55 protein-coding genes, 1 tRNA gene and 1 pseudogene (2 of these 57 only partly in view) are annotated in these 57545 nt (G+C 72.6%); 47 read left to right on the top strand and 10 right to left on the bottom strand.

Annotated elements, in window-relative coordinates:
• Positions 1-534 carry the 5' portion of a TIGR01777 family oxidoreductase gene (locus ACY3FI_RS05360; RefSeq protein WP_462549753.1) on the bottom strand. Its footprint begins 378 nt before the window's first position, so 534 of the gene's 912 nt are visible here — the first part of the coding sequence; the start codon lies at positions 532-534; the stop codon falls past the left edge of the window.
• A 59-nt stretch (positions 535-593) separates the two neighbouring features.
• Between ACY3FI_RS05360 and ACY3FI_RS05365 the strand changes: the two genes are divergently transcribed.
• The 14 genes from ACY3FI_RS05365 (at position 594) to dapF (ending at position 15370) form a co-directional block, all read left to right on the top strand.
• Complete coding sequence (locus ACY3FI_RS05365) at positions 594-1418, top strand: thymidylate synthase (protein WP_462549754.1); 825 nt, start codon at positions 594-596, stop codon at positions 1416-1418.
• Entirely contained in the window at positions 1418-1924 is a 507-nt protein-coding gene (locus ACY3FI_RS05370; protein ID WP_462549755.1) for a dihydrofolate reductase, read from the top strand. Before ACY3FI_RS05365 ends, ACY3FI_RS05370 begins: the two co-directional genes overlap by 1 nt.
• Before the next feature lie 123 nt (positions 1925-2047).
• On the top strand, positions 2048-3025 hold the full coding sequence (dapA, locus tag ACY3FI_RS05375; RefSeq protein ID WP_462549756.1) for a 4-hydroxy-tetrahydrodipicolinate synthase: 978 nt from the start codon (positions 2048-2050) through the stop codon (positions 3023-3025).
• A gap of 47 nt (positions 3026-3072) precedes the next feature.
• A complete protein-coding gene (locus ACY3FI_RS05380; RefSeq protein ID WP_462549757.1) occupies positions 3073-4749 on the top strand; it encodes a ribonuclease J in 1677 nt (558 codons plus the stop codon).
• A 103-nt stretch (positions 4750-4852) separates the two neighbouring features.
• Complete coding sequence (locus ACY3FI_RS05385) at positions 4853-7798, top strand: FtsK/SpoIIIE family DNA translocase (RefSeq protein WP_462549758.1); 2946 nt, start codon at positions 4853-4855, stop codon at positions 7796-7798.
• A gap of 16 nt (positions 7799-7814) precedes the next feature.
• A complete protein-coding gene (gene pgsA, locus ACY3FI_RS05390) occupies positions 7815-8459 on the top strand; it encodes a CDP-diacylglycerol--glycerol-3-phosphate 3-phosphatidyltransferase (RefSeq protein WP_462549759.1) in 645 nt (214 codons plus the stop codon).
• Complete coding sequence (locus tag ACY3FI_RS05395; RefSeq protein ID WP_462549760.1) at positions 8432-8983, top strand: CinA family protein; 552 nt, start codon at positions 8432-8434, stop codon at positions 8981-8983. The genes pgsA and ACY3FI_RS05395 overlap by 28 nt, the downstream gene beginning before the upstream one ends.
• A gap of 153 nt (positions 8984-9136) precedes the next feature.
• Positions 9137-9445, top strand: a complete 309-nt coding sequence (locus ACY3FI_RS05400) for a helix-turn-helix domain-containing protein (protein WP_058742950.1) — start codon at positions 9137-9139, stop codon at positions 9443-9445.
• Between the two features lie 129 nt (positions 9446-9574).
• Positions 9575-9799 carry a DUF3046 domain-containing protein gene (locus tag ACY3FI_RS05405; protein WP_092094048.1) on the top strand — a complete coding sequence of 75 codons (225 nt, stop codon included), beginning with the start codon at positions 9575-9577 and terminating at the stop codon, positions 9797-9799.
• 257 nt (positions 9800-10056) lie between these two features.
• Positions 10057-11115, top strand: a complete 1059-nt coding sequence (gene recA / locus ACY3FI_RS05410) for a recombinase RecA (RefSeq protein ID WP_462549761.1) — start codon at positions 10057-10059, stop codon at positions 11113-11115.
• Positions 11112-11993 (top strand): regulatory protein RecX, encoded by an 882-nt coding sequence (locus tag ACY3FI_RS05415; RefSeq protein WP_462549762.1) that lies wholly within the window; start codon positions 11112-11114, stop codon positions 11991-11993. Before recA ends, ACY3FI_RS05415 begins: the two co-directional genes overlap by 4 nt.
• Positions 11994-12019: 26 nt before the next feature.
• Positions 12020-13519 carry a tRNA (N6-isopentenyl adenosine(37)-C2)-methylthiotransferase MiaB gene (gene miaB, locus ACY3FI_RS05420; protein WP_462549763.1) on the top strand — a complete coding sequence of 500 codons (1500 nt, stop codon included), beginning with the start codon at positions 12020-12022 and terminating at the stop codon, positions 13517-13519.
• Between the two features lie 10 nt (positions 13520-13529).
• Complete coding sequence (gene miaA, locus ACY3FI_RS05425; RefSeq protein ID WP_462550313.1) at positions 13530-14483, top strand: tRNA (adenosine(37)-N6)-dimethylallyltransferase MiaA; 954 nt, start codon at positions 13530-13532, stop codon at positions 14481-14483.
• Positions 14480-15370 carry a diaminopimelate epimerase gene (dapF, locus tag ACY3FI_RS05430; protein ID WP_462549764.1) on the top strand — a complete coding sequence of 297 codons (891 nt, stop codon included), beginning with the start codon at positions 14480-14482 and terminating at the stop codon, positions 15368-15370. Before miaA ends, dapF begins: the two co-directional genes overlap by 4 nt.
• A 148-nt stretch (positions 15371-15518) precedes the next feature.
• Here dapF and ACY3FI_RS05435 read toward each other — a convergent pair whose 3' ends face one another.
• Positions 15519-16133 (bottom strand): class I SAM-dependent methyltransferase, encoded by a 615-nt coding sequence (locus ACY3FI_RS05435; RefSeq protein WP_462549765.1) that lies wholly within the window; start codon positions 16131-16133, stop codon positions 15519-15521.
• Between the two features lie 61 nt (positions 16134-16194).
• Between ACY3FI_RS05435 and hflX the strand changes: the two genes are divergently transcribed.
• Positions 16195-17736 carry a GTPase HflX gene (hflX, locus tag ACY3FI_RS05440; RefSeq protein WP_462549766.1) on the top strand — a complete coding sequence of 514 codons (1542 nt, stop codon included), beginning with the start codon at positions 16195-16197 and terminating at the stop codon, positions 17734-17736.
• Between the two features lie 87 nt (positions 17737-17823).
• Here the strand turns inward: hflX and lexA are convergent, their stop codons facing one another.
• On the bottom strand, positions 17824-18468 hold the full coding sequence (lexA, locus tag ACY3FI_RS05445) for a transcriptional repressor LexA (protein ID WP_462549767.1): 645 nt from the start codon (positions 18466-18468) through the stop codon (positions 17824-17826).
• A gap of 235 nt (positions 18469-18703) precedes the next feature.
• Here lexA and ACY3FI_RS05450 point away from each other — a divergent pair, with 235 nt between their 5' ends.
• The 14 genes from ACY3FI_RS05450 to ACY3FI_RS05515 all read left to right on the top strand — a co-directional run bounded on the left by ACY3FI_RS05450 (position 18704) and on the right by ACY3FI_RS05515 (position 32316).
• The gene (locus ACY3FI_RS05450; RefSeq protein ID WP_462549768.1) at positions 18704-19081 is read left to right on the top strand and encodes a LysM peptidoglycan-binding domain-containing protein; all 378 of its coding nucleotides are present in this window, start codon (positions 18704-18706) and stop codon (positions 19079-19081) included.
• A gap of 101 nt (positions 19082-19182) precedes the next feature.
• Positions 19183-20289, top strand: a complete 1107-nt coding sequence (locus ACY3FI_RS05455) for a histidinol-phosphate transaminase (protein ID WP_462549769.1) — start codon at positions 19183-19185, stop codon at positions 20287-20289.
• Positions 20286-20888: an imidazoleglycerol-phosphate dehydratase HisB gene (gene hisB, locus ACY3FI_RS05460; protein WP_462549770.1), complete on the top strand. Its 603-nt coding sequence runs from the start codon at positions 20286-20288 to the stop codon at positions 20886-20888. The genes ACY3FI_RS05455 and hisB overlap by 4 nt, the downstream gene beginning before the upstream one ends.
• Positions 20885-21520 carry an imidazole glycerol phosphate synthase subunit HisH gene (gene hisH, locus ACY3FI_RS05465; protein WP_462549771.1) on the top strand — a complete coding sequence of 212 codons (636 nt, stop codon included), beginning with the start codon at positions 20885-20887 and terminating at the stop codon, positions 21518-21520. Before hisB ends, hisH begins: the two co-directional genes overlap by 4 nt.
• Before the next feature lie 95 nt (positions 21521-21615).
• Complete coding sequence (gene priA / locus ACY3FI_RS05470; RefSeq protein ID WP_462549772.1) at positions 21616-22362, top strand: bifunctional 1-(5-phosphoribosyl)-5-((5-phosphoribosylamino)methylideneamino)imidazole-4-carboxamide isomerase/phosphoribosylanthranilate isomerase PriA; 747 nt, start codon at positions 21616-21618, stop codon at positions 22360-22362.
• Positions 22363-22366: 4 nt separating this feature from the next.
• Entirely contained in the window at positions 22367-23209 is an 843-nt protein-coding gene (locus tag ACY3FI_RS05475; RefSeq protein ID WP_462549773.1) for an SseB family protein, read from the top strand.
• A gap of 175 nt (positions 23210-23384) precedes the next feature.
• Positions 23385-24263 carry a ParA family protein gene (locus tag ACY3FI_RS05480; RefSeq protein ID WP_462549774.1) on the top strand — a complete coding sequence of 293 codons (879 nt, stop codon included), beginning with the start codon at positions 23385-23387 and terminating at the stop codon, positions 24261-24263.
• Positions 24247-25164 (top strand): segregation and condensation protein A, encoded by a 918-nt coding sequence (locus ACY3FI_RS05485; RefSeq protein WP_462549775.1) that lies wholly within the window; start codon positions 24247-24249, stop codon positions 25162-25164. The genes ACY3FI_RS05480 and ACY3FI_RS05485 overlap by 17 nt, the downstream gene beginning before the upstream one ends.
• A complete protein-coding gene (gene scpB / locus ACY3FI_RS05490; protein ID WP_462549776.1) occupies positions 25154-25870 on the top strand; it encodes an SMC-Scp complex subunit ScpB in 717 nt (238 codons plus the stop codon). The genes ACY3FI_RS05485 and scpB overlap by 11 nt, the downstream gene beginning before the upstream one ends.
• Positions 25871-27227: 1357 nt before the next feature.
• A complete protein-coding gene (locus tag ACY3FI_RS05495) occupies positions 27228-27983 on the top strand; it encodes a pseudouridine synthase (RefSeq protein WP_462550314.1) in 756 nt (251 codons plus the stop codon).
• 19 nt (positions 27984-28002) lie between these two features.
• Positions 28003-29127, top strand: coding sequence for a prephenate dehydrogenase (locus ACY3FI_RS05500; protein WP_462549777.1), 1125 nt, complete (start codon positions 28003-28005; stop codon positions 29125-29127).
• Between the two features lie 161 nt (positions 29128-29288).
• Positions 29289-29972 carry a (d)CMP kinase gene (gene cmk / locus ACY3FI_RS05505; RefSeq protein ID WP_462550315.1) on the top strand — a complete coding sequence of 228 codons (684 nt, stop codon included), beginning with the start codon at positions 29289-29291 and terminating at the stop codon, positions 29970-29972.
• 66 nt (positions 29973-30038) lie between these two features.
• On the top strand, positions 30039-31559 hold the full coding sequence (gene der / locus ACY3FI_RS05510; RefSeq protein ID WP_462549778.1) for a ribosome biogenesis GTPase Der: 1521 nt from the start codon (positions 30039-30041) through the stop codon (positions 31557-31559).
• Positions 31560-31803: 244 nt separating this feature from the next.
• Positions 31804-32316 carry a hypothetical protein gene (locus ACY3FI_RS05515; protein WP_462549779.1) on the top strand — a complete coding sequence of 171 codons (513 nt, stop codon included), beginning with the start codon at positions 31804-31806 and terminating at the stop codon, positions 32314-32316.
• Between the two features lie 11 nt (positions 32317-32327).
• Here ACY3FI_RS05515 and ACY3FI_RS05520 read toward each other — a convergent pair whose 3' ends face one another.
• Positions 32328-33176 (bottom strand): helix-turn-helix domain-containing protein, encoded by an 849-nt coding sequence (locus ACY3FI_RS05520; protein WP_462549780.1) that lies wholly within the window; start codon positions 33174-33176, stop codon positions 32328-32330.
• Positions 33177-33278: 102 nt separating this feature from the next.
• Here ACY3FI_RS05520 and ACY3FI_RS05525 point away from each other — a divergent pair, with 102 nt between their 5' ends.
• Positions 33279-34160 carry an oxidoreductase gene (locus ACY3FI_RS05525; RefSeq protein ID WP_462549781.1) on the top strand — a complete coding sequence of 294 codons (882 nt, stop codon included), beginning with the start codon at positions 33279-33281 and terminating at the stop codon, positions 34158-34160.
• A gap of 120 nt (positions 34161-34280) precedes the next feature.
• On the top strand, positions 34281-34628 hold the full coding sequence (locus ACY3FI_RS05530; protein WP_462549782.1) for a hypothetical protein: 348 nt from the start codon (positions 34281-34283) through the stop codon (positions 34626-34628).
• A gap of 31 nt (positions 34629-34659) precedes the next feature.
• Here the strand turns inward: ACY3FI_RS05530 and ACY3FI_RS05535 are convergent, their stop codons facing one another.
• Together ACY3FI_RS05535 and ACY3FI_RS05540 are read right to left on the bottom strand one after the other, a co-directional pair.
• Positions 34660-36792, bottom strand: a complete 2133-nt coding sequence (locus ACY3FI_RS05535; RefSeq protein ID WP_462549783.1) for a RecQ family ATP-dependent DNA helicase — start codon at positions 36790-36792, stop codon at positions 34660-34662.
• Positions 36793-36858: 66 nt separating this feature from the next.
• Positions 36859-38334, bottom strand: a complete 1476-nt coding sequence (locus tag ACY3FI_RS05540) for a hypothetical protein (protein ID WP_462549784.1) — start codon at positions 38332-38334, stop codon at positions 36859-36861.
• Between the two features lie 71 nt (positions 38335-38405).
• Between ACY3FI_RS05540 and ACY3FI_RS05545 the strand changes: the two genes are divergently transcribed.
• From ACY3FI_RS05545 to ACY3FI_RS05585, 9 genes are all read left to right on the top strand, one after another.
• Positions 38406-39236: an endonuclease/exonuclease/phosphatase family protein gene (locus ACY3FI_RS05545; protein WP_462549785.1), complete on the top strand. Its 831-nt coding sequence runs from the start codon at positions 38406-38408 to the stop codon at positions 39234-39236.
• Positions 39233-39826 carry a DUF2238 domain-containing protein gene (locus ACY3FI_RS05550; protein ID WP_462549786.1) on the top strand — a complete coding sequence of 198 codons (594 nt, stop codon included), beginning with the start codon at positions 39233-39235 and terminating at the stop codon, positions 39824-39826. Before ACY3FI_RS05545 ends, ACY3FI_RS05550 begins: the two co-directional genes overlap by 4 nt.
• 150 nt (positions 39827-39976) lie before the next feature.
• Positions 39977-40050, top strand: a tRNA-Pro gene (locus ACY3FI_RS05555).
• An 85-nt stretch (positions 40051-40135) separates the two neighbouring features.
• Complete coding sequence (locus ACY3FI_RS05560; protein WP_462549787.1) at positions 40136-40582, top strand: hypothetical protein; 447 nt, start codon at positions 40136-40138, stop codon at positions 40580-40582.
• Between the two features lie 13 nt (positions 40583-40595).
• Positions 40596-40889, top strand: coding sequence for a hypothetical protein (locus tag ACY3FI_RS05565; RefSeq protein ID WP_462549788.1), 294 nt, complete (start codon positions 40596-40598; stop codon positions 40887-40889).
• Positions 40886-42073 carry a putative T7SS-secreted protein gene (locus ACY3FI_RS05570; RefSeq protein WP_462549789.1) on the top strand — a complete coding sequence of 396 codons (1188 nt, stop codon included), beginning with the start codon at positions 40886-40888 and terminating at the stop codon, positions 42071-42073. Before ACY3FI_RS05565 ends, ACY3FI_RS05570 begins: the two co-directional genes overlap by 4 nt.
• Positions 42070-42561, top strand: coding sequence for a hypothetical protein (locus ACY3FI_RS05575; protein WP_462549790.1), 492 nt, complete (start codon positions 42070-42072; stop codon positions 42559-42561). The genes ACY3FI_RS05570 and ACY3FI_RS05575 overlap by 4 nt, the downstream gene beginning before the upstream one ends.
• Entirely contained in the window at positions 42558-43247 is a 690-nt protein-coding gene (locus ACY3FI_RS05580) for a hypothetical protein (RefSeq protein ID WP_462549791.1), read from the top strand. Before ACY3FI_RS05575 ends, ACY3FI_RS05580 begins: the two co-directional genes overlap by 4 nt.
• Positions 43244-43816 (top strand): hypothetical protein, encoded by a 573-nt coding sequence (locus ACY3FI_RS05585; protein ID WP_462549792.1) that lies wholly within the window; start codon positions 43244-43246, stop codon positions 43814-43816. The genes ACY3FI_RS05580 and ACY3FI_RS05585 overlap by 4 nt, the downstream gene beginning before the upstream one ends.
• 68 nt (positions 43817-43884) lie before the next feature.
• On the opposite strand, the gene ACY3FI_RS05590 is transcribed toward ACY3FI_RS05585, so the two are convergent.
• Positions 43885-44685 carry a DNA-formamidopyrimidine glycosylase family protein gene (locus ACY3FI_RS05590; protein WP_462549793.1) on the bottom strand — a complete coding sequence of 267 codons (801 nt, stop codon included), beginning with the start codon at positions 44683-44685 and terminating at the stop codon, positions 43885-43887.
• A 197-nt stretch (positions 44686-44882) separates the two neighbouring features.
• Here ACY3FI_RS05590 and ACY3FI_RS05595 point away from each other — a divergent pair, with 197 nt between their 5' ends.
• A complete protein-coding gene (locus tag ACY3FI_RS05595; protein WP_462549794.1) occupies positions 44883-45992 on the top strand; it encodes a fatty acid desaturase family protein in 1110 nt (369 codons plus the stop codon).
• 66 nt (positions 45993-46058) lie between these two features.
• Here ACY3FI_RS05595 and ACY3FI_RS05600 read toward each other — a convergent pair.
• Positions 46059-47681, bottom strand: a pseudogene (locus ACY3FI_RS05600) (MFS transporter).
• 208 nt (positions 47682-47889) lie between these two features.
• Between ACY3FI_RS05600 and ACY3FI_RS05605 the strand changes: the two are divergent.
• Both ACY3FI_RS05605 and ACY3FI_RS05610 read left to right on the top strand, forming a co-directional pair.
• Positions 47890-50700: an alpha/beta fold hydrolase gene (locus ACY3FI_RS05605; RefSeq protein ID WP_462549795.1), complete on the top strand. Its 2811-nt coding sequence runs from the start codon at positions 47890-47892 to the stop codon at positions 50698-50700.
• A 303-nt stretch (positions 50701-51003) separates the two neighbouring features.
• Complete coding sequence (locus tag ACY3FI_RS05610) at positions 51004-51783, top strand: glycoside hydrolase family 16 protein (protein WP_462549796.1); 780 nt, start codon at positions 51004-51006, stop codon at positions 51781-51783.
• 59 nt (positions 51784-51842) lie between these two features.
• On the opposite strand, the gene ACY3FI_RS05615 is transcribed toward ACY3FI_RS05610, so the two are convergent.
• The gene (locus tag ACY3FI_RS05615) at positions 51843-52013 is read right to left on the bottom strand and encodes a hypothetical protein (RefSeq protein WP_462549797.1); all 171 of its coding nucleotides are present in this window, start codon (positions 52011-52013) and stop codon (positions 51843-51845) included.
• 206 nt (positions 52014-52219) lie between these two features.
• Here ACY3FI_RS05615 and ACY3FI_RS05620 point away from each other — a divergent pair, with 206 nt between their 5' ends.
• Entirely contained in the window at positions 52220-53143 is a 924-nt protein-coding gene (locus ACY3FI_RS05620; RefSeq protein WP_462549798.1) for an ABC transporter ATP-binding protein, read from the top strand.
• A complete protein-coding gene (locus ACY3FI_RS05625; protein ID WP_462549799.1) occupies positions 53140-53985 on the top strand; it encodes an ABC transporter permease in 846 nt (281 codons plus the stop codon). The genes ACY3FI_RS05620 and ACY3FI_RS05625 overlap by 4 nt, the downstream gene beginning before the upstream one ends.
• A 90-nt stretch (positions 53986-54075) precedes the next feature.
• Here the strand turns inward: ACY3FI_RS05625 and ACY3FI_RS05630 are convergent, their stop codons facing one another.
• Entirely contained in the window at positions 54076-54678 is a 603-nt protein-coding gene (locus ACY3FI_RS05630) for a dihydrofolate reductase family protein (protein ID WP_462549800.1), read from the bottom strand.
• 87 nt (positions 54679-54765) lie between these two features.
• Between ACY3FI_RS05630 and ACY3FI_RS05635 the strand changes: the two genes are divergently transcribed.
• Positions 54766-56640, top strand: a complete 1875-nt coding sequence (locus tag ACY3FI_RS05635) for a family 43 glycosylhydrolase (protein ID WP_462549801.1) — start codon at positions 54766-54768, stop codon at positions 56638-56640.
• Between the two features lie 98 nt (positions 56641-56738).
• A protein-coding gene (locus tag ACY3FI_RS05640) for a protein kinase domain-containing protein (protein WP_462549802.1) crosses the window boundary here: on the top strand, positions 56739-57545 show its 5' portion. Its footprint extends 681 nt past the window's final position; 807 of the gene's 1488 nt are visible here — the first part of the coding sequence; its start codon is at positions 56739-56741; the stop codon falls past the right edge of the window.

Here is a 57545-nt window from a genome sequence, read left to right on the forward strand (position 1 = left end):
GGGCGCGAGCGCGCCGCCGCCCCGGCCGACGACGATGCCCGTGCGGAGCGTGACGACCCGGACGCCGTCGGGAGCGCGGTCGGCTGCTGCCTCCCAGGCGGTGCAGACCTCGGCCAGGAAGCCGGTGCCGGCCGCCGCGTCGTCCTCGAGCACGTCGACCGGGCGGTCCCCGTAGATGCCGGAGGCGGAGCCGGAGAGGAACAGCGCTGGCGGGTTCGGGGCCCGGTGCATCGCCTCGACCAGGGTCTCGGTGGCCGAGACCCGGGAGTGCAGGATCTCCTGCTTGTACGACTCGGTCCAGGGCAGCTTGCCGATGTTCGCCCCGGCGAGGTTGACGACCACGTCGGCCCCGTCGACGATCGCCGGGTCCAGCGGTCGGGATCCGGGGGACCACCGGAACTCGGTGGCCGTGCGCGGGGTGCGGCGGACCAGGGTGGTGACGTGGTGCCCGGCCTCGCGGAGTTCGCGGACGAGGGGGGTCCCGATGAAACCGGAGGCACCGGCGACGAGGATCGAGAGCGGCTGGGTCGACATGTCCGCCACGGTACTCACCGGTCTTCGGGCTTCGTCGCGGAGGGACGTAGAGTCTCCATGTGAGCGAGACCGTGCAGCCCGACCCCACCGTCCCCACCCCCTACGAGGACCTGTTGCGTCGGGTGCTCGAGGAGGGTGCGCCGAAGGGCGACCGGACCGGCACGGGGACGCGCAGCGTCTTCGGTGCGCAGCTGCGCTACGACCTCTCGGAGGGCTTCCCGCTCGTCACCACCAAGCGCGTGCACTTCAAGTCGGTGGCGTACGAGCTGCTCTGGTTCCTCCGCGGCGACGGGAACGCGACCTGGCTGCAGGAGCACGGCGTCCGCATCTGGAACGAGTGGGCCGACGAGGACGGCGACCTCGGCCCGGTCTACGGCGTGCAGTGGCGCTCGTGGCCGACGCCGTCCGGGGAGCACATCGACCAGATCGCCCAGGTCATCGAGCAGATCCGGACGAACCCGGACTCGCGTCGCCTGATCGTCTCGGCGTGGAACGTCGCCGACGTGCCCGACATGGCGCTCGCCCCGTGCCACGCGTTCTTCCAGTTCTACGTCAACGACGGCAAGCTCTCGTGCCAGCTGTACCAGCGGAGCGCGGACATGTTCCTCGGCGTCCCGTTCAACATCGCCTCGTACGCGCTGCTGACCCACATGATCGCGGCGCAGACGGGGCTCGAGGTCGGCGACTTCGTGTGGACCGGTGGTGACTGCCACGTCTACGACAACCACGTCGAGCAGGTCCGCGAGCAGCTCTCCCGCACGGCGTACCCGTACCCGACGCTCGAGATCGCACCGCGTGACTCGATCGACGCGTACGAGTACGAGGACTTCTCCGTCGTCGGCTACGAGCACCACCCGGCGATCAAGGCCGCGGTCGCCGTCTGATGGGCTGGACGGAGCCCGTCCGCGGTGTCGGCATGGTCTGGGCGCGCACCGCGTCCGGGGTCATCGGCGCCGACGGCGGGATCCCGTGGCACGTGCCCGAGGACCTCGCACACTTCCGGCAGGTCACCGGCGACGGCGTCGTGGTGATGGGCCGACGCACGTGGGACTCCCTGCCGCCGCGGTTCCGGCCGTTGCCCGGGCGCCGGAACGTCGTGCTGACACGGGATCCCTCGTGGTCGGCCGAGGGGGCCGAGGTCGTGCACGACCTGGCGTCGGCGCTCGACACGGACGAGCCGGTGTGGGTGATCGGCGGGGGAGCGGTCTACGCGGATGCGCTGCCGTTCGCCGACCGGGTCGCCGAGACGATCGTCGACCTCGAGGTGCGGGGCGACACCCGGGCGCCCGTGCTCGGCGACGCGTGGGAACCGGTCGACGAGGGCCCGTGGCAGACGTCCCGTGTCGACGGCACCCGCTACCGCTTCCTGGAGTGGCGCCGCCGTGCCTGACCCGCACCTCCGTCACCCGCAGCGTGCGTGACGGAGGTGCGCCGCGCCTCCCGTGCGGTCCGCCAGCCGCCCACCGTCCGACCGGACGGCGGCTCCGGCGCGCATCCCCGGTACGCTGGAGGCGTGTCCCCGCGTGAGAATCCCTTCGGTCAGGTCCTCGTCGCCCTCGTGACGCCGTTCACCGCCGACGGCGAGGTCGACTGGCCCGGCGTCGAGCAGCACATCGACGACTGCATCACGGCCGGTGCCGACGGCATCGTCGTGACCGGTACCACCGGTGAGACGTCGACGCTCACCGACCCGGAGAAGCTCCGCCTGGTCGAGGTCGGCAAGTCCGTCGCCGCCGGGCGCGCGAAGATCATCACGGGCGGCGGCTCGAACGAGACCGCGCACGCGATCCACCTGTACAAGCAGAGCGAGAAGGCCGGTGCGGACGGCGTGATGATCGTCACGCCGTACTACAACAAGCCGACCCAAGCGGGCGTGCTCACGCACTTCCGGATGATCGCCGACGCCACGGACCTGCCGGTCATCCTCTACGACATCCCGGGTCGCACCGGCATCCCGATCACGTACGAGACCATCGTGCGCGCCTCGAAGCACCCGAACATCCTCGCGGTGAAGGACGCCAAGGGCGACTTCGCCGAGGTGTCCCGCGTGCTCAACAACACCGACCTCATGTACTTCTCCGGCGACGACACGAACGTGCTGCCGCACCTGGCGATCGGCGCGACCGGGCTCATCGGCGTGACCGCGAACATCACGTCGGCGCCGTACCGCACCATCGTCGACGCGGTGAACCGCGGCGACCTCGCCACCGCGACGGCCGAGCACAAGCGCCTCGAGCCGCTCGTGCGCGCGATCATGACCCACGTCCCCGGCACGGTCGCCGCGAAGTACGTGCTGCACGGCCTCGGCCGCATCGGCAGCCCGCGCGTCCGGCTGCCGCTCGTCGGCCCCGAGGACTCCGAGGCGTACGCCATCGAGACCTCGCTCGAAGCGGTCCGGGACGTCCCGGGCGCCGACTTCTCCAACTTCCGCCCCGACCGCAACGCGGCGGCCGGCGGTGCGCTACCGAAGGTGCCAGGCACCACACGTTAGGAAGACCGCGGCGTCGCGGGAGCACGTCGCACGACAGTCAGGACCGAATGCCCACCCAGATCTCCACACCGCAGCCGCTCGAACCCGGCACCCTCCGCGTGATCCCCGTCGGGGGTCTCGGCGAGATCGGTCGCAACATGACCGTGTACGAGTTCGACGGCAAGCTGCTCGTCGTCGACGCCGGCGTGCTCTTCCCCGAGGAGCACCAGCCGGGCGTCGACCTCATCCTCCCCGACTTCGGGCCGATCCGGGACCGCCTCGACGACGTCCTCGGTGTCGTGCTCACGCACGGACACGAGGACCACATCGGCGCCGTGCCGTACCTGCTCAAGCTCAAGGGCGACATCCCCCTGATCGGCTCCACGCTGACCCTCGCGCTCGTCGAGGCGAAGCTCAAGGAACACCGGATCAAGCCCTACACGCTCGTCGTGCAGGAGGACCAGACCGAGCAGCTCGGCCCGTTCCACCTCGAGTTCGTGGCCGTGAACCACTCCATCCCGGACGCCCTGGCCGTCGCGATCACGACCCCCGCCGGTCGTGTGCTGCACACGGGCGACTTCAAGATGGACCAGCTGCCGCTCGACGACCGCATCACGGACCTCCGTGCCTTCGCCCGCCTCGGCGAGCAGGGCGTCGACCTGTTCCTGCCCGACTCCACGAACGCCGACGTGCCGGGCTTCACCGCGCCGGAGCGCGACATCGGACCGGTCCTCGAGAACATCATCACGCGCGCCCGCAAGAAGGTCGTCGTCGCGAGCTTCTCGTCGCACGTGCACCGCGTGCAGCAGGTGCTCGACGCCGCGGCCGCCGCGAACCGCAAGGTCGCGTTCATGGGCCGCTCGATGATCCGCAACATGACGATCGCCGCCGACCTCGGGTACCTCCGGGTGCCGGAGAACGTCCTCATCGACACGAAGAAGGCGAAGAACGTCCCGGACGACCAGATCGTCTACATGTCGACGGGGTCGCAGGGCGAGCCGATGGCCGTCCTCGCGCGCATGGCGAACCTCGAGCACCAGATCGAGATCGGCGAGGGCGACACCGTCATCCTCGCCTCGTCGCTGATCCCCGGCAACGAGAACGCCGTCTACCGCGTGATCGACGGGCTCACCAAGCTCGGTGCCAAGGTCGTGCACAAGGGCAACGCGAAGGTGCACGTCTCCGGGCACGCCTCCGCCGGTGAGCTCCTCTACTGCTACAACATCCTCCGGCCGCGCAACGTGCTGCCGGTCCACGGCGAGCACCGGCACCTGTACGCGAACGCCGACCTGGCGATCCAGACGGGTGTCCCGCCGCGCAACGTCATCCTCGGGCAGGACGGCATCGTCGTCGACCTCAAGGACGGCGTCGCGACCGTCGCCGGGCAGCTCGACATCGGCTACGTGTACGTCGACGGCTCGACCGTGGGCGAGATCACCGACGCCGATCTCAAGGACCGCCGGGTCCTCGCGGAGGAGGGCTTCATCTCGGTCTTCTGCGCCGTGGACTTCACCACGGGTCAGTGCGTGGTCGGGCCGGAGATCCAGTCGCGCGGCTTCGCCGAGGACGACTCCGTCTTCGACGACGTCCGCCCGCAGATCGCGAAGGCCCTCGCCGACGCAGCCGGCAACGGCACGCGCGACGCGCACGCCTTCCAGCAGGTCGTCCGCCGCACCGTCGGCCGCTGGGTGAACACGAAGCACCGCCGCCGTCCGATGATCGTCCCGGTGGTCATCGAGGCGTAGGGCTGTCCGCCCCCTCCCGGTCTGGAGGCCCGCCGCACGTCCGCCACGGACGCTGCGGCGGGCCTCCCTCGGTTTGTCCGGCGTGGGGCTTAGGCTCACGCGCATGGCCGGAGGCACCAAGTCGACCACGCGCTCGCGCGCGTCCTCGTCGTCCCGTGGGAGCGGGACGCGCGGATCGTCGCGCACCCAGGCCACGACGAAGAAGCTCCCACCCGCGGCGGCGACCCCGGTCTTCCGGGAGCAGAACCCGCTGGTGACCGCCTGGCTCGCGATGGCGCACGGCGTCGGCGCGGTCTTCCGCCTGCTCGGCAAGGAGACCCTCGCGAAGGAGGAACGCCGCGACGGCTTCCCCTTCCTGCTCTTCGTGCTCGCGATCGCGGGTGCCGTCGTCGAGTGGCTCAACCCGACGAACTCGGTGTCGGTCGCGCTCGACGCCTACACGTTCGGCGGCGTCTTCGGCCGTCTGGCGTTCGCGCTGCCGGTGATCATGATCGTGTTCGCCGGTTGGCTGTTCCGGCACCCGGCGTCCGTGCACGACAACACCCGTATCGGCATCGGCCTGGGGTTGCTCCTGGTGTCCATCGCGTCGCTGTGCCACGTCTTCGGCGGCCAGCCGAGTGCTGCCGACGGCATGCCCGCGCTCGCCGCTGCCGGCGGTGTCATCGGCTGGGTGGTGATCGGGTGGCTCGTGGCCGTCGCGACCGCGTGGGTCGCCGTGCCGGTCGCGATCGTGTTGCTCGTGCTGTCGCTGTTCATCATCACGAAGACACCGCCGAACAAGACCGGCCGTCGCCTGCACGAGCTCTACGCCTACCTGTTCGGGGCACCGGCCCCCGCTGCCGAGGCCGAGCCGGACGTCGATGCAGCACCGGCCGCCGCGCGTCCGAAGGCGCCTCGGCGGGGGAAGAAGTCCGACTCCGACTTCCAGCTCTTCGACGACCTCGGGTTCGAGGACGAGCAGGCGAAGACCGAGGGCGACGCGGGGGACGACGCCGAGGGCGGGACGATCCCGTGGTGGCGTCGGAACGGGTCCGGCCGCGAGGAAGACCCGGCGTACGACAGCCCGGTCATCACCTCGGCGACGACCACCGTCCCTGATGCGTCCGCTCCGGCGGCAGCTCCTGCTCCCGCCGCCGCGCCGGTCCCCGGGCCGAACGCGGGTGCCGCGGCCGGTCTCGTCGACCACACCCCGGCGGAACCCGGTTCGGTGAACCTCAACGACTCCGTCGAGCACGACCTCGAGGTCGCCGAGCAGGCGCTCCGCGACTTCGGTACCCCGGTCCCCGAGCGCAGCACCGCGCCCGAGGTCGTCCGGCCGGACGCGGGCGTCTCGCCCGTGGTGTCCCCGACGCTGCCCGCCGACGAGCCCGTGGCCGAGGACGAGGCGGACGGCCTGCCCCCGGTCGATGCCGCCGACGAGGACCCCTCAGCCCCCTACCGCTTGCCCGCCGCCTCCACGCTGAGCTCCGGCTCGCCGTCGGTCGCCCGCAGCCAGGCGAACGACGACATCGTCGCCGCGATCACGGGCGTCCTGACCGAGTTCAAGGTCGACGCGAAGGTCACCGGCTTCTCGCGCGGCCCGACGGTCACCCGGTACGAGATCGAGCTCGGCCCAGGCGTGAAGGTCGAGCGGGTCACGGCACTGTCGAAGAACCTGTCCTACGCCGTCGCGTCGAACGAGGTCCGGATCCTCTCGCCGATCCCGGGCAAGAGCGCGATCGGCGTCGAGATCCCGAACACCGACCGCGAGACCGTCTCGCTCGGCGACGTGCTCCGCTCGAACGCGGCGCGCAAGTCCAAGCACCCGATGACGATCGGCGTCGGCAAGGACGTCGAGGGCGGCTTCGTCGTCGCGAACCTCGCGAAGATGCCGCACCTGCTCGTCGCGGGCTCGACCGGGTCCGGCAAGTCGTCCTTCGTGAACTCGATGATCACGTCGCTGCTCATGCGCGCGAAGCCGTCCGAGGTCCGGATGGTCCTCGTCGACCCGAAGCGGGTCGAGCTCTCGATCTACGCCGGCGTCCCGCACCTCATCACGCCCATCATCACGAACCCCAAGAAGGCCGCCGAGGCGCTGCAGTGGGTCGTGAAGGAGATGGACATGCGGTACGACGACCTCGCGTCCTTCGGGTTCCGGCACGTCGACGACTTCAACAAGGCCATCGAGAACGGCGAGATCGTCCTCCCGGCCGGCAGCGAGCGGAAGCTCAAGCCGTACCCGTACCTGCTCGTCGTCGTCGACGAGCTCGCGGACCTCATGCTCGTCGCCCCGCGCGACGTCGAGGAGTCGATCGTTCGCATCACCCAGCTCGCCCGTGCGGCCGGGATCCACCTCGTGCTCGCCACGCAGCGGCCGTCCGTCGACGTCGTCACCGGCCTCATCAAGGCGAACGTGCCGTCGCGTCTGGCGTTCGCCGTGACGAGCGTCACCGACTCCCGGGTCATCCTCGACCAGCCGGGCGCCGACAAGCTCATCGGGCAGGGCGACGCGCTGTTCCTCCCCATGGGGTCGTCGAAGGCGCTCCGCGTGCAGGGCGCCTGGGTGCAGGAGAGCGAGGTCGCCGAGGTCGTCCAGCACGTCACCCGGCAGGCGCGCCCGGAGTACCGGCAGGACGTGCAGGCGGTCGTCGAGCGCAAGGAGATCGACGCGGACATCGGCGACGACCTCGAGCTGCTCCTGGCGGCGGTCGAGCAGGTCGTCTCGACGCAGTTCGGCTCGACCTCGATGCTGCAGCGGAAGCTCCGCGTCGGCTTCGCCAAGGCCGGCCGCCTGATGGACCTGATGGAGTCCCGCGACATCGTCGGTCCCTCCGAGGGCTCGAAGGCGCGCGACGTGCTCGTGACCGCCGACCAGCTGCCCGCCGTGTTGGCGAAGCTGCGCGGCGAGGAGCCGCCCGCGGCCGCCGCGCCCGCAGCACCGTCGCCTGGCCCGACCGACGGCGGAGACCGCTACGGCGCCGACCCGGTGGGCGACATGACCCGCGGGTACGATGAGGTGCAGGACGAGCCGGACGAGGACGCATGGGGACTCACCGGCCGTGGGGACTAGGCAAGGAGTGGGTGCGATGACCGCCTCGGACGGTACGGACGGCACGCACGGCGCACGGTTCCCGTGGCGCGGACGGCTGCTCCGCAAGGGGCCCGGGCCGGCGTCGACCGGCAACGTGGCGAACATCATCACGGTGGTCCGCATCCTCATGGCGCCGCTGTTCTTCGTCCTGCTGCTCACCGACGCGGGCGCCGACGGGCCGCTCCGGATCTGGGCCGCGGTGACCTTCGTCGTCGCGATCGTCACGGACAGCGCGGACGGCATCATCGCCCGGCGGCAGAACCTCGTCACCGACTTCGGCAAGCTCGTCGACCCGATCGCCGACAAGGTCCTCATCGGCGGTGCCCTCGTCGCGCTCTCGGTCCTGGGGGAGCTGCCCTGGTACGTCACCGTGCTGATCATGGTGCGCGAGATCGGCATCACGGTCTTCCGCTTCGCCGTGCTCTCCGACCGGGTCATCCCGGCGAGCCGCGGCGGGAAGATCAAGACCGTGCTCCAGGCGCTGGCGCTCACGGCGGCGCTGTTCCCCTGGTGGGACCTCGTCGGCGACTGGGCGCACTGGGTGAACGGCATCCTGATGACCGCCGCCTTCCTGGCAACGATCCTGAGCGGGCTGGACTACCTGTGGCAGGCATGGAAGCACAACCGCGCCACCGCGTGACCGCGGCCGACGACTGGACCGGATCCGCGCCTGGCGTCCCGGTCGCCCCCGGACTGATCGCGGAGCTGACGGTCCGCGGTGAGACGGTCGCGGTGGCGGAGTCGCTCACCGGCGGCCTGGTCGTCGCGACGCTCGTCGACGTGCCGGGCGCGAGCGCGGTCGTGCGGGGCGGTGTCGTGGCCTACGCGACGCCCGTGAAACACAGCGTGCTGGGGGTGTCGGCGGACCTCCTCGCGTCGAACGGCGCCGTCGACCCCGAGGTCGCACGCCAGATGGCGAGCGGTGTCCGGATCGCGCTGGCCGTCGACGACGAACCGGCGACGTGGGGGATCAGCACGACGGGCGTGGCCGGACCGGACCCGCAGGACGGCAAGCCCGTCGGCACGGTGTTCGTCGGCATCGCGACGGCGGACGGCGCCGAGGCGTACGAGCTGCACCTCGACGGTGACCGCGATGCAATCCGGCACGCGTCCGTCTCCGAACTCCTGGCACGGATGTCGACGGCGGTCCGGACCCGGGAATAGGGCCCGTTTCCGTCCGGTTACATCTCACGCAATCTCCAGCGGTACAGCAGGCAGCGTGGCTAGCATGCTGCAACCGGCAACGGTAGTGTTGCCGGACCCCAACCCGATCATCCGATCGGCCGGGCGCGGAGACGACAGGAAGGAGGAGTTCTCATGGTTCTCGTTCGTCAGGAGATCGGCGACGTCCTGCGAGACTTCCGCTTGCAGAAGGGCCGGACCCTCCGTCAGGTCGCGTCCAAGGCCAGTGTCGCCCTCGGGTACCTCAGCGAGGTCGAGCGCGGACAGAAGGAGGCCTCCTCGGAGATCCTCGCGTCCGTCGCCGATGCGCTGGACACGCCCATCTCGACCATCATGCGCGAGGTCGGTGACCGCCTCGCGGTCGTCGAGGGCCTCACGCCCGTCCCGGACACGCTCCCGGACGACCTCGTCGCCGAGTTCGACAACGACCTCGCGGTGCGCTGAGTCCACCGCGACGAACGCCCCCGCCGGTCCGCCGGCGGGGGCGTTCGCGTGTCCGGACGCGTTCGGCAGCGTCCGCGTCCCCGGGACGCGCGTGCGCGCTCGTCGGTGCGTGCTCGTTACGCTGGCCTGATGCGGGTGAGTGAGTTCTGGCGAGCGGTCGACCAGGTGTTCGGCGAGGCCTACGGTGCCGTGGTGAGTCGGGACGTCGTGCTCGAGGAGCTCGGTGGTCGCTCCGCCGCCGACGCGCTCGACGCCGGCATCGACGCCCGACGCGTGTGGGAGGCCCTCTGTGACTCCCAGGACGTCCCGCTCGACAAGCGGCACGGCAAGGGACTGGCCGAGCCGCACGACTGACCGCGCCGCCCGAAACTGTGTTCGGCGTGTTGCTCGAACGCGTGTTCGATCGGTGGTAGCTTCCTGCACAGCGGCGCTGTCCGGACGACTGGTCCACAGGGAGCGCGGCCACGGGCAGTGATGTCGGTGGCCGGCCCTACGTTCGAGTCATCGGGAACAGCCCGAAGCCTTGTCGCTGAAGCACCGGCCCTGCACCATCGGCCGAGGTGGACGCGACAGCCTACAGGCGGCCGACATCGAGCACGAAGGAGCACCCCATGCCATCACCGGCAGACCGCGAGAAGGCCCTCGAGACCGCACTCGCACAGATCGACAGGCAGTTCGGCAAGGGCACGGTCATGCGCCTCGGCTCGGACGACCGCGCACCCGTCGCGACCATCCCGACCGGTTCGGTCGCCCTCGACGTCGCGCTCGGCATCGGCGGACTGCCGCGCGGCCGCATCATCGAGATCTACGGCCCGGAGTCGTCGGGTAAGACGACCCTGACGCTGCACGCGATCGCCAACGCGCAGCGCGCCGGTGGCATCGCGGCCTTCATCGACGCGGAGCACGCGCTCGACCCCGAGTACGCCAAGAAGCTCGGCGTCGACATCGACGCGCTGCTCGTGTCCCAGCCGGACACCGGTGAGCAGGCGCTGGAGATCGCGGACATGCTCGTCCGCTCCGGATCCATCGACCTCGTCGTCATCGACTCCGTCGCGGCGCTCGTGCCCCGCGCCGAGATCGAGGGCGAGATGGGTGACTCGCACGTCGGTCTGCAGGCCCGCCTCATGTCGCAGGCCCTCCGCAAGCTCGCGGGTGGTCTGAACCAGACGCAGACCACGATGATCTTCATCAACCAGCTGCGCGAGAAGATCGGTGTCTTCTTCGGTTCCCCGGAGACCACCGCCGGCGGCAAGGCGCTCAAGTTCTACGCCTCGGTCCGCCTCGACATCCGTCGCATCGAGACCCTCAAGAGCGGCACCGACGCGGTCGGCAACCGCACGCGCGTCAAGGTCGTGAAGAACAAGATGGCGCCGCCCTTCAAGCAGGCCGAGTTCGACATCCTGTACGGCACGGGCATCTCCCGCGAGGGCTCGCTGCTCGACTTCGGTGTCGACCACGGCATCGTGAAGAAGTCGGGTGCCTGGTACACCTACGACGGCGACCAGCTCGGGCAGGGCAAGGAGAACTCGCGTTCCTTCCTGATCCAGAACCCCGAGATCGCGGCGGACATCGAGGGCAAGATCCTCGCCAAGCTCGGTGTCGGCGGCGCGCAGGCCGACGCCCCGGTCGAGTCCATCGCGCCGAAGATCGCGGAGCGCAAGGGCGCGTGACGACCGAGCACGACGACGACGCGGACCTCGCGCCGGTCACCGAGCTGTTCGGTGCGCGGTGCCGTCGTCGTGCTGCCGGCGCCCTGTCGCCGAACGCGGTGGACGAGCCCACGACAGACCGACCAGGCGTGCCCGAGGTCGTTCCCACCGAAGACGACACGGACGCTCCGGTGCCCCTGCCGATCCACGGCGCCCGGGCGCAGGCGGAGTGGCTCTCGCCCGTCGTCGGTGACGGCAGCGGTCGGAGCGCCCGGGCGGAGCAGGCCGGGTACGACGATGACACTGAGGCGGACGCCTCCTCGGCGTCGGTGTTCGCCAACGCCGGTGGCGAGGAGATCGACCCCGCCGACGCACCCCGACCGGTCGCCGAGCAGCGTGCCGACGCCGAGCGACTGAGCATGCGGGCGCTCGGGCGGAAGGGCGTCAGCGAGTCCGAGCTCCGCACGCTGCTGACCAAGCAGGAGCTCGACGCCGAGGTGGTCGAGCACGAGATCGCCCGGCTCACGCGCGTCGGACTGCTCGACGACGTCGCGCTCGCGACCGACCTGGTCGATCGACTGCACGACCGCAAGGGCCTGGGGCGACAGGGCGTCGTGGCTGAACTCCGGCGCCGAGGCATCGACCAGACGGCCATCGACGCGGCGCTCGAGGCCGCGGCGGACGACGAGGACGACGAGTTCGTCCGCGCGATCGAGCTCGCCGAGAAGCGCGCCGGGCAGCTCCGGGGCCTCGACCGGGCGACGGCCGAACGTCGACTCAGCGGCTTCCTGATGCGCAAGGGCTACTCCGGCGGCGTGGTCCGCATCGCGGTGGAACGGGCCCTCGACGGCGGCGGTCGACGCTCGAACGGGCCGCGCGGTCCGGTGCGGTTCGAGTAGCGGCCCCGACCTACACTGGGACGATCATGGCCACGGTCGAAGCGCGCCCCCGCACCTACGAAGTCCGCACCTACGGGTGCCAGATGAACGTGCACGACTCGGAGCGGCTGGGCGGCTCGCTCCAGGCCGCGGGGTTGGTCGCGGCGGACGGCGAGCAGGCCGACGTCGTCGTCATCAACACCTGCGCGGTGCGCGAGAACGCCGACAACCGGCTCTACGGCAACCTGGGGCAGCTCGCGGGCGTGAAGCGTGAGCACCCCGGCATGCAGATCGCCGTCGGCGGGTGCCTGGCGCAGAAGGACAAGAACGTCATCCTCGAGAAGGCACCGTGGGTCGACGTCGTGTTCGGCACGCACAACATGGGGTCGCTGCCGACGCTGCTCGAACGGGCGCGGCACAACGACGAGGCGCAGATCGAGATCCTCGAGGCGCTCGACGTCTTCCCGTCGACGCTGCCGACCAAGCGCGACTCGACGTACAGCGGGTGGGTGTCCATCTCCGTGGGGTGCAACAACACCTGCACGTTCTGCATCGTCCCCTCACTCCGCGGCAAGGAGAAGGACCGCCGCCCGGGTGACGTCCTCGCCGAGATCCAGGCGCTGGTCGACGACGGCGCGATCGAGGTGACGCTCCTCGGGCAGAACGTCAACTCCTACGGCGTCGAGTTCGGTGACCGGCAGGCGTTCGGCAAGCTCCTCCGCGCGGCCGGGCAGATCGAGGGACTCGAGCGGGTCCGCTTCACCAGCCCGCACCCCGCCGCCTTCACCGACGACGTGATCGACGCGATGGCCGAGACGCCGAACGTCATGCCGCAGCTGCACATGCCGCTCCAGTCCGGCTCCGACCGCGTGCTCAAGGCGATGCGGCGCAGCTACCGCAGCGAACGGTTCCTCGGCATCCTCGACCGAGTCCGTGCGCAGATCCCGCACGCGGCGATCTCGACCGACATCATCGTCGGGTTCCCGGGGGAGACCGACGAGGACTTCGAGGACACCCTGCGCGTGGTCGAGCAGGCGCGGTTCGCGTCGGCGTTCACCTTCCAGTACTCCATCCGTCCAGGGACGCCCGCGGCGACCATGCCCGACCAGCTCCCGAAGGAGGTCGTGCAGGAGCGGTACGAGCGACTCACCGCGCTGCAGGACCGCATCACGGCCGAGGAGCACGCGAAGCAGGTCGGCCGACGCATCGAGGTACTGGTCGCGACCGGCGAGGGCAAGAAGGACGCCACGACGCACCGGCTCTCCGGACGCGCCGAGGACTCCCGGCTGGTGCACTTCGCGGTGCCCGCGGGCTCCGACGTACCGCGGCCGGGCGACGTCGTCAGCGTCGAGGTCACCCGCTCCGCACCGCACTTCCTGATCGCCGACGACGAGGGGCCGCTGCGCATCCGGCGGACCCGAGCCGGCGACGCGTGGGACCGCGCGCAGGCCGAGAGCTGCGGCGTGCCGACCGTGGGCTCGACCGCGACCGCGCCCGGGCCGCGGCCGGTGTCGCTCGGCCTGCCGTCCCTCCGTGTCGGGCGCTGACGCCGGCGGCGTGCGCGATCCGCGTGCCGGCGGTACCGCGTCCGGTGCCGACCTGATCGCGGTCGTCGGCGCGACCGGCACGGGCAAGTCCGACCTCGGCATCGCGATCGCCCAACGGCTCCGCGCTGCCGGGCGGGACGCGGAGATCGTCAACGCCGACGCCATGCAGCTCTACCGCGGCATGGACGTCGGTACGGCGAAGCTCACCCCGGAGGAACGCCGGGGCATCCCGCACCACCAGCTCGACGTGCTGGACGTCACCGACGAGGCGAGCGTCGCCGCGTACCAGCAGGACGCCCGCGCGGACGTCGAACGCATCCACGAGCGCGGCGGCGTCGCGGTGCTGGTCGGCGGCAGCGGGCTGTACGTGTCCTCGGTGCTGTTCGACCTGGCCTTCCCGGGCACCGACCCCGAGCTCCGCGCGGCGCTCGAACGCGAGCACGCCGAGGTCGGACCGGGCATCCTGCTCGAACGACTCCGCGCGCTCGACCCCGAGGCGGCCGCGACCATCGACGCCCGCAACCCGCGGCGGTTGATCCGTGCACTCGAGATCGCGAGCCGGTCCGAGGTCGTCACCCCGTCCCTCCCGTCCGCGCCGCGGCCCTGGCGGCCCGCTCGCATCCTGCACCTGCTCCGGGACCGCACGCAGCTCGTCGCCGCGCTGCACGCGCGCGCCGAGCGGATGTTCGCCGACGGGCTCGTCGACGAGGTACGCGGCCTCCTCGAGGTCGGGCTCGAGCAGGGGAGGACCGCCCGCGCGGCGATCGGGTACTCGCAGGCGCTCGACGTCCTGCACGGGCGGGCGTCGGTGACGGAGGCCGTCGAGGCGACGGGCATCGCGACGCGCAAGTACGCCCGTCGTCAGGTGTCCTGGTTCCGCCGGTACGCCGAAGCCGAGGTGCTCGACGTCACGGGGGCGGACCGGGCGGCGCTGACGGCACTGGCCCGTAGGATCGTGCCGTGACCGAGCTGCACTTCACCAAGGGCCAGGGGACCGGCAACGACTTCGTTCTGTTCGCCGACCCGGACGCCACGGTCGACCTGACCCCCGAACGCATCCGCGCGATCGCGGACCGCCGGTTCGGCGTCGGAGGCGACGGGGTCATCCGCGCCGTGCGGTCCGCGGCACTGCCCGAGGGGCGCGCGCTGGTCGCCACCGAGCCCGCGGCGACGTGGTTCATGGACTACCACAACGCCGACGGCTCGATCGCCGAGATGTGCGGCAACGGCATCCGCGTCTTCGCGCGGTACCTCACCGAGTCCGGACTGGTTGACCTCGCGCCTGGCGAGACGCTGACGGTCGGCAGCCGGAAGGGCCTCGTCGACATCCAGCGCACCACGAACGGCTTCTCGGCGGACCTCGGGCGGTGGGGCCTCGGGATCGAGGGCGGTGGTTCGGACGACGTGCTCGTGCGCGCGAAGAACCTCGAGGGCGCCCGGCCGGGGCTCGGCATCGACGTCGGCAACCCGCACGTGGTGGTCGCCGTCGCGACCGAGGACGAACTCGCCGACGTCGACCTGACCTACGTGCCCGTGCTCGACCCCGCACCAGAGGCGGGAGCGAACGTCGAGTTCGTGCTGCCGGGCGAGCCGCTCGTGCAGGACGGCGTCGGCCAGATCACGATGCGCGTGCACGAGCGGGGGAGCGGCGAGACGCTCTCGTGCGGGACCGGCGCGGTCGCCGCGGCGCTGGCCGTGCGGTACTGGGCGGGCTCGGCGGCGCCGGACACGTGGCGCGTGCGGGTGCCGGGTGGTGTCGTCACGGTCCGGATGACGGCGACCGAGGACGGCGAGCACGTCGCGCTCGCGGGGCCGGCGGAGCTGGTCTTCTCGGGCGACCTGTCCGTCTGACGCGGTCCCGACGCACGCCGCGCTGCGGGCGCCGTGCGCCGTGCGCCGTGCGGAATCGGGCGTACCTGGCGGTTCCGGGCGTCCCTCGTCGTTCTTCCCGGCCAGGTGCGCCCGTTCCCGCGGCCATCACGAGCGTCCTGGGGAGGAACTACTCCGCCGTGCGCTGCACGCGCAGCACGCGGAAGCCCTTGTCCGTCGTTGCGCGAGACACCTCGAAGCCGTCCGACAGCGTGTCGCGCAGCCACCGCTGCAACGAGTCGCCGCCGAGGTCCTTCGACACCACGAGCCAGGCGTCGCCGCCGACCTCGAGCCGGGGCAACCAGGTCAGCAGGATCGCGTGGAGCTCGTCCTTGCCCACCCGGATCGGCGGGTTGGACCAGATCGTGCGGAACCGCAGGTCAGACGGCACGTCGTCGGGCAGCGCGACGGTGACGTTGGTGGCGCCGGCGGTGGCGGCGTTCGCCCGGGCGAGGCCGAGCACGCGCTCGTTCACGTCGACGCCCCACACCTCGGCGTCGGGGGACCGGAGGGCCATCGTGATCGCGATGGGACCCCACCCGCAGCCGACGTCGAGCAGGGCGCCATAGGTCGCCGGTGCCGGCACCGCGCCGAGCAGCACGCGGGTCCCGCGATCGAGGCCGTCCGGGCTGAACACCCCCGCCGCCGTGGTCAGGGTCAGGGGGCGGTCGGCGAGCGTCACGTCGATCTGTCGTTCGCGAGTGTCCGAGGACGGGCTCGCGGTGAAGTAGTGCTCGTTCGCCATGGAAGAACCGTACCGTCGCACCCGTGTGTCCCGGGCGCGTCGGAGGTAGCCTGTCACCAGCATGACGGACTCCCGAGAGAACGACCAGACCACCACTGACGACAGCGCTGCCGGTGTCGTCGAGCGGGTCCTGCGCAACGCAGACTCGCGCGCCTCCTCCTCCATCTTCGCGCCCGCCCAGGCGATCCAGACGCGTGACGTCGACGACCGCTCCTGGACCGGAGACGGCGACCAGTACGACCGCGAGGACCGGGCGGCCCTGCGCCGCGTCACCGGCCTCTCCACCGAGCTCGAGGACGTCACCGAGGTCGAGTACCGGCAGCTCCGGCTCGAACAGGTCGTCCTCATCGGCGTGTACCCGCAGGGCGACGCCGCCGACGCCGAGAACTCGCTCCGCGAACTCGCGGCCCTCGCCGAGACGGCGGGTGCCGTGGTGCTCGACGGACTCCTGCAGCGTCGACCGAACCCCGACCCCTCCACGTACCTCGGCAAGGGCAAGGCCGAGGAACTCGCGATGGTCGTCAAGGCCACCGGCGCGGACACGGTCATCGCCGACACCGAGCTCGCCCCGTCGCAGCGCCGTGCGCTGGAGGACGTGGTGAAGGTCAAGGTCATCGACCGCACGGCCGTCATCCTCGACATCTTCAGCCAGCACGCGTCCACCCGCGAGGGCAAGGCGCAGGTCGAGCTCGCGCAGCTCCAGTACCTGCTGCCGCGTCTCCGTGGTTGGGGTGAGTCGATGTCCCGGCAGGCCGGTGGACAGGTCTCCGGCGGTGCGGGCATGGGCTCCCGTGGTCCCGGTGAGACGAAGATGGAGCTCGACCGCCGGAAGATCCACACCCGGATGGCCAAGCTCCGTCGGCAGATCGCCGGGTTCGCGCCGGCACGCGAGGCCAAGCGTGCCGACCGCAACCGCAACGAGGTGCCGAGCGTCGCGATCGCCGGCTACACGAACGCCGGCAAGTCGTCGTTGCTCAACCGGCTGACGAGCGCGGGCGTCCTCGTGCAGAACCAGCTGTTCGCGACCCTCGACGCCACTGTCCGTCGGACCGAGAGCACCAAGGGCCGCGAGTTCACGTTCGTCGACACCGTCGGCTTCGTGCGGAACCTGCCGCACCAGCTGGTCGAGGCGTTCCGGTCGACGCTCGAGGAGGTCGGTCAGGCCGACGTCATCGTGCACGTGGTCGACGGGTCGCACCCGGACCCGGCCGCGCAGCTCGCCACCGTCCGCGAGGTCATCGGCGACGTCGGTGCCGGGGACGTCCCGGAGATCGTCGCCTTCAACAAGGCGGACCTCGTCGACGAGTCACAGCGCCTGGTACTCGTCGGGCTCGTGCCGGACGCGGTGTTCGTCTCGGCCCGCACCGGTGAGGGCATCGCCGACCTGCTCGCCGCGATCGAGGACCGGCTGCCCGAGCCGGACGTCGACCTGACCGTGGTGATCCCGTACGACCGCGGCGACCTGGTGTCGTCGTTGCACGACGCCGGCGCCGTGGAGTCGGTCGACTACGTCGAGGACGGCACGCGCCTGCGGGTGCGGGTCTTCCAACGACAGGTCGCCGAGCTCGACCCCTACGTGGTCGCGCCCGTCCCGGCCGCCTAGTCGACCGGGCCGCACCGCGACGGACGGGAGGCACGGTGCCAGCTGGCACCGTGCCTCCCGTCCGTCCTGGGGTCGCGTCGACTGCGCTCAGATCGAGCGGAGGACCGCGACGACCTTGCCGAGCACGGTCGCGGCGTCGCCGAGGATCGGCTCGAACGCCGTGTTGCGCGGGAGCAGCCACGTGTGGCCGTCGCGCTGGCGGAAGACCTTGACGGTCGCTTCCTCGTCGAGCATGGCGGCGACGATGTCCCCGTTCTCGGCGGTCTGCTGCGAGCGGACGACGACCCAGTCGCCGTCGCAGATCGCCGCGTCGATCATCGACTCACCCACGACCTTGAGCATGAAGAGGTCACCCGTCCCGACCAGCTGACGGGGGAGCGGGACGATCTCGTCGACGTGCTGCTCGGCGGTGATCGGGACACCAGCGGCGATGCGACCGACGAGTGGCACGAGCGTCGTGGCGTCGATGTCCGGGGTGTCGGTGTCGGGGGTGGGCTCGTCCACGAGGACCTCGAGCGCACGGGGGCGGTTCGGGTCACGGCGGATCCAGCCGCCCAGCTCGAGCTGTCCGAGCTGGTGGGAGACGCTCGACAGGGACGACAGGCCGGCGGCGTCACCGATCTCACGCATGCTCGGCGGGTAGCCCCGGCTGGCGATCGACGCGCGGATCGCGTCGAGGATCGCCTGCTGCTTCGCCGTCAGCGGCTTCTGGACCCGCAGTTCGTCCGCCACGTCGTCTCGCCCTTCGTCGGTGCCGGGCCGGTGCAGCGGGAATGTCGGTGGTCTCCGCTTGACTCGTCCCAGTCGATCGAAACAGTATCCGACCACCTGCGGCCGGACAAACACCTGTTCGAGCGTGTCGGCAAGAAAACCCCACGGAATTCCTCCCGGGGACTTGTGCGGCCCGCCGTTCGAAACTATGTTCGGTACACGACTTCGGTTCACCGAACGGGAAGGCAAGAACGACATGAGCACCATCGCCATCGCTGACCACCAGCGCACTGCGACGCCCGCCGTCCGGACCCGCCTGCGCCTCACGCGCCGCGGGCGGGTGGTCTTCACGACCCTCGCCGCGATCCCCGTCCTGCTCGGTGTCGGGTTCGCCGTCCTCAACGGCGGACAGGCCTCGGCAGGCGACGCACAGGGCTCGGGTGCGGCGGCGCGCTTCGACACCGTGACCATCCAGCCGGGCGAGACCCTCTGGCAGCTGGCGGAGGAGACGGCGCCGAACGCCGACCCTCGTGACTTCGTGCAGGACGTCGTGAGCCTCAACGCTCTCGACGGTTCGGGGCTGCAGGCGGGGCAGCAGCTCGCGATCCCGGTGAAGTACAGCCAGACGCGCTGACGCGCCGCACGATCCTCGGTCCGATCTCGACCGTGGGGCAGGAGAGCGCGACCGTCCGGACGGCCGGTCGTCGTGCGGGTGCTGCGCTCTACGATGGATCGGTGGCATTCACGCTCGAAGACCTCCCCATCCGAGACGACCTGCGCGGCCAGAGCCCGTACGGCGCCCCGCAGAAGCACGTCCGCGTGCAGCTCAACGTCAACGAGAACACGCATCCGGTGCCGGACGACGTGGCAGAGGACATCGTCGAGTCGATCCGTCAGGCGCTGACGACGGTCAACCGCTACCCGGACCGCGAGTTCACGGAGCTACGACGTTCTCTGGCGGACTACCTCGGGCACGACCTGACGCCCGAGCAGCTCTGGGCCGCGAACGGGTCGAACGAGGTCCTGCAGCAGCTCCTCCAGGCCTTCGGCGGACCCGGGCGTTCGGTCCTCGGCTTCCCGCCCACGTACTCGATGCACTCGATCCTCGCCGCGGGGACCGGAACGCGGTGGATCCCGGCGCAGCGCGACGACGAGTTCCGCACCTCGCCGGACACGGTGGTCGCCGCCATCCAGGAGCACCAGCCGGACATCGTGTTCCTGTGTGGGCCGAACAACCCCACCGGCACGCCCCTGCCGATCGAGACGATCCGCGCGGCCTACGACGCGACGGACGGCATCGTGATGGTGGACGAGGCCTACGCCGAGTTCATGCCCGCGGACGCCCCGAGCGCGCTGACCCTCCTGCCGGGCCGTGAGCGCCTCGTCGTCTCCCGCACGATGAGCAAGGCGTTCGCGTTCGCCGGAGCCCGCGTCGGGTACATGGCCGCCCACCCCGCGGTGGTCGACGCCGTGCGCCTCGTCCGGCTGCCCTACCACCTGTCCGTCCTGACGCAGGCCGCCGCCGTCGCCGCGCTCCGGCACGCGCCGGAGATGCTCGCCATGGTCGACGACATCAAGCAGCAGCGCGACCGGATGGTCACGGAGTTGCAGGCCATGGGGTACCGCACGTACGAGACCTGGTCGAACTTCGTCCTCTTCGGGGGCGTCGCCGACCCGAACGCGGCGTTCGAGGCGCTCCTCGACCAGGACGTCATCGTGCGTGACCTCGGCATCCCGAACCACCTCCGGGTGAGTGCCGGCACCGAGGAGGAGACCACGGCCTTCCTCGACGCCATGCGCCGCGTCGCCGCCGAGCAGCCGCCCGTTAGGGTTGGAGCATGACCGCCCGTACCGCTTCGATCAGCCGGAGCACGAGCGAGTCGAGCATCGAGCTCTCCCTCGACCTCGACGGCACCGGCACCTCCGACATCTCGACGAGCGTGCCGTTCTTCGACCACATGCTCACGGCGTTCAGCAAGCACTCGCTGATCGACCTCCGCGTGCGGTCGACGGGCGACACGGACATCGACGTGCACCACACCGTCGAGGACACCGGCATCGTGCTCGGTCAGGCGATCAAGCAGGCGCTGGGCGACCGTGCGGGCATCGGCCGTTACGGCGACGCACTGGTCCCGCTCGACGAGGCCCTCGCCCAGGCCGTCGTCGACGTGTCCGGCCGGCCCTTCCTCGTGCACTCCGGGGAGCCCGACGGGTTCGAGTTCCACCGCATCGGCGGGCACTTCACCGGCTCGATGGTCCGGCACGTGTTCGAGGCGATCACGTTCAACGCCGGCATCACGGTGCACGTCCGCGTGCTCGGTGGGCGTGACCCGCACCACATCGCGGAAGCCGAGTTCAAGGCGTTCGCCCGTGCGATGCGCGGGGCGGTCGAGCTCGACCCGCGCGTCGACGGCATCCCGTCGACGAAGGGTGCACTGTGAGCGCGCAGCCGAACGTCGTCGTCCTCGACTACGGATCGGGCAACGTGCACTCCGCGGCGAAGGCGCTCGAGCGTGCCGGCGCGGACGTCACGCTGACCTCGGACAAGCAGGCCGCCCTCCGCGCTGACGGGCTCCTCGTGCCCGGCGTCGGAGCGTTCGCCGCGGTGATCGACCAGCTCGAGGGCGTGCAGGGCGGCGAGATCGTCGACCACCGCCTCGCCGGCGGCAGACCGGTCCTCGGCATCTGCGTCGGCATGCAGGTGCTCTTCGCCCGCGGCGTGGAGCGCGGCGTCGACGTCGAGGGGCTCGGCCAGTGGCCGGGGACCGTCGAGCAGATCGAGGCCGAGGTCCTGCCGCACATGGGGTGGAACACCGTCGAGGCGCCGACGGACTCCGTGCTGTTCGACGGCCTGCACGACGAGCGCTTCTACTTCGTGCACTCGTACGGGGTCACCGACTTCCCGCTCGACGCCTACGGGCCCTTCCGCGCACCCCGTCTGACGTGGGCGGAGCACGGGCAGCGCTTCGTCGCAGCAGTCGAGAACGGCCCGCTGACCGCGACCCAGTTCCACCCCGAGAAGTCCGGCGAGCCCGGCATCCGACTGCTCCGCAACTGGGTGCAGTCCCTCTGACGCGTGCGCTCCACGAGCGCCGACGCGTCGCCGCCCTCCGGAGCGACCCCTCCCTCCGGAGCCACCCCGCCATCGGAAGCGACCCTGACAGGACCATGACCGACCTCACCGACACCCCGCCCCTCGTCCTGCTGCCCGCCGTGGACGTCGTCGACGGCCAGGCCGTCCGGCTGACCCAGGGCGAGGCGGGCAGCGAGACCTCGTACGGCGACCCGGTCGCCGCCGCCCGCACCTGGCGCGAGCAGGGGGCCGAGTGGATCCACCTCGTGGACCTCGACGCAGCGTTCGGGCGCGGGGACAACCGGAAGGTGATCGCGCGCGCGATCAAGGAGGTCGAGGGGGTCTCGGTCGAGCTGTCCGGCGGGATCCGCGACGACGCGTCGCTCGAGGCCGCGCTCGAGACCGGCGCTGCCCGGGTGAACCTCGGCACCGCCGCGCTCGAGCACCCGGAGTGGGCGGCGAAGGTGATCCAGCGCTTCGGCGAGCAGATCGCCGTCGGCCTCGACGTCCGAGGGACGACCCTCGCGAGCCGCGGCTGGACGCAGGACGCCGGCGACCTGTGGGAGGTGCTGGACCGGCTCGAGACCGCCGGCTGCGCCCGGTACGTGGTCACCGACGTCACGAAGGACGGCACGCTGCAGGGGCCGAACACCGAGCTGCTCCGTGCCGTGTGCGAGCGCACCGAGCAGCCGGTCGTGGCGTCCGGCGGCATCTCGACGCTCGACGACCTCCGGGCGCTCCGCGACCTCGTGCCGCACGGCCTCGAGGGCGCGATCATCGGCAAGGCGCTGTACTCCGGCGCGTTCACGCTGCCGGCCGCGCTCGACGTCGCCGGCGAGTAGCGCTGTGGCCGGCATCTCGAACGGCCGCGGCACCGGACCCGACGACGCCGGGGCGGTCGGTGGCCAGCACCCCGACGACGCGCACACGCCGGGCGGCGCCGCGGACTCGGCCGGCTTCGCATGGGCCGGCCGCACCTTCGACCACCACGACACCGCGTTCGCGGACGACGACGGGCTCGCCGACCCGGTGGTCGTCGCCGCGATCACGGCCCTGCCGGACGGTGGGTCGCAGCGAGCGGTCGTCGACGCGCTGCGCTCCGCCCGGTTGCTGATCCCGCTCGTCGCCGACGCGGGCGACCTCGGCCACACCGACGACGGTCGGCTCGTGGACAAGACCCAGGAGCTCTCGATCGTCACGGTCGCCGGGCCCGACGGCCGGAAGGTGATGCCGGCCTTCACCTCCGTCGAAGCGATGCGGTCGTGGGACGCCGATGCCCGCCCGGTGCCGGTCGAGTCCCGTCGCGTGGCGATGGCCGCCGCGAGCGAGGAGACCCAGCTGGTCGTGCTCGACCCGACGGCACCCACCGAGTTCGTCCTGCGACGCCCGGCCGTCTGGGCGCTGGGCCAGGACCTCCCGTGGACGCCGTGTCACGAGGACCCCGAGGTCGGCGAGGCCTTCGCGGCCTCCGTCGCGGGCGAGGACGCTGTGGCCCGCGTCGAACTCGTCGCCGGGGACCCGCTCGGCCGCTTCGCCGGAGCCGAGCTCACCGTCGGCCTCGTGCTCCACCCGGGCCTCGACCAGGCGCAGGTGCAGGAGCTCGTCGGGCGACTGCAGCAGCGGTGGACGGCGGACGCCGTCGTGTCGGACCGCGTGGACAGCATGCGGGTGGCGCTGCGCCGGGCCTGACCCGCGCCTCCTGGCCCACCCGCGGCCGCCGGCGGCCGACGGGAGGAGGCGAGCAGCGCCTCCAGGCCGTCGCCCGACCGCACGGCGGAGCGATGCCAGACCGGACGACGGAGCGGTGCCCGACCGCACGGCGGTGCGGCCCGGCCGCGCGCCGACGCGCCGGTACGATGACGGGGTGAGCACCAACCCGACGACCACCCCCGGAGCCGGCCAGACCACCTACGGTCCGACCGGTCGGCCCGTCCGGCAGTTCCCGGTGCCCGAGGAGCTCGACGGCCACGGTCCCGCGCGGATCATCGCGCTGTGCAACCAGAAGGGCGGCGTCGGCAAGACGACGACGTCCATCAACCTCGGTGCGACGCTCGCGGAGTACGGTCGGAAGGTCCTCGCCGTCGACTTCGACCCGCAGGGCGCCCTGTCCGCCGGGCTCGGGGTGCGGACGCACGACATCCCGACCGTCTACGACCTGCTCATGGGCTCGATCAAGGACCCGAACCAGGTCATCCAGCCGACGAACGTCCCGCTGCTCGACGTCATCCCCGCGAACATCGATCTGTCCGCGGCCGAGGTGCACCTGGTGAACGAGGTCGCGCGCGAGCAGATCCTCGCGAGCGTGCTCCGCAAGGTCGCGAAGGACTACGACGTGATCCTCGTGGACTGCCAACCGTCGCTCGGGCTGCTCACCGTGAACGCGCTCACGGCCGCACACGGCGTGCTCATCCCGCTCGAGTGCGAGTTCTTCGCACTCCGCGGCGTGGCGCTGCTCATCGAGACCATCGACAAGGTGCGCGACCGGCTCAACCCGGCGCTGCAGCTCGACGGCATCCTCGCGACGATGTACGACTCCCGGACGCTGCACTCGCGCGAGGTCATGGAGCGCGTCGTCGAGACCTTCGACGACCGCGTGCTCGACACCGTCATCGGCCGCACCGTGAAGTTCCCGGACGCCACGGTGTCGGCGCGCCCGATCACGCAGACGGCCCCGGACCACGCTGCCGCACACGCGTACCGGCAGCTCGCCAGGGAGCTCGTCGAGCGTGGCGCCGTCGCCTGACGCCGACCCGACCAGCGACGCCGCAGGGGCGGCGACGACCGACCGCCCTGCGGCAGCCGATGCGGCTGGGCTCGACGCGACCGCGACCGCGGCCGCGGCCGACGGCAACGCAGTCCCCGGCTTCCGCGTCCGTCTCCGCAACTTCGACGGCCCGTTCGACCTGCTGCTCTCCCTGATCACCAAGCACGAGCTCGACATCACCGAGGTCTCGCTCGGCGCCGTCACCGGCGAGTTCATCACCTACGTCCGGCAGGCCGAGTCCGAGGACGACCTCGACGAGGCGAGCGAGTTCCTCGTCGTCGCCGCGACCCTGCTCGACCTCAAGATCGCCGGTCTCCTGCCGCAGGGCGAGCTCGTCGACGCCGAGGACGTGGCGCTGCTCGAGGCCCGCGACCTGCTCTTCGCCAGACTGCTGCAGTACCGCGCATTCAAGCAGGCCGCCGAGTGGTTCGGCGCGCGCTGGGCCACGGAGTCCCGGCGGCACGTGCGGAGCGTCCGTCTGGAGGAGCGCTTCCGCGCCCGCACCCCGGAGCTCGTCTGGACCCTGTCGGTGCAGGACTTCGCCGCACTGGCGACGCTCGCCTTCACCCCGAGGGAGCTGCCGACCGTCGGGCTCGACCACCTGCACGCGCCGCTCGTCAGCATCCGGGAGCAGGCGGCGATCGTCGTGTCGATCCTCCGCACCCGGGCCGACGAGGACGTCTCGTTCCGCGAGTTGATCGCGGGGGTCGCGGAGACGGGTATCGTGGTGGCTCGTTTCCTGGCGATCCTGGAGCTCTACCGCAACGCCTCCGTCTCGTTCGACCAGCACGAGCCGCTCGGGGAACTGATGCTCCGCTGGACCGCCGAGGACTGGACCGACGAGAGCCTCGCCAACCTGGGAGCCGACTATGACGGATGACGCGCACGACCGCTCCAGCGCCGAACCCGGCGGAGCGGACGAGATGACGGACGCCCGAGCGATCGAGCACGACCTGCACGAGGCGCGCTCCGCTGCGGCCGACCCGACGCCGGAGTCCCGGCCGGACCGGCCGGACCTCCCGGTCGACCGCCAGCTCGAGGCCATCCTGATGATCGCCGACCAGCCGCAGTCCCTCGTCGCGCTCGGCGCTGCGGTCGGCGCGCCGGTGCCCGCCGTGCGCCAGGCGATCGAGCGCCTCGTCGCCGACTTCGACGGTGTCGACGGCACGACCCGTCGCGGCTTCGAGCTGCGCGAGGTCGGGGGCGGCTGGCGCTTCTACGTGCGGCAGGACCTGGACGACGTCGTGGAGCAGTTCGTCGAGGCGGAGCGCCCCGCGCGCCTGTCGCAGGCGGCGCTCGAGACCCTCGCCGTCGTCGCCTACAAGCAGCCGATCACGCGCTCGCAGATCGCCGCGATCCGCGCCGTCAACGTCGACGGCGTCGTCCGCACCCTCGTGGCCCGCGGGCTCATCGAGGAGTCGTTCACCGACGCCGAGACCGGCGCCATCAACTACGTCACGTCCGACCTGCTCCTCCAGCAGCTCGGCATCAACTCGCTCGACGAGCTGCCGCTCATCTCGCCCCTCCTGGACGACGGTGCGGACGGCTTCGAGCAGAACGAAGGGATCCCTGATGGCCGCGTTTGAGGACGAACGACGAGGTGGGTCCCGAGGGGGATCCGGTGGACGCTCCGGCGGGTACGGGGCGGGTCCGGACCGGTCCGGTTCCGGCCGGTCTGGAGGCGCGGGGCGCGACCGCGACGCCGGTTCCGGCCGTGCGGGTGGCCGGCCTGGTGCGGACCGGGGTGGCTACCGCGGGCGCGAGGAGCGTCCGGCAGGTGGCGGCGAGCGTGGTGGGTACCGTGGGCGTGACGAGCGTTCCGGTGGTGACCGCGGTGGTGAGCGTGGCGGGTACCGCGGCGGCTCGGACCAGGGCGGCTACCGCGGGCGCGATGACCGGCAGGGTGGCGGCGACCGTGGTGGACACCGCGGGCGGGACGACCGTTCGGGTGGTGAGCGTGGCGGGTACCGTGGCGGCTCGGACCAGGGCGGGTACCGTGGCGGCTCGGACCAGGGCGGGTACCGCGGGCGTGACGACCGTTCCGGCGGTGACCGCGGTGGCTACCGGGGGCGCGATGACCGTTCCGGTGGCGAGCGTGGCGGGTACCGCGGCGGTTCGGACCAGGGTGGCTACCGCGGGCGTGACGACCGTTCCGGCGGTGACCGCGGTGGCTACCGGGGGCGCGATGACCGTTCCGGTGGTGAGCGTGGCGGGTACCGCGGGCGCGATGACCGCTCCGGTGGCGAGCGTGGCGGGTACCGCGGGCGCGACGACCACCAGGGTGGTGACCGTGGCCGCTTCGTGAGCCGCGACGACGACCGGCGCAGCACCGACCGTGGCGGGTTCGTCCGCCGCGAGGACGACCGTGCACCGGGCGGGTACCGCGGGCGCGATGATCGTTCGGGTGGTGAGCGTTCCGGCGGGTACCGCGGCCGTGACGACCGTTCGGGTGGTGAGCGTTCCGGCGGGTACCGCGGCCGTGACGATCGTTCGGGTGGTGAGCGTTCCGGCGGGTACCGCGGGCGTGACGATCGTTCGGGTGGTGAGCGTTCCGGCGGGTACCGCGGGCGTGACGAGGACCGCCGCGGGGGAGACCGCCGCGACGCGGGCCGACGTGACGACCGCAGCGACGCCCGCCGCGACCCCGCCCGCGAGGACCGCCGCGCCCCGGACGGCCGGCCCAGCACCGTGTGGCACAACGGCCGCCGCTACGTCGGGGGCACCACCACCGCCCGCAACGGCGACCGCCCCGGGAACGCCGGACGCGGACGCGTCCCGAGCAGCGCGGAGCGCGGCACGACCCCGCGCCCGGAGGGCGCCCGTGACGACCACGGGATCCCGGTGGAGGGCACGCCCGAGCGACCGATCATCCCGGACTGGGACGCGGCGAAGGGTGCCTCGCCCACCGGCGGTGATCCGTCCCTCCAGGCCGAGGGTGAGCGGCTGCAGAAGGTGATCGCCGCTGCGGGCGTGGCGTCCCGTCGGGTCGCGGAGAACCTGATCGTCGAAGGCCGCGTGACGGTCAACGGCGAGGTCGTCGCGGCGCTCGGTCGGCGCGTCGACCCGGACACCGACGAGGTGGCCGTGGACGGCGTGCCGGTGCAGGTCGACACCTCGCGGCGGTACGTGGTCCTCAACAAGCCGACCGGGATCGTGTCGAGCCTGCAGGACGAGCGGGGCCGCCGCGACCTGTCCGAGTTCGTGGACCGCTACCAGGAGCGGCTCTTCAACGTCGGGCGGCTCGACGCCGAGACGTCCGGGCTGCTCGTGCTGACCAACGACGGTGACCTGGCGCACGTGCTGGCGCACCCGTCGTTCGGGGTGGCGAAGACCTACGTGGCGAAGGTCCGCGGCAACGTGAACCCGGCGACCGTGCAGCGGCTGCTCGACGGCGTGGAGCTCGAGGACGGGCCGATCGCGGCCGACAAGGTGCGCCTGCTCGAGTCCTCGCGGGGGGAGTCCCTCGTCGAGATCACGCTGCACTCCGGCCGCAACCGGGTCGTCCGGCGCATGTTCGACGAGGTGGAGCACCCGGTGCTGGAGCTCGTGCGGCGGTCGTTCGGGCCGCTGCACCTCGGTTCGCTGCCGGTGGGGAAGACCCGCGAGCTGTCGACGGTCGAGCTCGGCAAGCTCCTGCGCATCGCCCGCGATGCCGACGCTCCCGCACAGGGCGGGGACGACGAGGAGACGGCCGACTGACGATCGGTAGGCTGGCCCGGTGACCGACGCCACCACACCGACCGCAGCTCCGGTGATCGACCGGCGCCTGCGCGGACCGGTGCGGGTCGTCGGCTCCGGGCTCCTCGGCGCGTCGATCGGGCTCGCGCTGCGCGAGAAGGGCGTGGACGTCGTGCTCGACGACGTCTCGCCCGCGGCACTCGCACTCGCCGTCGACTACGGTGCCGGCCGGCACCCGGCCGACGGTGACGCACCCGAGCTCGTGGTCGTCGCGGTGCCGCCGGACGTCGTCGCCACCGTGGTCGAGCGCGAGCTCGCCGCGTACCCGGACGCGATCGTGACCGACGTGGCCAGCGTGAAGACCGGGCCGCTGGCCCAGCTCGTCGCCGCCGGTGCCGACGTCAGCCGGTACATCGGGTCGCACCCGATGGCGGGCCGCGAGCGCAGCGGGCCGACCGCTGCCCGCGCCGACCTGTTCGTCGGGCGGCCCTGGGTGATCGCCGGGCACGACCGCATCACGTACCAGCGCGCAGCGGTGGTCGAGGACCTCGCGCTCGACGTGGGTGCGACGGTCGTCCCGATGGACCCGGCGGCGCACGACCTCGCGGTGGCGTACGTCTCACACGCGCCGCAACTCGTGTCGACGCTGATGGCATCGCGACTGCGGGACGCGCCGGACGGGTCCCTCGGGCTCGCCGGCGGCGGGGTCCGCGACGTGACCCGGATCGCGGCGAGCGATCCCGGCCTCTGGGTGCAGATCATCGGCGCCAACGCTGAGCACATCCGCCCGGTGCTGACGGACCTGCGCGACGACCTCGACCGCGTGCTCCTCGCTCTCGACGACCCGCACGGCGCGGGCTCGCCCCGGACGCTCGCCGAGACGATCGCGGCAGGCAACCGCGGCGTCGAACGTCTGCCGGGCAAGCACGGCACCACCAAGCGGTTCGCGAGCGTGGTCGTCCTCGTCGACGACACCCCGGGCCAGATCGCCGCGCTCCTCACGTTCATCGGGGAGATCGGCATCAACCTCGAGGACATGCGCCTCGAGCACTCACCGGGGGCACCGATCGGCATCGTCGAGGTGTCGGTCGTCCCCGAGCAGGAACAGCGTCTCGTCGAGGAACTCGAGGGACGCGGATGGAGGATCGCAGCAGCATGGGCCTGAACGACGACACGAACGCGTCCGGCGTGACCGGCGGACCGGACGCCGGCCTGCCGACCCCCGAGGGGCAGGCTGGCCCGCTCGGCGGCGGCGACGTCACCGGCGGCCTCGACGGGCAGGGCGGCGGCGAGCCGGGTTCCACGAGCGCTCCGGTGCCCGCCGGGCTGCCCGACGGCGCGTTCGTCGCGAAGACCGTCATCGCGGTCGACGGCCCCGCGGGCAGCGGCAAGTCGAGCGTGTCCCGTGCGGCGGCCCGTGCACTCGGGTTCGGGTACCAGGACACCGGTGCCGCCTACCGTGCGCTCGCGTGGCACGCCCTGCAGCAGGGCGTCGACCTCGACGACCCCGCGGCGGTGCTGGCGAGCTGGGAGACCTTCGACTACGCCATCGGGACCGACCCGGACGACTACTTCGTCCGGGTGGGGGACACCGACGTGACGGACGCGATCCGCACGCCCGACGTCACCGCGGCCGTGGCCCACATCGCCAAGCTGCCCGAGATCCGGCAGCGGCTCGTGCAGCTCTTCCGGACGGTGATGCGGAAGGCCGACGCCCCCGGTGTGATCACCGAGGGCCGGGACATCACGACGGTGGTCGCGCCCGACGCCGAGGTCCGGATCCTCCTGACGGCCGACGAGTCCGTTAGAATGGCCCGGCGCTCGGCTGAGGTCACCACCCAGTCGGCCGCCGAGACCTCCGCAGCACTCGCCCGACGCGACGCCGCGGACGCGAAGGTCGTGGACTTCATGAACGCCGCCGAGGGCGTCACGACGCTCGACTCCACCGACCTCGACTTCGACCAGACCGTGCAGGCGGTCGTCGACCTGGCCCGCGCGGCCACGCACTGAGAAGACCCGGCCCGTACGGCCGGCACTGACGACACGCGGCCGAACGGTCGCCGGCAAGGAACCCCCATGGCGCAGCTGGACAACACCGACCACGACGACTTCCCGGAGTACGACGACTCCCTCGGCGAACGACTCGCCGGTCTCGACGAGGCCGAGGCCGACCAGCGCGCCGAGGCGCTCCGGGTCGGGCTCGACGAGTACGAGCTCGACGAGGAGGACGTCGCCCTCCTCGACGCCGGGCAGATCGGCGAGGACGGCACCTACTACCTGCCCGCCTACCCGGTGCTCGCCATCGTCGGACGTCCGAACGTCGGCAAGTCGCAGCTCGTGAACCGCATCCTCGGCCGTCGCGAGGCCGTCGTGCAGGACACCCCCGGCGTCACGCGTGACCGCGTCTCGTACAAGGCGGAGTGGAACAACAAGCGCTTCACGCTCGTCGACACCGGCGGCTGGGAGCCCGACGCCGAGGGCATCAACGCCTCGGTCGCCGCGCAGGCCGAGGTCGCGATCGACCTCGCCGACGCGGTGCTCTTCGTCGTGGACGTCACCGTCGGCATCACCGCGACCGACGAGCACGTCGTGAAGATGCTCCGTGGGACCGACCGCCCCGTCATCGTGGTGGCGAACAAGGCCGACGACGACCGTCGCGACCTCGACGCGTACGAGCTGTGGAACCTCGGCCTGGGCGAGCCGCACCCCGTCTCCGCGCTGCACGGCCGCGGTGTCGCCGACCTGCTCGACCTCATCATCACGACGCTCCCGGACACCTCCGCCGTCGCCAAGCAGGAGGTCGGCGGACCCCGTCGCGTCGCGATCCTCGGCCGTCCGAACGTCGGCAAGAGCTCGCTGCTGAACAAGGCCGCCGGTGAGGAGCGGGTCGTCGTGAACGACCTCGCCGGCACCACCCGTGACCCGGTGGACGAGCAGATCGAGCTCGGCGGCAAGGTCTGGCGCTTCGTCGACACGGCCGGCATCCGCAAGCGCGTGCACCTGCAGCAGGGCGCCGACTTCTACGCGTCGCTCCGCACGACGGCCGCGCTCGAGAAGGCCGAGGTCGCCGTGGTCGTCCTCGACGTCACCGAGCCGGTGTCCGTGCAGGACCTCCGCATCATCGACCTCGTCCTCGAGTCGGGCCGTGCCCTCGTGTTGGCCTACAACAAGTGGGACCTGCTCGACGACGACCGTCGCCGGTACCTCGAGCGCGAGATCGAGCAGGACCTCGCGCACGTGGCGTGGGCGCCCCGCGTCAACATCTCGGCGCGCACCGGACGACACCTCGAGAAGCTCGTGCCGGCCCTCGAGACCGCGCTCGAGTCGTGGGACACCCGCATCCCGACCGGCAAGGTCAACGCCTTCATCGCGGAGCTCGTGCAGGAGCACCCGCACCCGGTCCGCGGCGGCAAGCAGCCCCGCATCCTGTTCGGCACGCAGGCGTCGAGCCAGCCGCCGACGTTCGTGCTCTTCACGTCCGCGTTCCTCGACCCGCAGTACCGACGCTTCATCACGCGTCGCCTGCGCGAGGTCTGGGGCTTCTCCGGCACGCCGATCAACGTCAACATGCGGGTGCGCGAGCGCCGCAAGCGCTGACGACCCGGGCGCTCGTCGCCTCCGCACCTCCGTGCCGACATCGCACCCCGCTGCCGCGGGGTGCGATGTCCGTTCCGGGGCGCGGGACAGTGCGCGCGGGCGGGGCCGCGGCGTGCGGGACAGTGCGCGCGGGCGGGGCCGCGGCGTGCGGGACAGTGCGCGCGGGCGGGCCGCGGCGCGCGGACGGTGCGCGGGCGGGACGGCGGCGTGCGGGACGGTGCGCGGGATGCGGCACGATGGTGTCGTGAGTCTCCCCGCCCTCGCCGACCGTCTCTGGTGCCGGCTGCGCCTGGACCGGCTGGCCGGCGGTCGGCAGTCCGGCTACGTCATCCGCGAGGACATGCTCGCCCATCCCGAGACCGTCCGGTCCTTCCGCTGGATCCGCTGGTTGCTCGTCGCGGAGACGGTCGTCGGCCTCGCCGCGATCGTGATCGCCGTGCTGCTCACCCGCGCGGGGGAGACGGTCGCGTGGGCGGTCTGGTTCCGGGCGACGGTGGTGCTGCTCATCACGCTGACGCTCTACGTCTTCGCGTGGCGGGCACAGCTCGGGTACTACTGGGCCTACCAGCGGCTGCGGTTGTTCAGCCGGATCTTCCCGGTCGTCACGCTCGTCGTCGCGGCGATCCCGGGGCTCTACCCGTTCTGGATGGTCGTCGAGCAGATCCTGTTCTCGCTGCTGATGATCGGCATCGGGGACGTGCTGACGAGCGACCACATGCGGGCGACGTTCCCGAAGCCCGCTCGTCCGGTCCGGTAGCGCCCCGCGGCTCAGGCCTGCGCCCGCGTCGCCGCGAGCGACCCGAGCAGCGCCAACGCCCGCGCGGACGTGGACCCCGGCTCGGCGTGGTGCACCACGAGCAGCTGCCCGTCCGTCCCACCGATCGCGAGCTTCTCGCGCCGCAGCTCGAGGTCGCCGACCTCCGGGTGCCACATCCGCACGGTCCCGCCCGCGAGCTGTCGGACGTCGTGCCGCGCCCACAGCCGGCGGAAGTCCTCGCTGCCGAGGGAGAGCTCGCCGACGAGCGTCGTGATCGCGGGGTCGTCGACGTCCGGTCCGATCGAGGTCCGGAAAGCGGCGACCATGCCGCCCATCTGGTCCTCCCAGTCCGGGTACCGGTCGACGTCGGAGTCGCCGAGGAACATCGTGCGGAGGCGGTTCTCGCCCGGACGCATGCCGGGCGCGAGCGCGCTGGCGAGCGGGTTCGCGGCGAGCACGTCGAACGCCCGGTTCTCGACGAACGCCGGCAGACCGATGACGTCGAGCAGCTGGAGCGTCCCCGTCGGCACCCGTTCGACGTTCGGCCGCACGCCGCGGGTGCGGGCGCCGCCCCGACCCCGGGCGAGCGAAGGGTCCGCGAGGCTCCGCAGGTAGGCCATCGCGGTCGCGTCGAGTCCGAGCACCCGGGCGAGGGCGTCGAGCACCTGCGCGGACGGGTTCCGGTCACGGCCCTGTTCGAGCCGGAGGTAGTAGTCGGCGCTGATGCCCGCGAGGGTCGCGACCTCCTCACGGCGCAGCCCCGGCGTCCGCCGGACCCCGGTCACCCGCAGGCCGGCATCCTCCGGTCGCAGGAGTTCGCGCCGCGCCCGCAGGTAGGCGCCGAGGGTGTTGTCGCTCACACCCCCGATGCTACGGACGGTCGGTCGCACGATCCTGGTCCCCGCGGTCCCAGGATGCGTGGGGACCTGACCGTGTCGCGGCGAGGAGCGCATGGTGGAGCCATGACCGACTCCACGCTCCCCGGCGGCACGTACCGCCTCGCCGACGACCTCGAGCTCACGCGTGTCGGGTACGGCGCCATGCAGCTCGCCGGACCGGGCGTCTCCGGGCCGCCCGCCGACCACGACGAGGCGCTCCGCGTCCTGCGCACCGTCGTCGAGCTCGGCATCACCCACATCGACACGGCGGACTTCTACGGCCCCACCGTCACGAACGAGCTCATCCGCGAGGCACTGCACCCGTACCCGGACGACCTGCGCATCGTCACGAAGGTCGGTGCCCGCCGTGACGCCCAGGGCGGCTGGCCGCACGCCCGCGAGCCGCACGAACTCGTCGAGCAGGTCCACGACAACCTCCGGCACCTCGGCGTCGACCGCCTCGACGTGGTCAACCTCCGGATGGGCGGGTTCGACGCCCCGGAGCCCGGCAGCATCGCACCGCAGTTCGAGGCGCTCGCCGAACTGCAGCAGCAGGGACTCATCGCACACCTCGGCCTGTCCACCGTGGACGCGGACCAGCTCGCCGAGGCACAGTCGATCGCTCCGGTCGTCTGCGTGCAGAACTTCTTCAACGTCGCCCGTCGGGAGGACGAGGCGATGGTCGCGCTGACCGCCGAACAGGGCATCGCCTACGTGCCGTACTTCCCGCTCGGCGGCTTCTCGCCCCTGCAGTCGGGAGCGCTCGACGCCGTCGCGCAGCGCCTGGGCCACTCGCGCCTGACGGTCGCGCTGGCCTGGCTGCTGCAGCGCTCGCCGAACGTCCTGCTCATCCCGGGCACCTCGTCGGTCGCCCACCTGCGCGACAACGTCGCGTCGGCGGGGGTCGTCCTGCCGGAGGACGCCGTCGCGGAGCTGGACGCGATCGGCACGCCCGCCGACGCCTGACGCGACGGACGGGAGGCGCGGTGCCGGCCGGTACCGCGCCTCCGGTCCGTCGTCGCGCGAGCCCACGGCCGTGGTGACCCATCGGAGTGTGTCACCATGTCCGAGGCGGGGAGGGGACCCATGACGGACGGTCGAGCACGGGGGACGGTCGCGAGGAACGGTGCGGCGACGTGGTGGCTCGTCGTCCCGGCGCTCGTCGCCGTGATCGCGGGTGCCGTCAACGCCTGGGACCTCGCGCACCTGGTGACCGGGGGGTCGTGGAGCCGGTGGATCGCGACGGGCTGCATCGCGCTCGTCGGGCTCGTCGGCACACTCGTCGCGCTCTTCCGCGTGCCGGGCCCGCGGACCGCGGCCGTGGTGCTCGCGGACGTCGCCCTCTTCGTGGCGGGCGGTGCACTCCTGCTCGACGTCGCGGTCGTGCTCTTCCTGACGTACGTCGCACACGGGCTGTCCGCACCGGTCGGATGAGCGACGGACCGGAGGGCGGGTGCCCGCGCGGTCAGGCCACGGTGGCGAGTGCGAACGGCAGCACCGCCGACGCCCCCGCCCGCCGGAGCTCGCGCCCCGCGACGGTCATCGTCCACCGGCTGTCCACCAGGTCGTCCACGAGCAGCACCGGCCCCTCGTGCTCCTGCAGCGCGGCGGCCAGCGCGGGATCGACCACGAAGGTGTCCCACACCCCGGACAACCGGTAGGCGCTGTTCGTCGCCCCGTCCCCTCGCGGCGTGCCACCCGAGCGTTCGAGGGTGCCCAGGAACTGCAGCCGTCCGATGGAGGACAACGCCTGCGCGAGCGACGCGACGAGCTCCGGACGCGACCGCGACGACATCGCCACCACGCCGGTCGGCCGGACCGCCCACGGCCAGTCCTTCAGCGCCCGGACGCACCCGTCGACGAGCTCGCGGGACACGGGGCCGTCCGGCGTGGCGGGGGAGAAGAGCGCGCGGAGCGGTCCGCCCCAGCCGAGGTCGGTGAGGCGGGCGACCGCACGGCCGGGCTCGACGAGTTCGCCTGCGGGGATCTTGCCCTTCACCGCGACACCGAGGGCGCCCATGCCGGAGGGCCACTGCGCCCGGGGTGCGATCTCGACGCCGACCTGGTCGAGGGCCGCTGCGGCACCGGAGGCGTCGGAGTCGGACACCGAGGTCGGGTACCAGGCGCCGGCGCAGTTGTCGCAGCGGCCGCAGGGTTCGGCGGAGGGGTCGTCGAGGTCCTGCTGCAGGAGCTGCATGCGGCAGACCGCGGTCGACTCGTAGGTGAGCATCGAGGTCGCCTCGGCCTCGCGCGCGGCGGCGACGCGCTGGTAGCGCGCGGCGTCGTACTCCCACGGCTGCCCGGTCGACACCCAGCCCCCGGCGACGCGACGGACCGCGCCGTCGACGTCGAGCACCTTGAGCAGGAGCTCGAGCGTGGAGCGCTTGATGTCGACGAGGCTCTCGAGCGCGACGGTCGACATGGCGTTCTCGGTCGACAGCGCACCGAGCACGGCGGACGCCCGCGACTCGGTCGGCATCGAGGCGCTGGCGAAGTACTGCCAGATCTCGCGGTCCTCGCGCCCCGGCAGGAGCAGGACGTCGGCGTTGTCGGTCGCACGTCCGGCGCGGCCGATCTGCTGGTAGTACGCGACGGGGGAGGACGGAGCACCGACGTGGACGACGAACCCGAGGTCGGGCTTGTCGAACCCCATGCCGAGCGCGCTCGTCGCGACGAGGGCCTTGAGCTCGTTGCCCTTGAGCTGCTGTTCGAGCTGTTCGCGTTCCTCGTTGTCGGTCCGGCCCGTGTAGGCGCGGACGGCGTACCCGTTCTCGCGGAGGAGCCGGGCGATGTCCTCGGCCGCCGAGACCGTGAGCGTGTAGATGATCCCGCTGCCGGGCAGGTCGCCGAGGTGCGCGAGCAACCAGCCGAGCCGCTGCCGGGCGTCGGGCAGCGTGAGGACCCCGAGCCGCAGGGACGCCCGGGCGAGCGATCCGCGGATGGTGAACACCGGGTCCTCGGGGCCAGCGGTCAGCTGCTCGGCGACGTCCTCGACCACGCGCTCGTTCGCCGTCGCGGTGGTCGCGAGGACGGGCACGCCGTGGGGGAGGGAGCGGATGAGTTCCGCGAGGCGTCGGTAGTCCGGTCGGAAGTCGTGGCCCCAGTCGGAGATGCAGTGCGCCTCGTCGACCACGAGCATGCCCATCCGGGCGATCAACGTCGGCAGCTGCTCGTCGCGGAAGCGCGGGTTGTTGAGCCGCTCGGGGGAGACCAGCAGCACGTCGACCTCGTCGCGGGCGAGCGCCGCCTGCGTGTCGGCCCACTCGTGCGCGTTGGCCGAGTTGATCGACACCGCGCGCACACCGGCCCGCGCGGCGGCGGCGACCTGGTCGCGCATCAGGGCGAGGAGCGGTGAGACCAGGACGGTCGGCCCGCCCCCGCGGCGACGCAGCAGCAGGGTCGCCAGGAAGTACACGGCGGACTTGCCCCACCCGGTGCGCTGCACGACGAGCGCACGTTGCCGGTGCTCGACCAGTGCGGCGATCGCCTCGAGCTGCCCGGGGTGGAACACCGCCTCGGGCCGCCCGGTCAGGGCGGCGAGGGCCGCCTGCGCTTCCGCAGCGATGTCGGCGGACGGCGGGGCGGTGGTCGAGTCCATGCCCCCATGCTGTCAGCACCGACCGACGGACCGCGCCCCGTCCCTCCCGGCTGTGGGGGTGACCCGCTACTGGTAGGTGACCAGCGACGGCGTCGGCTGCACGTCGGACATCGTCTGCTCAGGCGTCAGCATGGGCGTGTCCTCGTCGAAGAAGTTCTTCCAGCCCCAGTGCACCCCCGCCGGAGCACCCTCGTGCAGCGCCTTCCACGTCGCCTGCTTGTCCGGCTGCGACCCCTGCCCGTCGACGTGGACCAGCACGTCGAGCTCGGCGTGCGACCGGAGCGCCTGCCGGTCCTGGATCATCGACAGCCGGAACTGGTGCAGGACGAGGGCCTTCGGGGGCAGGCCCTCCTCGCGGACGAGCCGGGCGAGCCACGAGGACACGCGGTTCACCTCCGCTGCCGACACGCTGCCGATCTGCCGCAGCGGCACCTGGTCGGCCGTCAGCCGCCACTCCGGGTCGAGCGCGAGCCACACGCCCGGCTTCCGCAGCAGCGACTCGTACCGCTTCGCCTGCGTCAGGAAGTCGGTGCGGCCGGGCTGCAGGTCGAGGACGACCGGCATCCCGGCGTCGTGCGCCGCGTCGACGTACGGTTCGAGCGTCGAGACCGGCAGCTCGGTCGAGTAGTCGCCGTCCGCACCGGCGTCCCCGGCTGCGACGGTCGCGATCACCTCCATCGCGGGCGTGACCGGCTCGTCGCCGAGCCCGTCGTACTGCGCCGCGGTGGCTTCGGCGCGACGCACGGTGGCCGCCGGGTCCTGCTCACCGAGGACGCCGAGCACGGGCGCTCCGGGCGCGCCGTAGAGCGCGACGTACCGGTGTCCGTCGAACGGCCGCTGCCCGCCGTGCGGCAGCTGCCAACCGCTCGCCGCGGCCCGCACCACCCAGTCCGGGTCCGGCACGTCGGCGAACGCCGTGCCGACGAGGACCGTCGGGTGGCCGCGTCGGTCGTGCAGCGCGGAGACGACGTCCGGGGCTGCTGCGACGTCCGTCACCCCGTCCGGCAGTCGGACCACACGCGCACGGGAGGCGGCTGCGGTCGCCTCGACCGCCGCGTCCGCCCGCGCATCCGCCACGACGACGGTGGCCGTCCGGGAGGCGCGGCTCGCCTCCGGCGCGTCGGCGTCGTCCGGCGCGGCGCGCTCCGGGACGTCGGTGTCGACCGACGCGTCGCCCTCGGCCTGGTACCAGTCGGCGTGCAGCCGCCGCAGCTCCGCCGCGACGGCGTCGTCCGCCCCGCCGTCCGTCAGCAGCACCGGCACGTGCGCGGCCCGTGCGGCGCTCGCCGCGTGCCGGATCGCCCGTGCGTCGTCCGCCGGTGCGACCACGGCCCCGGGAGCGGTGGCGAAGAGCGCCCGGCTCACCGCCACCGAACGCGCCGCGGCGGTGCCCTGTGCGGCCACGGTCACCGCGTCCGCCTCGCTCCGCGCGAGCTGCGCCACGGTCGGCGTCGAGGTCGCGGAGGTGCACCCGGCGGCTCCGAGCAGCAGCCCGCCGAGCGAGAGTGCGAGCAGGAGACGGGAGGGACGGCCGGAACGCATCGGGCCACCATACGGACGTGCCGCAGGGGACCCTGGGAATCCGACGGGTGTCGTCTCGTAGACAGGGGACCATGCACGACGACCCTGACGACCCGCCGCTGATCGGCCCCGTCGCCGCCCCGGACGTGCACTGCGTCACCCTCAACGTCCGCCGGCGCGTGCCCCGCCCGGCGGGTCACCCGGACGCCTGGGACCGCCGCCGCGACGCGGTCGTCGCGCTCGTCACGTCGGAGGGACCCACCGTCCTCGCCGTCCAGGAAGCGCTGCCCACCCAGTCCGCGGACCTCGCCGCCGGCCTCGGGTCGCGGTGGGAACCCGTGGTCGCGGGTCGTGGAGCGCGCGGCGGTGGCGAGGCGGTCGGGCTCTTCCTCGACCGCGAGCGGCTGGACGTCGTCGAGCGGCGGACCTGGGCGCTGTCCCGCACCCCGGGTCGTGCCGGTTCACGGTCGTGGGGGACCGCGTTCCCGCGGCACGCGGTCGGCGCCGTCGTCCGCGACCGCCGGACCGACACGGCCTTCCTCGCGATCGCGACGCACCTCGACGTCGCGTCACCCTGGGCGCGGCTCCGCGGCGCACAGCTCCTCGGACGCATCGTTCGGCAGCGCGGGCTGCAGGCCGTCGTGATGGCGGACTGGAACTGCCCGGCCGGCTCCGCACCATGGCGAGCCCTGGCGGAGGCGGGCGTCGTCGACAGCTGGCCACGCGCCTCCAGTGCTGTGACCGAGCCCTTCGGGACCTACCCGCACTACGCGAGTCCGCGTGTCGGGGGTCGGCGCATCGACGGGGTGCTCGTGACGGAGGACGCCGTCGTCGACCGGGTCGCGATCTCGACCAGGCGACCCGGCGGGGTGTGGCCGTCCGACCACGCCGCCGTGCACGCGGTCGTGCGGTGGGCCTCGTGATCGCCACGCTCGGGCCGACGTTCCTGCGGCGGCGGTTCCTCGCCGCCGACGTCGTCCGACTGCTGACCCTCGTGAGCGTCCCCGTCGCCGCGGTCGGCTGGGGCTCGACCTCGTTCGCGGTGATGGCGCTCGCGCTTCTCGGGGTCGTCGTCCCGCGGATGCTCGGACTCCGGCCCGCCTTCGACGTCGCGGTGTGCGTGCTCGTGCTCGTCGCCGGGTGGTCGAGTGCGCTCGAGTGGTACACGTCCGTGTTCCTGTGGGACAAGCTCATCCACGTCGTGCTGACCGGGCTGCTCGCGGCGCTGCTCGCCGTGATCGCCGCCGACCTCCGGCTGGTGCCGCACGCGCCGGACGCCGGTCGGGTGCCCGTGTCGATCCTGGTGTTCACGGCCGGGCTCGCGATCGGGGCCGTGTGGGAGATGTGCGAGTGGCTCGGGCACAACTACGTCGACTCCGCCATCTCCGTCGGCTACGACGACACGATCGGGGACCTCGCGGCGGACGGCCTCGGCGGGCTGCTCGTCGGGTTGGCGCTGCCGTGGCTCGCCGCGCAGCGGGAGGTCGTGCAGCCGGTCCGTCGATCACGCTGATCGCCGGGGGTGCACCGCGACGCGCGCGGGGCGTGCCGTCGTGGCGCGTGAGGGGTCGGGCGTCCGCTATGCTGGTCGGGCTGCGCACGCTCCGGTCGGACGTGGGTGGTGGAGTCCCGGTGACGGGGTTCCGAGCCTCTCTGGGGCTCACGGGCTGTGGCGCAGCTTGGTAGCGCACTTGACTGGGGGTCAAGGGGTCGCAGGTTCAAATCCTGTCAGCCCGACCGGAGGAAGCCCACCGAGCATCTCGGTGGGCTTCTCTGCTCTCCGACCGGTGCAGCGGACGACCGAGCGACGGGGGAGCGAGTGATGCGTCCCCCGGGAGCCCGTCTGCTCACGGGCGTCCTCGCCGCCGTCCGCCGTCGTCGGCAGCAGCGCCACCTCGAGCAGTTCGCCGTCGCCTGCCTCCGACTCGACGCGTTCCTGCGCGAGCAGCCCGACGGTCCGCCCCGGTACGGCACCCTCGCCGTGGCCGCGACCGAACTCCTCGAACACGGCTGGACCGGCGACGACCTCCACGACCTCGGCGTCGCCGGCATGCGCGGTCGACCGTGGGCGACCGGCAAGGCCCGGGACGCCGGCGCCGCGGTGCCGGACTGGGTGGACGACGCCGATGCGGGCGCCTCGGACGTGGAACGCGCGGCACTCCGACTCCGGGCCCGCGGACCCGCCGACACCCGGACCGGCCAACCGTCGCGCGCTCCGACCGGTATGATGTGGGCGCTCCGGAAAGACCGAGCACACGGCACCGACTGAGGGGATCGCCACCGTGGCACAGGGGACACTCCGCTTCGACAGCGACGGCCTGCACGCGCTCTGGAGCGAACTGCGCGCCGTCAAGTCCGAGTTCGACCACGCCGAGCAGCGGTCCGGCACCGCAGCGGACGCCGTCGGGCACGCCGGGCTCGCCGAGCGCATCCGGTCGTTCTCGTCCGAGTGGGACGGCATGCGCGACCAGCTCAGCGAGGCGATCGGCGATCTCGGGGAAACCGCCCTCGCGATCGACGACGCGTTCGACCAGGCCGAGCGGAAGCTCGTCGAGTCCGTCGCGGGCGACCGGTGAGCGCGGCGATCGCGGGCGACCCCGCTGCCGTCCGGTCGATGGCGACGCACTACCGGTCGATCGCCACGGACATCGCCAGCGCTGCGTCGACCCTGAGCGGCATGCGGTCCGGCACCACCTCCAGTGACGCCGTCGACGCGTTCGTCGAGAAGGCGGGCGACCTCGCGGCGAAGCTCCGCAAGGCGCACGGGCGCTACCAGGGCACCGGTGACGCGCTGGCGGACTACGCCGCGGCACTTGAGCTCGCGATCGACACCGCCGCCCGCGCCAGTGCCAGCCACGACACGGCGACCGGGGAGCTCGACTCGGCCGACCGCCTGAGCGCGCACTACACCGACCTCGCGTCGAGCACGGCGAACCCGGACGACGTCGACCACTTCCAGCAGCAGGCCTCGGCGCAGCAGGAGCGCGCGGCGTCGCTCCGGGCCGAAGCGGCACGGGCCGCCGCTGCGATCGAGCAGGCGGAGCAGGACCGCGACCGCGCGGCCGAGACCGCCATCGCCCGGATCGACGACAGCACGGACGACGGGCTGCACGACAACGCCTGGAACACCTTCCAGCACTGGATGAAGGAGAACGACGCCTGGCTGTCGAAGGTCAGCGAGTACCTCGGGTACATCGGCGCCGGACTGGCGCTCGTCGCGCTCTTCTTCCCGCCGTTCGCGATCCTCGCTGCCATCGGTGTGGCGGTCATGGCGGTCGGTGCGGTGATCGACACCGCGCGGGCCGCCGCGGGCACCGGGTCGTGGACCGACGCCGCCCTGTCGGTCATCGGGTGCTTCACCTTCGGTGCCGGCGCCGCGGCGTCGAAGGCCGTGGCGGTCGAGGGGAAGGCGCTCGCCGCCTCCCGCGGCGTCCGCGCCGGCCAGGGCATGGCCAGGCCGCGTTCGTGGGTGCGGGCGGCCGAACGGACCTACGAGCGGTCCGCTCCGAAGGTCGGCGACAAGGCGCTCCGCGGGGCATGGGGCGACGGCGACGTCGCGCAGGCCTCCAACTACCTGAACCGGACGGTGCCCGGACAGGTCTCGGGAGACGCGGTGCGGCTGAACGAGGCCGTCAGCAAGGCCCGCCGGTGGGCGGGCGCGAACTTCGGGTACGGCATGGGCACCACCCTCGCGAACACGTTCGGTGCGACCGATGTCGTCGACGTGCGGTGGAGCCCGAGACTGGGGACAGCGTGGTGAGGGAACGGCATCCGCTCGCCGGATGGGACCGCATGTGGAACCCGTGGAGCGTCGTCGCACGAGTCTTCCTGATGCTCCCGGCGGTGGCCGTGATCGTCACCGGCATCGTGCTGACGACCCTCCTGCCGTCGGACGTCTCGACGGACGACATGTGGCAGCAGCGCGACGGATGGCCGGCGCTCGTGCCCCCGGCGTGGCCGTACTGGGCGTGCACGGTCCTCGCGGTCGTCGGCTTCGTGATCGCTGCGACCTGGAACCGCCGCGAGGTCCTGCGCGGCAGTCCGATCGTCGGCATCGGACTCGCCGTCGACGCCTTCGCGGTGTTCCTGTTGGGGACCCGGTTCTCGGGCCTCGACGGCTGGCCCCACTCCGTCGTGTGGGCCGCCGTGGTGCTAGCGGTGCTGGCGGTCGCCGCGTTCGTCGCGACCGCGCGCCTCGACCGCAGCGCCGCGTCGTCAGCCGACCGACCCGCTGCGGCCGCCCGGTGAGCGTCGAGCGCTACAGCATCACGGTGCCGCCCGGGTGGGTCCACGTGCCGGGGCGCGTCGACCCCGACGTCGCCGCGCGCATGGCCACCGCCACCGCCCGCGACGCAGGGGCCGCCGACGGCCCGTGGGTGCAGGAGGCCGAGACGGCGCTCGCCGACGTCCTCCGGGCCGACGTGCCCGGTCTGGTCCTCGACTCGTACCTCCCGGCCGGCGGGTTCGCGGGCACCGGGGTCTCGGCGAGCGTCACCGTGTCCGCGGTCTCGGTCGAGGACGCCCCGTCCGACGACCTCGACGAGCTCCTGCTCGCACAGCTCATCGCGCACCGTGGCCTGACGACCGCGATCGCCGGCGTGCCGGCCGTCCGGTGGTGGGACCACTCGACGCCGGCGCCCGACACCGTCCCGCCGGGAGCGCGCGTCCTCGGCACCCGCGTGGTCCTCGCCCGGATCCCCGGACGGACCGACCTGCTGCTCGACGTGCGGCTCACCGTCGTCTCGCGCGACCCCGAGCAGACCGATGCGGCGGACGTCGCCGGCGAACGCGGCGTCGTGGAGGCGCTCGGCGTGCTCTTCGACGCGATGTGCGCGTCGATCGAGTGGCGCGACGGTGCCGGCACGCACGTGCTCGTCCGCGACCCGCTCGGCGACGAGACCACAGGACCCGACGACGACGAGGACGCCCGATGAACGGCACCCTGCACTTCGCGTTCGACGAGGGCACCTGGACCCCCGTGCCGCGCACCTGGCCCGACCCGGTCGAGGGGCGCAGCGCCTCCCGGTGGGCGAAGCGGACGGCGCGCCGCGTCGTCGCCGACTCGCCCGACGCCACCCGAGAGCAGGGCCGTTGGTTCGCGGACTCGCTCCTGCACCTCGCCACCCGGACGAGCGGTGCCGCGGCGCTCTGGCTCTGCATGCCGCACCTCGGCGGTCCGTTCCTCCCGCTCCAGGTCCTGGCGACCGAGGCCTCCGGCGACCTCGAAGACGTCGTGGCACGTGACCTGCGCCTCGAGGTCTCCCCGGGGGACCTCGCGACGCCGGAGTCGACCGCCGAGGTCACGGCCGTCGGGCTCGGTGCGGGTCGACGCGGGTCGTTCACCACCGACGACGGCGAGGGCGGCCATCAGGTCGGGGTCGTCTGGGTGTTCCGCAGCGGCGGCACGGACGTCCGGATCAGCGCGGTCGGCGTCCACCAGGAGACCTTCGCGCAGCTCGAGCCGTTCGTGCAGGACTTCATCGACGGCATCACCGTCACCTGACCGGCCCGCGGTCGGCGGTCCCTGGTCGCGCTCGTCGACGTCCGGCACCCGGCACTCCGAGCCCGTGGTCACGACGATCCGCTGCCGACGCGGTCCTGCGACGGCTGACACCGCGGGCACCACCACACCCGCCGCGGCGCCGGCCCCACCACCTCGACGTCGTCCCGCCCGACCACGGTCGTCCCGCACCGCAGGCACGGCCGCCCCGCGCGCCCGACCACCCAGTGCCGTCGGCCGCGCTCCCGCCGACCGGTGGTGACCTGGTACACCTCGGGCACCGTCGCCGACCGCACGAGCATCCGCTGTCCGAGGTCGAGCAACCCCGGCACGTCCACGTCGGCCGCGGGGGTGTCCGGGTGCACCCCGCGCAGGAACCCCAGCTCGTTCACCCACAGGTTCCCGAGCCCGGCGACGTTCCGCTGGTCGAGGAGGGCGCGACGGATCGTCGTGCCGGAGCCCTGCACGCGATTCGCGGCCGTGAGCCGGTCGAACGGGTCGTGCAGCAGGTCGGGGCCGAGGTGCCCGAGCACGCGCGCCTCGTCGACCGTGCGGAGGAGCTCGACGACCGGCAGCGACAGCCCCCACACCGTCCGGCCGTCGCCGAGGGCGAGCCGGACCCGGGCGTCACGCGCGGCCGCCGCGGGCAGCCGACGACCCGGGCCGGTGACCGTCCACGAGCCGGTCATCCGCAGGTGCGTGTGCAGCGTCGTGCCGTCGTCGAACCGGGTCAGCAGGTGCTTGCCGTGCGTCGCATGGCCGAGGACGTGCACCCCCGCGACCGTGCGCCCGGCGGATGCGCCGCCGCGCAGTTCGCCGCCGACCACGAGCGCGCGGTCGACCTGCCGCAGCCGGGCGGCGAGACGGAACACGGAGTCACCCTCGGGCACACCGGCACGCTAGACGCCACCACCGACGCCGCCGGACTGCGTATTCCGGCGTCCTCGACGGCGCGCCGTGGACAACCGGGCGAACTCGCATGTTCGCCACCTACGGTCCTGCCAAGCGCAGTCGCGTGAACTCCCCGAACCGGTTGAAGGACCGCTCCACCACGGAAGGTCGGTCCCTGATGACCACCACGCCGCTCGCACCCGGGTACACCCGGACCCGTCCCGGACCGGGGAGCCGCAACGGCACCTCGACCTACTCCGCGCTGCTGGCGCAGGTGAAGGAACACGGGCTGCTCCGCCGCCGCACGGGCTTCTACTGGACGCTGTTCGCCAGCCTCGTCGCCGGCCTCGCCGTCGCCTGGGTCGCGTTCGCGTTCCTCGGTGACTCCTGGTTCCAGCTCGTCGTCGCCGGTGTCCTCGGTGTCCTGTTCACCCAGTTCGCGTTCCTGTCGCACGAGGCCGCGCACCGGCAGGTCTTCGCCTCGCAGCGCTGGAACGACCACGCGGGTCGCTGGCTCGGCACGTTCCTCGTCGGCCTGAGCTACTCGTGGTGGATGAACAAGCACACCCGTCACCACGGCAACCCGAACACCGTCGGGAAGGACCCGGACATCGCCCCCGACGGCGTGCGCTTCCTGCCCGAGGACGCCGCCGCGGCCCGCGGACCGCTGATGCGCACGTTCCTGCGGTTCCAGGGCTGGCTGTTCTTCCCGCTGCTGACGCTCGAGGGCCTGAACCTGCACCGACACGCGGTCGTGTCCGTCCTGACCGGCAACGGATCCAAGGCCGACGTGCGGCACCGCTGGCTCGAGGGCACGCTGCTCGTCGCGCGCTTCGCCATCTACCTGACCGTGGTGTTCTGGTTCCTGCCGTTCGGCATGGCGTGCGCGTTCCTCGGCGTGCAGCTCGCGGTCTTCGGCGTGATGATGGGCGCGTCCTTCGCCCCGAACCACAAGGGCATGCCGACCATCGCCCACGACGCGAAGGTCGACTTCTTCTCGCGGCAGGTCCGCACGTCCCGCAACATCCGGGGCGGCTGGTGGGTGTCGTTCCTCATGGGTGGGCTGAACCACCAGGTCGAGCACCACCTGTTCCCGTCGATGCCCCGACCGGCGCTCAAGCACGCGCGTCTGCTGGTCCGCCAGCACTGCGACGCCCTCGACGTGCCGTACACCGAGACGACGCTCCTGCGGTCCTACGGCATCGTCGTCCGCTACCTGAACCGGGTCGGCCTCGCCGCCCGTGACCCGTTCGCCTGCCCGATGGTCGCGCAGCTGCGCATCCACTGACAGCAGCGGTACGCCACCGACGGACGGGAGGCGCGTGGCGGTGCCGCCACGCGCCTCCCGTCCGTCTCAGTGCCGCTCCACCGCCGCGGGCGACCCGCTCAGGTCCGTGGCGACCAGGTGCGTCACGACGGGTGCCGGATCGGACAGCGCGCGGACGCGCGCCGCGAGCCCGGCGTCGTGCCCGGTGAGCCGCACCCGGTGCTGGTCGAGGTGTTCACGCCAGCTCCGGAGCGTGAAGACCTCGACGTACGCCCCCGGTGACGCCGGGTCGTCGTAGAGCGCCCACGTCGCGGCTCCGGTGCGGCGACGGCTGCGGCCGAGGAGCGGCACGAGCCGTCGGAACTCGGCGAGCTGTCCGTCCGCGACGACGTAGCGGACGGTGACGAGCGTCGACCGCCCGCCGACCGCTTCGTCCGCCTCGGCGAGCACCGGCGGGACGTCCGTCAGCGGCATCGTGACCGGCCTGCGGTCCTGGTCGGTGCGGGGCAGCGGCCAGCGGAGCAGCCGCAGTCCGACGAGGACCGTCAGCGCGCCGGCGACCCACAGCACGGGGACCACGCCGACGGCGGTCGCGACGGCACCGGCGAGGGCGGCTCCGCCTGCGGTGCAGCCGAACATGACGAGCTGGTAGACCGACAGGCCGCGGGCCCGCACCCACTGCGGGAGGAACGCCTGCGTCGTGCCGTTCAGCGTCGTGACGACGCCGATCCAGGCGACGCCGGTGAGCACGAGGACGACGACCACGAGCCACAGGGACGACAGGACGACGAGCAGCACCGTCCCGACGCCGAACACCACGCTCGACAGCAGGACCGTCCGGTTCCCGCCGAGCCGGGCCCGCAGCGGACCCATCAGGAACGCGCCGCCGACCGCGCCCGCGCCGAGCGCGCCGAGCAGCAGCCCGTAGCCGTTCGCAGCGAGGTGCAGCCGCCCGGAGGCCACCAGCGGCAGGAGTGCCCACATCGCGTTCGCGGGCACCATGAAGCAGGCGAGCTGCAGGAGCACCTACCGGAGCACCCCGGAGTTCCGCACGTACCGGAGACCGGCCCGGGTCGCGTCGAGGAAGGGCTCCGGGTGCACGACCGGCGGCCGGTGGCCGCGCCAGGCGACGAGCACAGCGAGGAACACCACGAACGACAGCGCGTTCAGGGCGAAGACGACCGGCACGCCGGCGTGCGCGATGAGCAGACCGGCGACCGCGGGACCGACGGCGCGCGCGATGTTCACACCGATGGAGCTGAGCGAGGCCGCGTCCCGGATCATGGAACCCGGCACGACCTCGGGCACGAGGGCCTGGTACGCGGGGAGCTGGACCGCGGAGGCGACGCCGATCACGAACGTCAGGACGAGGAGCAGCGCCGGGGTCGTCGCGCCCGCGGCCGTCAGCAGCGTCAGGCCGAGTCCGGCGACCGCCTGCAGGCACTGCACACCGATGAGCAGCCGTCGACGGTCCACGAACTCGGCGAGGACCCCGGCGGGGACGCCCAGCAGCAGGACCGGCACGCTCGACGCCGTCTGCACGAGGGCCACGACGGCCGGGGAGGCGTGCTCGTCGACGAGCAACCACTGCGCGCCGACGGTCTGCATCCAACTGCCGACGTTGCTGACGAGCGCGGCGAGCCACAGCGCCGTGAACACGCGGACGGTGAAGGGGCCGAACGCGCCGGTCGCTCGCTGGTCGTTGGGCACGGGACACTCCTCGCCGGATCGGGACCTGCCGCGACGCTACGGCCCGGCGGCGTCGTGCAGGGAGGTCCTGCGAGGGTCCGCATCGCGGCGTGGTCGGCGGCTGCGCGATGTCGCACCCTTCGGCGGGTTCCCGCACCCGGCCCCCGGAGCCGGCAGGGGGCGGGTTAGCGTCACCTGGACACCCGACCGCCACCCGTGAGGGGATCACGTGCTCATCTCGACCGACCCGATGCTCGCCGGGGCGCCTGCCGCGCCCCACCAGGAGGACCCGGGGATGCCGGCGGTCGACGCCTCGGTGCCCGAGGTGCTCGCCGAGGCCGCCGCGCGCTTCCCGGACGTCACGGCCCTCGTCGACGCCGACACGAGCATGACGTACCGCGACCTGCACCGGACGGTCCTGGCGCTCGGGACCTTGCTGGACGAGCGGCTCACGCCGGACGACCACAGCGGACGAGGCGTCGAGCCGCAGCAGGGCGGCGAGTCGGTGCCCGTCGGCGTGATGGTCGCGCACGGTGCGGCGTCGGTCGTCGCGCTCCTCGGGCTGGTCCACGCCGGGCGCATCGCGGTGGCACTGGATCCGTTCCTGCCCGAGGCCCGACTGCGGCACGTGATGGAGCTGGCCGGGATCATCGACGTCGTGGCCGACCAGGAGTACGCCGACCGGGCCGGAGCACTCGTCGCCGGTGCGGGCGGCGCGGCCGGTGTCGGCGTGCTGGTCGCGTACGAGGCTGCCGCAGCCGAGGCCCGGACGCGGGCCGGCGTCGGCGGCCCGCTGCCGACGGTGCCGGCCGCCCGTGCGCGCCGCGGGCAGGACGCGATGGACATCATCTTCACCTCGGGCTCGACCGGGGCGCCGAAGGGCGTGGTGATGACGCACCGCCAGGCCCTCGTCGGCATGGCCGCGGACCGTGCCGCCTTCCGGATCGTCTCCTCCGACCGGGTCGCCTCGGTCCTCCCGCACGGCTTCGCCGCGGGCTTCTCCCTCGTCCTGTCCACGCTGACCGCCGGTGCCGCGCTGCACCTCGCCGACCCGCGCCGCCTGGGCATCGACCGGCTGGCGACCTGGGTCCGCGACGCCGGCCTCACCACCCTGCACACCACGCCGCACCTGGTCCGTTCGCTGACCGGCGCACTGGACCCGACGGACGAGCGGCTCCGGGCGCTCCGCATGGTGGCGACCGTGGGGGAGGCCGTCACCGGCCCGGACGTCGTCGCGCTCCGTCCGCTCCTCGGTCCGACCGCGTCCTTCTGCAACTGGACCGGGTCGAGCGAGACGAACGTCTACGCCGTCAACGAGATCGCCGCCGGCGACGCGATCCCGGAGCGGAGCATCCCGTCCGGCCGCATCGTCGCCGGCAAGCACATCGAGGTCCGCCGCCCGGACGGCACCCTCGCCGACGTCGGCGAGACCGGTGCGGTCGTGTGCGTGTCCGACGCCATGACGAGCGGCTACTGGGGCGCTCCTGACGTCACCGCGACCCGCGCCGGGACCGCCGAGGACGGCACGCCCACCTGGTCGATCGGCGACCTCGGGCGCTTCGACGAGGACGGCCTCCTCACCCTGCTCGGCCGGGCCGACGACGCCGTCAAGGTCCGTGGGTACCTCGTCGAGCCGAGCGAGGTCGAAGCAGCGCTCCGGACCGTCGACGCCGTGCGCGAGGCCACGGTCATCGCGGTGAAGGCCCCGCCGGCGCCCACCCGCCTGGTCGCCTACGTGGTGGCCGCCTCCGGTCGTCGCTCGCCGTCGCCCGCCGCCGTCCGCAAGGCCCTGCGCGAGCTGCTGCCGGACTACATGGTGCCGACCGCGGTCGTCCCGGTGCCGGCGCTCCCGCGGAACGAGCGCGGCAAGGTGGACCGTGCGGCCCTCCCACCGGCCCCGGCGTTCGGCAGCGTCCTCGACGAGGACGGCCAGCCGCTGGGCGAGGACGGTCGTCCCCTCGGCGAGGACACGTTCGACCAGTGGGAGCTCGCGGTCGGGCTCATCTGGGCCGAGGTGCTCGGCCTGCCGACCATCGGTGCGCTGCAGCTCCCGGCGATCGGCCTCGACGACGACTTCTCCGCGCTGGGCGGCGACTCGCTCTCGGCGGAGGAGATGCTCGCCGCCGTCGAGGACCGGCTCGGCGTGGACCTGCCGTCCTCCGAACTGCTCGAGCACCCGACGCTCCGCCTCTTCGCCGCACGCATCCGCCGCGGGGCAGCGGCGAGCCCGAGCCACCCGGACGTCGTCGCGCTCGCCGACCGGTCCGGACGCACCGGCACGCCACTGTTCTGCGTCGCGGGCGCCGGCGCCCTCGCGCTGACCTACGCCCCGCTCACCCGGCACCTCGCCGACCACCCCGTGTACGCGTTCCAGCAGCACGGCCTCGAGCGCCGCGCCCTGCCGGACCGGAGCGTCGCCGCGATGGCCCGGCGGTACATCGAGCTCATGCGGATCGCCCAGCCGAGCGGGCCGTACACGATCGTCGGGCACTCGTTCGGCGGACTCGTCGCGCTCGAGATGGCGGCCGTGCTCACCGCCGCGGGCCACGAGGTCGAGCGCGTCGTGCTGCTCGACACCTACCTGCCCGAGCAGGCCGCCGAGCAGGCCGACGCCATCGAGTTCGGCGAGCTCGACCTCGGCGGCCACGGCGGTCGCGCCGCGTTCGGCAGGCGCGCGCCGTCCGCTAGCGTGTTCCGCGAGCGCGTCGTGGCGCCGCTCGGCCAGCTCGGACGCCGTGGGCGTGCGTACACGGCCGGCATGTTCCGGTGGGCCGGGCAGCGCCAGTTCCGCGCCTTCTTCGACCACGCCCTCATCGTGTCGCGCGGACATCGTCCGTCCCGCTACGAGGGACCGGTGACGCTCGTCGTCGCGGACGGCAACGACTCCGGCGCCGAACGGTGGGCACCGTTCCTGGTCGGCGAGGTCGAGGAGGTCCGGATGCACTGCGAACACAACTCGGTGCTCCGCGAGCCGCACGTCGCGACCCTCGCGGCGGCGCTCGAGGAGCGCTTCGCCGCGGACGCGACCGCGCGCGACTGAACCGCCCGGCCACCGCGCGGCGGTGGACCCGGCCCCGAGCCGGACGGGAGGGACGTGGCAGCGTCGCCACGCGCCTCCCGTCCGTCGAACCGGTCCGACGTGACGACCCGTCGGTGCGGACAGACAGGATCTTCGATCCCTCGAAGTGGGGCACGCTTGCCTCCCGGACTGGGGACGCCCTCAGCGGACCCAGGGCGTGCGCCGGCGCGGAGCGCTTCGTACGCTCCTCTCAGGTGGCCGACAGGGGGCCACCCGGCGCCCTCGGGACAGGGCGTCTCCCGGTCACCGAGGGAGTGACGATCCATGCTCGAACGCGCCTTCTCACGGGGAGCCCTCGCGGCGCTCCTCGCCGCGGTGCTCATCGCCGTGCCCATCACCGACAGCGACCCGGCACTCGCCGCGGTGGCCGTCAAGACCGACAACGCGACCCGCGTGCCGACCGGCAACATCGGGAAGTTCCAGCAGCGCTTCGCGGAACAGTTCAACACGACCGCTGCCGCGAACGGGCCGTTCGCGAAGCGGTACGCCCAGTCGTGGCAGCCGTACCCGGACGCCATGTCGCAGATGTACTACTCGGGGTCGCAGATCAGCGCGCACCACGGTGTGATGGACGTCTACCTCAGCGGGACGAAGGGTGCCGCCGGCACGTTCGGGACCCCGAAGGACGCCTGGACGCACCTCGGCGGCAAGTTCACGATCCGTGCACGGGCGACCGGTGGCGACGGGAACGGCGCTGCGGTGATGCTCTGGCCGACGTCGAACCGGTGGGCGGACGGTGAGATCGACTACCCCGAGGGCAACTTCGAGGCCACCCCGATGTCGTACCACCACTCGATGACGCCGGGACACGAGGTCGACACCTACACCACCTCGACCGGCGTGAACTGGCGCTCGTGGCACACGTACTCGGTCGAGTGGATCCCCGGGAAGAGCGTCACGTACCTGCTCGACAACCGGGTCATCCGGACGATCACGAAGGACGTGCCGAAGACGGCGCACCGGTACATGTTCCAGGTCGGAAACTGGGGCAAGCCCGGCCACCTCTACATCGACTGGGTCACCACGTACGACTACGTGAAGTGACCCGAACGGGCGCCGGGCTCGACCGTCCTCGGTCGAGCCCGGCGTCCGTTCGTCGGTCGCTAGCTCGGGTCGGCCGGCTCGCCGCCGGAGTCGACGTCGCTGTCCTGCGACGGGTCCTCGGTGGCGTCGCCCGAGGCCGAACCGTCGGGCAGGTCCTCGGTCCGGCGGCGCTCCTCCTCGGAGACGTCGGTGGAGCCGTCGGTGGGCTGGTCGGGAGTCGTGTCGCTCATGGGTCGCACGGTACGCGCCCGCCGTCCACGTGCCCGTCAGCCGGCGCGGTCCGCGCCCGGTCGGCCGCTTCGTACCGCGCCCGGTCGGCCGCGGTGGACCTGGCCCCGTCAACCGCCGGGCCGTCATCCCCGCGGTGGGGGCGCCGTGGCGCATCTCCGTCGGAGGGTGGAGGTGCCCGGCCGCAGCGCGCCGGTAGCGTCGCACCGTGATCGAAGTCGAGCACCTCACCAAGCAGTACGGTCCCAAGACCGCCGTCGACGACATCTCGTTCGTCGTGCGGCCGGGCAGCGTGACCGGCTTCCTCGGGCCGAACGGCGCCGGGAAGTCCACCACCATGCGGATGATCATGGGCCTCGACCGGCCCACGTCCGGCACGGCGCTCGTGAACGGACGCCCGTACGCGTCCTTCCGTGACCCGCTCCGGCAGGTCGGTGCGCTGCTCGAGGCGAAGGCGGTGCACTCCGGGCGCAGCGCCTGGAACCACCTGCTCTCGTTGGCGGCGACCCACGGCATCCCGAAGAGCCGGGTGCACGAGGTCATCGACCTCACCGGGCTCGAGTCCGTGGCGAAGAAGCGCGTCGGCGGGTTCTCGCTCGGCATGGGGCAGCGCCTCGGCATCGCGGCGGCGCTCCTCGGCGACCCGAAGACCCTCATCCTCGACGAGCCGGTGAACGGCCTCGACCCGGACGGCGTCGTGTGGGTCCGGCAGCTCGCCCGCCGGATGGCCGCGGACGGTCGCACGGTGTTCCTCTCCAGCCACCTCATGAGCGAGATGGCGCAGACCGCGGACCGCGTGGTCGTGCTCGGTCGGGGCAAGGTCCTCGCCGACGCCCCGATCGCGGAGTTCGTCGCGGCCGGCGGCTCGAACGGCGGCGGCGCCCGCACGGTCGTCCGCACACCCGTCCCCGACCTCCTCTTCACCGCGGTCGGCTCGGCCGCGTCCGCGATCACCCCGCGCGAGGACGGCTCGTTCCTCGTGGTCGGCCCGGACGCACCGACCATCGGCCGCATCGCCGCGCAGACCGGCGCCGAGCTGCACGAACTCACCCCGACCGGGGCGAGCCTCGAGGAGGCCTACATGGCCCTCACCCGCGACGAGGTCGAGTACCGATCGGAGGGCACCCGATGACCGCCACCACGACCCACAAGGCCTCGGTCCCGAGCTCGGCCGGCTTGTCCTTCCCCCGACTGGTCCGCAGCGAGTGGATCAAGTTCCGCAGCATCCGCTCGACGTGGTGGTGCTCTGCCGTCATCGTCGTCGTCACCGTCGGCATGGCTGCGGCGCTCGGACGCTTCGTCGGCGAGGACGGCAACGTGCCGCAGCAGTCCGTCGACGGGCAGTTCGTGAGCATCAACACCGCGAGCGTCATGCTCACGGCGCTGGTCGTCGGCGTGCTCGGCGTGCTCATCGTCTCGGGGGAGTACGCCACCGGGCAGATCCGCTCGACCTTCACCGCCGACCCGCGTCGCACCGGGGTGGTGCTCGCGAAGGCCGTCGTGCTCGCGGTGTCGACGTTCGTCGTCAGCTTCGTCTCGACCTGGATCGGCGTGGCCGTCTCGTACGCCTTCCAGGCCGCCGGCGGACTGCACCCCGCCGTCTCCGACCCGGCGGTCTTCATGCCGCTGCTCGGTGCGTCGGTCTACTCGTCGTTGCTGGCGCTCCTCGCGTTCGGCATCGGGCTGATCGTCCGGTCGAGTGCGGGCGGCATCGCCATCACGCTCGGCATCCTCCTCGTGCTCCCGGTGGTCCTCTCGCTCGTCGGCGGGCTGCTCGACGCGCAGTGGGCGACGGACGTGATCCAGTTCCTGCCGAGCCAGGCCGGTGGGCAGCTCCACACGTACGACTACCCGGGGCTGACGCCGTCGGAGGGCGTCACGTTGAACGGCTGGGGTGGCTTCTCGGTGCTCCTCGCCGAGGTCGTCGTGGTCGGTGCACTGGCCCTGACGCTCGCGCGGTCGCGCGACGTCTGATCCGTCGGGCACTGGGACCCTCGGGCCCTCGTCCTGGAGGCGCGGTGCCAGCTGGCACCGCGCCTCTCGTCCCCGCCGGGTCGCGTCGCGTCAGCCGCGGCGGACGTCGTACCGGTGCAGCACCACCCCGTTGTCGTACCGCTGCTGCTCGAGCAGGTCGAGCAGCAGCGGTGGCCGGGTGCCGGTCATCGGCGGATCGAAGAGAGGGCGTCCGGTGCCGAGCACCGCGGGGTGCGTGAAGAGCAGGAGCTCGTCGATCAGGCCCGCGTCGAGCAACTGCGTCGCGAGGCCCGGCCCGCCGACGGCGATGTCGCCCTCGGACTCGGCGCGCAGGACGGCGAGCTGTTCGATCGCATCGTCGCCACCGATGACGCGGGTGTCGTGGTCCGCCGTCGTCCGGGTCCGGGAGACCAGGACCTTCGGCTGCTCGGTCCAGATGCGCCCGTACTCCCGGAGGTACTCCGGCAGTGACTCGTCGTCCCGGGCGTCCGGCCAGAACGGGTCCATCATCTCCCGCACGACGCGGCCCTCGACGGACATCGTCATGGCGGCCGCCCGCTCGTTGAACACGCGGTGCAACGCCTCGTCGATCCGGACCCACTCCGGGCCGTCCAGCCCGGTGTGGTCGTCGGGGTCTCGTTCGACGAACCCGTCGATCGAGACGTTCATCCAGTACACGAACCTCGCAGTCACGATGCCTCCTCGCCTCGGACGTCCGACGACGCCGAGGGTACGCTCGCGGCGGTCAGCACCTTCCTCGAAGACGAGAGCAGGCCAGCCGTGCGCCGATCGATCACCGCGCTCCTCACCATCGCGACGGTCGCGGCCGTCGCGGCCACGTGCCTCCAGGCGGGAGCCGCACCACAGGCGGCGTCGGCCGCGCCGCCCACGGTGACCCGTGCACACGCGGCGCCGACGCACCAGAACCCGATGACGCTCGCGCTGCCGGACGGGCAGACCGCGGCCAGCTGCGCCGACCCGGACGTCGTCCGCGGCGTCGGACGCGACCGGAACTGGTACCTCTACTGCACGACGGACGCGCTCACCGCGACCGAACGGAACGCCGACGGGTCGCTCGTGCAGCACACCGTCCCGACGTACCGGTCGACGGACCTGACGCACTGGCGGTACGTCGGTGACGCGTTCGCCGCGAAGCCGTCGTGGGTCGGCGACGCGAACGGCGTGTGGGCGCCCGACGTCGTGTACCGGAAGGGCACGTGGTTCCTCTACTACGCGGCGTCCGACACCCCGTCCGCGACGGGACCGACCGGCGGCGGTTCGGCGGTCGGCGTGGCGACGAGCTCCAGCCCGACCGGGCCCTGGACGGACTCGGGTGCGCCGGTGGTCGCACCGCAGGCGGCACCGAACGGCACCGGACAGCGCTGGGAGTTCGACCCCGAGGTGATCACCGACCGAGGTGTCACCTACCTGTACTTCGGCAGCTACTTCGGCGGCGTGAACGTCCGACGGCTCACCGCCGACGGCCTGCGCTCCGTGCCGACCACGGAGCGGGAGATCGCGATCGACAACCGGTACGAGGGCACGTACCTGATGCGACACGACGGCTGGTGGTACTTCATGGGGTCCGCCACGAACTGCTGCAACGGCGCCCTCACCGGGTACGGCGTGTTCGTCGCCCGGTCCCGCAGCCCGCTCGGGCCGTTCGTCGACCGGGACGGCGTCGCGATCACGGCCACGCGCGTCGGCGGGACCCCGCTGCTCGCGCAGAACGGGAACCGCTGGGTCGGCACCGGGCACAACTTCGTCGTGACGGACCTCGCCGGCCAGGACTGGATCGTGTACCACGCGATCGACCGGAACGACCCGTACTACGCGGGGGAGCAGACGTACACGAAGCGTCCGGTCCTCATCGACCCGCTCGACTGGCAGGGCGGGTGGCCCGTGGTGCGTGGCGGCGCCGGCCCCTCGGACACCGTGCAGCCCGGTCCGGTCGCGCAGCCCGGATGGCGGGCGGCGTACCGAGCGACGAGCGCTCCCGTCGACGTGCCCGGACGGCTCATCCGGTCGGCGTCGACCTCCTTCGACGGCACCGCGCTCCCCGCGCAGCTCTCCTGGATCCGCGAGCCGGACGCCTCGACGTGGTCGGTCGGCGGCGGCGTGCTGCGGTGGCAGACCCAGGCCGCCGACCTGCACCCGCCGGCGACGCCGCTCGCCTCCGTGCTCGCCGAGCCGGCGCCACGCGGGGACTGGGTCGCCGAGACCACCGTCGCCGTGGACACCCCGGCGACCGGGGACGGCGTCAACTACGTGCAGGGCGGACTCGTCGTGTACGGCGACGACGGCAACCTGCTGCGACTCACCTCGAACTCGATCTTCGACACCCGGCAGACCGAGTTCGGCAAGGAGGTCTCGCCGCAGCCGGCGGGGGCGCCGACGTACGGGAACATGGTCGTCGGACCGGTGGGGGACCGCACCACCCTGCGGATCGTGCACCGGACCGTCGGCGGCGAAGGCCGCTACACGGCGTACACGAGCGCGGACGGCCGGCACTTCGTCCGGGGCGGCACCTGGACGGCGGACCTCGGCGACAGCCCCCGCATCGGCCTGGTGTCGCTCGGCGGCGCCGGCTTCACGAGCACGTTCCAGGACCTCGGGGTGAGCACCGTCCGGTCCGTGTCCCCGGAACGGGGGTGACGCCGGACAGTCCGGTGGACGAGGCGCGTCACGCGGCGGGCCGTGCCGGGTGGGAGGATGTCCCGGACCTCCCCGACGAGAACGAGAACGAGGACGTGATGGCCCCGACGCCGGGACAGCAGGAGCAGGGACCACTCCTCGACGGGCGGTACCGCCTGGAGCAGCCGATCGGCCAGGGCGGCATGAGCGTCGTGCACCGCGGGACCGACGAGGTGCTGCACCGTCCCGTCGCGGTGAAGGTGTTCCACCCGGGCATCGTCGACATCGCCCGGCAGGAGGTCGAGCTCGGCGTCCTGGCGTCCCTCGAGCACCACAACCTCGTCAGCCTGCTGGACGCCGGTGTCGTCACCGGCGTCGACGGCAACCCGCAGCGCTACCTCGTGATGACCCTCGTGACCGGGCAGGACCTCGAGGCACGGCTGTCCGTCGGTCCCCTCGCCTCGCGGCACATCGCCGAGATCGGCTACGACATGGCCGAAGCGCTGCACTACATCCACGCGCACCACGTCGTGCACCGGGACATCAAGCCGTCGAACATCCTGCTCGTCGACTACGGCAACGGGTCCGACCGTGCCCGCGCGCGCCTCACCGACTTCGGCATCGCGCTCGCCGCGGGCGTCGAACGGCTCACCGCGGACGGCGTCACGACCGGTACGGCCGCGTACCTCAGCCCCGAGCAGGCGCGCGGCGGCGACGTCGGGCCGGCGAGCGACGTCTACTCGCTCGGCCTCGTGCTGCTGCAGTGCTTCACGCGGCGTCGTGAGTTCCCGGGGTCCCTCGTGGAGTCCGCGGTGGCGCGGCTGTCCCGCGACCCGGTGGTGCCCGAGCCGCTGCCCGAGCACTGGAAGGACGTGCTGCGGGCGATGACGGCGCAGGACCCGCGCGACCGGCCGCTCGGCGCGACG

This window comes from Curtobacterium sp. RM9 (assembly GCF_054956955.1).

Bases quoted from the DNA above. Each gene is read 5' to 3' on its own strand.
- hflX (WP_462549766.1), top strand. From the start codon at position 16,195: ATGACGGACTCCCGAGAGAACGACCAGACCACCACTGACGACAGCGCT.
- scpB (WP_462549776.1), top strand. From the start codon at position 25,154: ATGACGGATGACGCGCACGACCGCTCCAGCGCCGAACCCGGCGGAGCG.
- ACY3FI_RS05545 (WP_462549785.1), top strand. From the start codon at position 38,406: ATGCACGACGACCCTGACGACCCGCCGCTGATCGGCCCCGTCGCCGCC.
- ACY3FI_RS05400 (WP_058742950.1), top strand. From the start codon at position 9,137: ATGGTTCTCGTTCGTCAGGAGATCGGCGACGTCCTGCGAGACTTCCGC.
- ACY3FI_RS05560 (WP_462549787.1), top strand. From the start codon at position 40,136: ATGCGTCCCCCGGGAGCCCGTCTGCTCACGGGCGTCCTCGCCGCCGTC.
- ACY3FI_RS05540 (WP_462549784.1), bottom strand. From the start codon at position 38,334: ATGCGTTCCGGCCGTCCCTCCCGTCTCCTGCTCGCACTCTCGCTCGGC.
- priA (WP_462549772.1), top strand. From the start codon at position 21,616: ATGACCGACCTCACCGACACCCCGCCCCTCGTCCTGCTGCCCGCCGTG.
- ACY3FI_RS05610 (WP_462549796.1), top strand. From the start codon at position 51,004: ATGCTCGAACGCGCCTTCTCACGGGGAGCCCTCGCGGCGCTCCTCGCC.
- ACY3FI_RS05370 (WP_462549755.1), top strand. From the start codon at position 1,418: ATGGGCTGGACGGAGCCCGTCCGCGGTGTCGGCATGGTCTGGGCGCGC.
- hisB (WP_462549770.1), top strand. From the start codon at position 20,286: ATGACCGCCCGTACCGCTTCGATCAGCCGGAGCACGAGCGAGTCGAGC.
- miaB (WP_462549763.1), top strand. From the start codon at position 12,020: ATGGCCACGGTCGAAGCGCGCCCCCGCACCTACGAAGTCCGCACCTAC.
- ACY3FI_RS05405 (WP_092094048.1), top strand. From the start codon at position 9,575: ATGCGGGTGAGTGAGTTCTGGCGAGCGGTCGACCAGGTGTTCGGCGAG.
- ACY3FI_RS05595 (WP_462549794.1), top strand. From the start codon at position 44,883: ATGACCACCACGCCGCTCGCACCCGGGTACACCCGGACCCGTCCCGGA.
- der (WP_462549778.1), top strand. From the start codon at position 30,039: ATGGCGCAGCTGGACAACACCGACCACGACGACTTCCCGGAGTACGAC.
- ACY3FI_RS05530 (WP_462549782.1), top strand. From the start codon at position 34,281: ATGACGGACGGTCGAGCACGGGGGACGGTCGCGAGGAACGGTGCGGCG.
- recA (WP_462549761.1), top strand. From the start codon at position 10,057: ATGCCATCACCGGCAGACCGCGAGAAGGCCCTCGAGACCGCACTCGCA.
- ACY3FI_RS05385 (WP_462549758.1), top strand. From the start codon at position 4,853: ATGGCCGGAGGCACCAAGTCGACCACGCGCTCGCGCGCGTCCTCGTCG.
- ACY3FI_RS05435 (WP_462549765.1), bottom strand. From the start codon at position 16,133: ATGGCGAACGAGCACTACTTCACCGCGAGCCCGTCCTCGGACACTCGC.
- ACY3FI_RS05615 (WP_462549797.1), bottom strand. From the start codon at position 52,013: ATGAGCGACACGACTCCCGACCAGCCCACCGACGGCTCCACCGACGTC.
- pgsA (WP_462549759.1), top strand. From the start codon at position 7,815: ATGACCGCCTCGGACGGTACGGACGGCACGCACGGCGCACGGTTCCCG.
- ACY3FI_RS05625 (WP_462549799.1), top strand. From the start codon at position 53,140: ATGACCGCCACCACGACCCACAAGGCCTCGGTCCCGAGCTCGGCCGGC.
- ACY3FI_RS05395 (WP_462549760.1), top strand. From the start codon at position 8,432: ATGGAAGCACAACCGCGCCACCGCGTGACCGCGGCCGACGACTGGACC.
- ACY3FI_RS05380 (WP_462549757.1), top strand. From the start codon at position 3,073: ATGCCCACCCAGATCTCCACACCGCAGCCGCTCGAACCCGGCACCCTC.
- ACY3FI_RS05525 (WP_462549781.1), top strand. From the start codon at position 33,279: ATGACCGACTCCACGCTCCCCGGCGGCACGTACCGCCTCGCCGACGAC.
- ACY3FI_RS05585 (WP_462549792.1), top strand. From the start codon at position 43,244: ATGAACGGCACCCTGCACTTCGCGTTCGACGAGGGCACCTGGACCCCC.
- ACY3FI_RS05450 (WP_462549768.1), top strand. From the start codon at position 18,704: ATGAGCACCATCGCCATCGCTGACCACCAGCGCACTGCGACGCCCGCC.
- ACY3FI_RS05535 (WP_462549783.1), bottom strand. From the start codon at position 36,792: ATGGACTCGACCACCGCCCCGCCGTCCGCCGACATCGCTGCGGAAGCG.